This is a genomic window from Glycomyces sp. TRM65418 (assembly GCF_019710475.1).
Lineage (GTDB): Bacteria > Actinomycetota > Actinomycetes > Mycobacteriales > Micromonosporaceae > Glycomyces.
Genome location: NZ_JAJFAX010000013.1, coordinates 56,666 through 108,963, shown reverse-complemented (window position 1 = coordinate 108,963; position 52,298 = coordinate 56,666). Strand labels below are relative to the sequence as shown.

The following is a 52,298-nucleotide window of genomic DNA, read 5'->3' as shown; positions in this document are numbered from 1 at the left end:
GAGGTGGGGGCCTTCTTCGTTTGCCTTCCCGATAGCGCGCCCCACCGCATTGCGGTGGGGCGCTTCGCCGTGCCCGGCATTCTTCGGTGCACACGGCAAGGGGCCGCGACCTGATTCGGTCGCGGCCCCTGCCGTCTGCTTAGACGTACGGGCCGTCGAGGTGTTCGCCGGCGTGTTGGCGATACCAGAGGCCTCGGTAGCAGCGCCACGGTTGCGGGCGAAGCTGCGTCGGCGCGAAGATCTGCTCCAGGAGGCGCCTCGCTTCGAGGAAGAAGTCGAGGCGTTCGTCCGGGGCGGCCACGTGCTGCGAGTCGTCCACGGGGCTTTCGGCCGGGAGGATCGTCAGGGAAGGCCACATGGTGGTCTGCTCCGCGAGGGGCAGAAGCCACGCGCGCATCTCGTCGAGCGGTTCGCTGCCCACGGTGTAGGTGAACGAAGTGCGGTGTCCCGCTTCGCGGGCCGCCGCGAGGATCTCGGAGAGACGCTCGGACTGCTGGTTCGCCGCGGGCGTCAGCGGGTCGGCCGCCGCCGCGTCTACGGGGACCGACGGTTCGGCTTCGGTCGCGGGCGTGTCGTCCTCGAAGGTCTCCGTGGTCAGGAAGAACAGGACCGGGCCGACCTTCGCCGCGAGCTCGGCGAACGCGGACTGGCTGCGGAGCGCCGGCGTCAGGACCCCGAGGGTCGTCGACTCGGGCATGCCCTCGCCGGTCATCGCCTCGCGGACGGCCGCGAGGTGCTCGACCACGAGCGCCTCGTCGTGGACGCCGCCGGCGGAGAGGGTGACCTCGTCGAACACGTGCTGCTCGCCGTCGTCGGCCAGGTCGGAGGCCAAGGCCTGCAACAGGTCGCGGTAGCACTTCACCAGTTCGGTGGAATCTATGCCGGTCTGCAGGAGCAGCGTCGCGGCCGTGCCGTCGGCGCGGAGGTAGCCGCGGACCTCTTCGCCGGGTTCGGCTTCGATGATCTCGGCGACCGGTGTGCCGTCGACGCACAGCTCGCTCAGGCCGTGCTGCGGCGAGGAGGGGTCGACGTGGGCGCGAAGGCTGAACGGCGACGTGGCGCGGTCAGCGGGCAGGACCAGCATGAACTCCTCGTCTTCGGAGTTCAGCCGCAGGCGCATGCCCTCGGTGTTGTTTCCGCGCAGACCGTAGAGGTTCAGCGCGATCAGTAGGAGTTCACTCCACTCGAGGTTGTGCCGGACGGCGAGGCGCCGCCAACGGTGCACCGTCGATGAGATCGGCCCGGCTGAGTCAGCAGGCTGTGTCGGCTCTTCCATGACCAGTTCCGATCTTTCCTCTCGTCCCCACCGCGGAAACTCCACGGTACAAGAGACTTGGCCGTACCGGTGGACGCGGTCCACCTCTATGCTAAGGGGGCCGGGGGACAAAAGCACCTGTCGTGAGCATCGGCACGCGGTTGGAGTCCCGAGGAATCCCGCGGCCGCTGCTCTGCTGCCCCCGTTGAAGTGCCCCCAGCGATCTGGAGTCGGGAATGACCGATGCCGTCGGCCCATCCGGGGCCTCGTCCCCGCGAGCCCAAGGGCGTGTTCTCAAGGCGGTGGCGAAGACCTGGCCCGCGTTCATCGCCGGCGCCGTCGAAGGGCGCGCGCGGGAGCTCATCGACGAGGACCGGTACGACGAGGCGGCCGCGGTCTTGGAGCAGGGCGTCGAGCGGTACGGGCCTGAGTCGGTCTCGCAACTGCTGCTCGCGTGGTGCCTACACCTGTCCGATCGCCAAGAGGCCGCGCTCGAGTGGTCGGAGCGGGCGGTCGAGGAGGAGCCGGAGAACGCCGACGCGCATTGGATGCTGGCGAACGTCCTGTTCGAGCTGGGGCGGGCGGACGAGGGTGCGCAGTCGCTGTGGCGGGCCATAGCGTTGACGCCCGACAACGGTCGGTACTACATGCAGTTGGCCTGGTGCCGATACCGGGATCTGGAGTTCGCCAAGACCCGCGAGCTGGTGGAGCAGGCGCTGGAGCGGGCGCCCGACGACGCGTGGGTCCAGCACACGGCCGGGCGGATCTACGACCACCACCTTCGGTTCCGGCTCGCCCAGGCGCATTACGAGCGGGCGCTCGAACTCGAACCCGGGGACGAGGCGGTGCGGCGCGACCTCGCCGAGGTCCTGCAGGCCCGCGGGCGGTTGAGTTCGGGCGTGAGCGTCGCTTGGGAGACCGCGAACGCGGCCGGCGACGGCGGGGGCCCGTACGTGTCGACGCTGTACGACGTGACGCTGCGGCGCTGGACGTGGCGCTGGTATGAGTGGACCCTGCGGGCGGCTCTGGTGCTCAACGTCATCGACTGGATCGCCCCGACGCCGATGCCGGGCAGCGCAGTGCTCTCGGGGGCGCTGGTGGCGGGGTACGCGGTCGCCTGGGCGCGGTCGCTGTTCGAACTGCCGCCGCAGTGCCGACGGGACCTGGTCGCCGAGGGCCGGCGAGGACAGCTCGCGGGGGCGCTGGCGCGGACGGCGCTGGTGCTCGGCGGGATCGTCCTGGTGCTGCTCGGTGAGCTGACCGCATTGCAGCATCTGGGGATCCTGGCGCTCGTCATCGGCGGGTACGCCGAGTGGTACTGGCGGGCCGCGCAGATCTCCGGGAAGCGCGTGATCGGCGGCATCGGGGCCTAGGCGGGCGGCTTCGGCCCGGTCGCCACTAGCCGCGCGGCAAGGTAGGCTACGAGGCGTTCGCCGAAAGCGCTCCGGACCTGCGGTTCGGGGCGTTCCGATCTCCCGGGCGGGCCGTTCTCCGGCCCGCCGGGCGCGCAGAAGGAGTCTCCGTGGTCGATCAGGGTGTGGTCTGTTCGGTCGATCCGCTCGTCAGCGGCATCGGCCGCGACGTGCTCGAGAACGGCGGCAACGCCGTCGACGCCGCGATCGCGGCGGGTGCGGCCCTCACGGTGGTCGCCCCGCACCTGTGCGGGCTCGGCGGCGACCTGTTCGCGCTGGTCCACGTGCCCGGCGAGGCGACCCCGGCCTCCCTGAACGCCTCAGGTCGCGCCGGTTCCGGCGCTGACCCGGAGGGGCTGCGCGCCGAGGGGCACCGCGTGATGCCGTTCCGGAACGACTTGCGCTCCACCACGATCCCCGGTTGCGTCGACGGCTGGTTCGCGCTGCACGAGCGGTACGGGACCCGGCCGATGGACGAACTGCTCGCGCCCGCGATCGCGCTGGCGTCGGGCGGGTGGCCCGCGACGGCGATGCTCGCGAACGCCGGGCGGACCCTGGAAGGGGTCGCCGGCGCCGAGGACCTGGTGGGACTCGAAGCCGGAGCGACGGTGAAGCGCGAGCGGACCGCCGCCGCGCTGCGCGCGACCGCCGAAGGCGGGCGGGACGGGTTCTACCTGGGCGACTTCGGGCAGGGCCTGATCGAGCTCGGCAAGGGGCTCTTCACCGAGGCCGACTTGGCTGCGTCCCAAGCGGGCTGGGAGGCGCCGTTGAGCGCCGAGGCGTTCGGGCACCGGGTCTGGGCCGCGGCGCCGAACTCGCAGGGCTACCTGCTGCTGCTCGCGCTGGCGATCGCGGACCGGCTCGACCTCCCGGCGGACGCGGGCGACCCGCTGTGGGCGCACTACCTGGTGGAGGCCTCGCGGCAGGCCGGGCACGACCGGCCGGAGCGGCTGTTCGAGGGCGCGGACGTCTCGGACCTGCTGGCCGCGGCCGCGGAGCGGGCGGCGCGGATCAGTCCCGAGCGGAAGACCGAGGTGCCGGTCCAGCAGGCCGCCGGCGGGACGACGTACATGGCGGTGCTGGACGGGAACGGCATGGGCGTGTCCTACATCCAGTCGAACGCGGCCGGGTTCGGGACGCGGCTGTTCGAGCCGCGGACGGGGATCGGTCTGCAGAACCGGGGGACCGGGTTCAGCCTGGAGCCGGGGCACCCGGCGGAGTTCGGGCCGGGGAGGCGTCCGCCGCACACGCTCGTGCCCGCGTTGGTGACACGGGCCGACGGGTCGTTGCGGCTGGTGGCCGGGACGATGGGCGGCGATTCGCAACCGCAGATCGTGGGGCAGCTGATCGCTCGTGTGCTCCACAGTGGCGAGCCGGTCGATATGGCGATGCGTGCGCCGCGGTGGCGCCTGCACCCGGGTGAGACCGGGTTCGGGACCTGGAGCGGGGTGTACGACATCGATGTGGAGCTCGAGTCCGGCGCGCCGGAGGCGTGGAGCGCGGGGCTCGCCGAGCGGGGGCACGCGGTGGCGTGGTCGGCGGCCGGGAGCGGTTTCGGTCACGCGCATCTGATCGAGGTGGATGAGGAGGGCCGCGCCGAGGGCGCGGCCGACCCGAGGGCCGAGACGGGGACCGTGGCGGTGGCGCCGAACTAGCGGCGGGGCCGGATCCCGGAATCGGGTGTGTCGGTTCCCCGGTTCCCCCGGTTCAACGATGGTCCGGGCGTGGGACGGCTGTGGGGCGTTGCGGTCCCCGGGGCCGGGTGTGCCGGAATTGCGGCGCCCCCGGCTTCGATGGTGCATCGAGGGTGCGACAACGGTGAGCGGGCAGGCCGGACCGGCTTGATAATCGGTGCGGTGTGCGGTGTGCGGTGTGCGGTGTGCGGTGTGCGGTGTGCGGTGTGCGGTGTGCGGTGTGCGGTGTGCGGTGTGCGGTGTGCGGTGTGCGGTGTGCGGTGTGCGGTGTGCGGTGTGCGGTGTGCGGTACCCCAACGCTCCCCTCGGCTGCGGCAGCGCCGCACGGGAGGGCGAGACCGGTTGCGCAGTAGGAGGCGGGGCGCGCTGGCGGGGCGCTCCTCGACCGGTTGTCGGTGCTTGGTTGTACGGTCGGGTGCGTCACCCAGCTTTGTCGAGAGGACCGGATCAGTGCCTGAGTCGTTGCGGCTTGTCGATGCGCGGCGGATCGCCCTTGCCGCGCAATTGCGGCCCAAGGCCACCCGTTTCAAGACCGTCCTCGAACGGCTCGGGTGCATCCAGCTCGACACCATCTCCGCGGTGCGCCGTGCCCACGAGCTCACGCTGCTCGCCCGGAACCTCGACGTCGCCGAGGCTGTGCGCAGCCTCGACCGCCGTCCCCGCCCCGTCGCCTTCGAGTACTGGGCCCACGCCATGTCGCTCCTTCCCGTCTCCGCCTGGCCCTACCTCGCCCGGCGTCGCAAGGCCTGGCGCGAGCGCTACAGCGACGACTCCCTGGCCGTCGCCGAAGCCGAGGTCCTGGCCCTCCTCGCCGACCGCGGCGCGATCACCGTCTCGGACTTCCCCTCCGGTGCCATGCACCGGAACCAGGGCACCGGCAACATGGGCGACAGCTGGAACTTCCGCACCGACCACAAGCAGGCCGTCGAGCGCCTGCTCTGGTTCGGCGAGGTCGCCTGCACCCACCGCATCGGCTTCAAGCGCGTCTACCAGCTCGCCGAACGCGCCATCCCGGCCGAGCACCTGTGGGACGCCGACGACGAGGCATGCCTGCGCTACATGGTGACCACCGCGCTGCGCAACCTCGGCGTGGGCACCTCCAAGGACATCGCCGACTACTTCCGCCTGAAGATCGCCGACGCCGAGCGCGTGCTGCGCGAACTCGAGATCGAGCAGGTGGCCGTCGAAGGCTGGAAGGGCCGCACCTGGATCGACCCGCAGGTGCGCCGGTCGCGCGTCACCGGCGCCGAGCGGGCCGTGCCGGTGTCGATGTTCGACCAGCTGGTGTGGCTGCGCGAGCGCATGGAGCGGCTGTGGGGCCACGGCTGGAAGATCGAGATCTACGTGCCCGAGCCCCTGCGGACCTTCGGCTACTACTGCCTGCCGATCTTCGTCGGCGACGACCTGCCGGGCCGCGTCGCCCTGCGCCGCAGCAACGGCGACCTGGTGGTCGAGGCCGCCCAGTGGGACGACGCCCGCGCCGACCGCGAGCACTTGCACGCCGCCGTCGAACGCGCCGCCTCCTGGGTCGGCGCCGAAGTCCGCTGGAAGGCCGAGGTCGAGGGCCCCACCGAAGACCCCGTCTGACGCGAGGAGGGCCCTCCTCGCGGAAGGCCCTCGACGCTGTTCAGTTATGGCTCTGTCAGCTCGTGACGAGCGTCAGGCCCCAGGCGCTCAGGGCCGGACCGATCGGCTGGAAGTAGGTCGTCCCGCCGGTGCGGCAGTTGCCCGAGCCGCCCGAGGTCATGCCCTGGGCGCTGTTGCCGGAGATGAACGAGCCGCCCGAGTCGCCGGGTTCGGCGCACACGTTGGTGCGGGTCATGCCGTAGACGGCGCCTTCGGCGTACCGCACGGTCTGGTTGAAGGCCTGCACGGTCCCGCAGTGCCAGCCGGTGGTCGAACCGGAGCGGCAGATGGAGGAGCCGACCGCGGCGGTGTTCGCGTTGGCGACGTCACGGGTGCCGGAGTACATGTTCACGTCGTCCAGGAGCTGCTCGCCGGAGCCGACTGCGACCCAGGCACGGTCGGCTCCGGGGAAGACCGAGTTGCGGAAGGTGCCCGGGGCGGCCTCGCCGCTGGTCACCCTGTTGCCTGCGTCGCCGCAGTGGCCCGCGGTGACGAAGCCCGGAGTCGAGCCCTGTCGGACGGAGAACCCGACCGAGCAGCGCCAGGAGTTCTCGATGATGTAGCTGTCGCCGCCGCGCACGAAGTACGTCTGGGGCGCTTCGGCCTCCGCGTCGACCGTGACGAGCGACGGGTCGATCCCGGCGGCCTCGATGAGGTCGGCCGCGACGGTCTCGTCGGCGGCCTCGATCACCAGGGTGTTCGCGACGACGTCGATGTAGTTGCCGTAGTAGCCCTCCACGTCGACGGGGTTGATCGCGGCCGCGGCCGCTTCGAGGGCGGCCAGGTCGTGCTCGACCAGGACGGGGGTCGCGCCCTCGGCGCGGAGGCCGGTGGCCTCGGCCGCGTCGGTGGTGGCGACGTAGATCTCGTCGGCGTCCTCCGAGACCCACAGGCCCGCATAGGAGTCGTCGAGCGAGTCGGGGACCTCTTCGAGGAGCGCCGCGGCGACGGACTCGACCGCGAGGCGGTCGTAGGCCTCGGACTCGGTGAGGCCGAAGGTGTCCTGGAGTTCGTCGAGGAGTCCGGGGGAGACGTTGCCGGTCAGTTCGGCGCGGGCCTCGTCGGCCTTGGCGTCGAGGATCTCGGCCGAGGCGGGTGCCGCCCCGGCTGCGAGCGTGAGAGCGGTGGCGATGGCGCTTGCAGCGGTGACTGCGAGCACGCGTTGGCGTTTCATGTGAGGTGTGCCTTTCGGGTGAGGGCATCGACAGTCGACGGGGAGGCGACTGCCACGGCAGGCCGGTGCCGCCCGCTGGTTGCGGACGACGCCGAGATGATGGTGAGCCATGCCATACATGGAGACTAGGGGCAAACGGGAAAAAGCGAAAGATGCAAATAATTCACTGAATAACAGGCTAAGTGGTGTGTAGTTTCAGGAATGTCAAGAGGCTTGTGAATTCACAGAATTCCGGATGAAAAGGGGCGCTGCCGCGATCGCGGCAGCGCCCCTTTCGTCATCGGTCCTCAGCGGAACGCCTCGGCGTGCTCGGCGGCCCATTCCGCGAAGCTCCGCGCCGGGCGTCCGGTGACCGCTTCGACCGTGCCGACCACGGTCTTCCCCTCCTCGGGGGTGTTGCCGAGCGCCTCGGTGAGGAAGGCGATCATGTCCGGGCCCATACCCTCGCTGCTCCACTTCTCGTGGGCCTCTTCGACGGTGAGTTCGACGAACTCCAGCTCGCGGCCGATCGCCTCGCCGAGGATCGCCACCTTCTCCTTGATCGGGACGGCCTCCGGGCCGGTGAGCAGGAGGGTCTCGCCGTCGTGGCCGCCTTCGAGCAGGACCTTCGCGGCCACCGCCCCGATGTCGGCGGGGTGGATCATCGCGCTGACGCGGTCGCCGAAGGGCTCGCGGATCCTGCCCTCGGACTTGATCGCGCCGGCCCACCACATCAACGTGTTCGACATGAACTCGACCGGGTGGAGGAAGGTCGTCTCGATGCCGCCGGCGGTGAGGGCCTGTTCGAGCAGGCCTTCGGCGCGGCCGCCGAGGACGGTGGCGCGGCGGACGCCGGCGGCTTCGGCGAGGGCGACGATGGTGTCGGCGTCGGTGAGGGGCGCGTACTGCTCACCGGCGAAGTTGATGAAGTGGACGGCGTCGACGTCCTTGAACGCCTCGGTCAGGGTCTCGGGCGAGGCGAGGTCGCCGACGGCGATCTCGACGCCTTCGGGCAGGGCCGCTTCGGGATTGCGGGTCAGGGCGCGGAGCCGGACGGTCGGGTCGAGGGCGATGAGCTGCTCGATGACGTTGCGGCCGACGGTGCCGGTGGCTCCGGTGATGAGCACGCGCATGGGTTCTCCTCAGAAGAAAAATCGGAACGGAATGACTTGTTCCAACAATAGCAGAGCGGAATGATCTATTCCAGTAGGGGGCGAGATTTTCTGGCGGCGGTGTGAGGGGCCGGTGAGGTGCGGAGGGCGGCGAGCGGTGAGACGACCGGGCCCACGGGGCCGGGCTGGCATCGGGCGTCCCGCGATGCCAGCGTGGCCCGTGGGGACGAGACCGGGGGCAGGTGACGATGCCTCGGGGGTCGGCCGAGCTGAAGGATCGCGTCAGCCTGGTGCGGCGCGACTACTCCCGCGGGTCGCCCGCGGTGACCAGGCCGGTCTCGTAGGCGCAGATGACCGCTTGGGCGCGGTCGCGCAGGCCCAGCTTCGCGAAGACCTTGCCCACGTGCGTCTTCACCGTCTGCTCGGACACGAACAGCGCCTCCGCGATCTCCGGGTTCGACAGGCCGCGCGCGATCAGGCGCAGGACCTCCTCCTCGCGGGGCGTCAGCTCGTCCAGTCTCGCCGACCGCGTCAAAGCGGGCCGCGCCTTGAAGGACTGCTCGATGAGCCGCCGCGTCACCGACGGCGCCAGCAGCGCGTCACCGGCCGCCACCACCCGCACCGCCGCGATGAGGTCGCCCGGCGGGGCGTCCTTCAGCAGGAACCCACTGGCGCCCATGCGAAGCGCCTCGTACACGTAGTCGTCGAGGTCGAACGTCGTCAGCATGAGCACCCGCGGCCGGCGCTCTTCCGGCGTCGACAGGATCCGCTTCGCCGCCTCCAGGCCGTCCATGGTCGGCATCCGCACGTCCATGAGCACCACGTCCGGACGCAGCCGCGACGTCTCGGTCACCGCCGCCACGCCGTCGGCGGCGTCGCCGACCACGTCGAGGTCCTCCTGCGCGTTCAGCAGCGCCGCGAACCCCGCCCGGACCATGGCCTGGTCGTCGGCGATGAGCACCTTGATCGTCACGGGGACTCCTCGATGGTCGAACGGTCGTCGATCGGCAGCGACGCGTGCACGCGGAAGCCGCCGCCGGCGGTCGGGCCGGTCTCCAACGCCCCGCCGTCGAGCGCGACGCGCTCGCGCATCCCCACCAGGCCGAACCCCGGCGACGTCGCGCCGTCCTCGACATGCGCCGACGCGGACTTCTCCGGGGACGGTCCGTTCACCACCGTAACGGTGACCTTGCGGCCCCTGGCGGCGACCACGACCGCGGTCGACGCGCCCGGTGCGTGCCGCACCACGTTGCTCAGCGCCTCCTGCACGATCCGGAACACGGTGAGCGCCACCGTCTCCGGCAGGTCCTCCGGCAGCTCGCCGACCTTCAGCGACACCGGCGTCCCGGTCCGGTCCACGGACTCGGCCAGGCTCCGCAGCGCCTCCGGGCCCGGCTGCGGTTCCCGCGCGCCCGCCTCGTCCTCGCTGCGCAGCACCCCGAGCAGCCGCCGCATCTCCGCGAGCGACTCCCGCGCCTGGTCGCTGATCGACCGGAACTCCGCCCGCGCCTCCTCGCTCAAGTCGGCGATTCGATACTCCGCAGTGGACGCCTGCACGGTGATCACCGACATGTGGTGGGCCACGATGTCATGCAGTTCCCTGGCGATCCGGGTGCGTTCCTCGAGGAGGCGCCGGCGGTGCCGCTCGGATTCGGCGACCTGTTCCTCCTCCGCGACCCGGGCCCGGGCCTGCCGCCGGATCCGGATCAGCAGGCCCACCAGGAACGCCAGCGCGCCGAGCAGCGTGCCGAGCGTGAGACTGTCGGTCGCGATGCTGGAACTGGGGAGCGGGGCCCAGGCGGGCTGCGGATCGAACGCCCTCACCCTGGACGCCCACACCGTGACCATGCCCGCCAGGAAGAGCGAGCACCAGGCGAGGACGCCGAGCAGCGCCCTCCGGTCGCGGCCGAGCGCGAACAGCACCACCAGGGCGGCGAGCAGGTTCGGGGCCGTCAGCGGCCACGGCGCCCAACTTGGGAGGGAGGCGAACAGGAACGTCACCGCGAACGACGCCATGACCAGCAGCCAGGCCTCGAAGGGCCGGAAGCGGGCGAGGACCACGGCGATGCCGGTGGCCGCGGCGGGCAGCGCGGACCAGCCGATCCCGTAGTCGACGAGGAGCGAGTGCCGCTCGATCAGGAACAGCGCCAGCGCGAACGGCACCGAGCCGGGCCCGACGATCGCGAGGGTGGTGGTGAAGCGCCAGCGCCAGGAGGCGCTGCCGAGCGGCGCGGCGGCGATCAGGTACGTGATCGCGGCGCGGGCGTGGTTCGGCTTCCTGGTCTCGGGCTTCACGGTCCTAACCTATGCCGCCCCCGGCATGCGCGCCCTCACTCTGCGGTACGGGCCCCGAGGGCGCGTCTCACCCCTGGGTGTGAGGCGCGATTCCACGCCTCGGCTTGAGGGAAGGGGACTTCCCGGAACTTACCGTTCGCCGCATGAGACGAGAGTTGTTCCGAACGCGCGCAGCCGAAGTGACCGCCATGGCCGGAGTCGCGGCCGGCCAGGCGGGCTTCGCCGTGATGCACCTGACCCAGTCGGACACGGTGGACCCGGTCGCGACGCCGGTCTCCAGCTACGCCGTGACCTGGCCGGGGGTCCTCCTGTTCCCCGCCTCGGTCCTGAGCCTGGCCCTGGCCTGCGCGATCCTCGCCGGGCGCGGGGTCGGGCTGGCGCGCGAGGGCTGCATCCGGTTCCTGCTGGGCGCCACGGCCGTCATGCTGGTCGGCGCGGCCGTGTTCCGGACCGGCACGCCCGAGTCGGGCCTCACATGGTGGGCGCAGGTCCACCGCTACACCGCGGGTGCGGCGTTCGTGATGCTCACGGTGGTGGCCGCGTTGTGCGCGGTGCGCATGAAGGACGCCGACGTGCCCGAGTGGGTGCGGCGGGGGACCTGGTGGGTGACCGCGCTGGCGGCGTCGACGTTCCTGACGACGACGGTGAACACGTTCCTGCCGGCGTTCCTGGACGGCGGCGACTGGCGCGGGGCCGGGCAGCGCGTGCTGCTGGTGGTGCTGTCGGCGCTGGTGTGGATGCTGATCGCGAATTCGGCCCGGGTCGGCGTGCGGACGGCCGAACCCGTTCGCGTTCCCGCGCTCCCCGCGACCGGTCCCGCGGTTGCGGCGACGAATGCCGAAGCCGGCGTTCCCGCGTTCGCCGGAGCGCGGTCGTGAAGGGCCTCAAGGGTCTCCGGGGGCGGTTGGCCCGCGCCAGGATGTCCCTCGGGGGCTGCCGCGAACTGCGGCGGGTCGCGGAGGACTGCTCGCCGTTCCGTCGCAGCGATGAGGAGCCGCGGGGGCCGGGCTTCGGCAGTTGGTTCTAGCCGGGCATCGCCGTTGAAGCGTTCGGGTCGGCGGCGTCGGTCGGTCAGGCAGGTCGACCGGCCCGGGTCTTCTCGCGGAGCCTCGGCCGGAACCCGTGGCGCTAGATGCCTTCCGCGTACTGTTCGAAGGCGTCCACGCCGCCTTGGAACAGGCTCAGCGCCTCGTCGAGCTGCTCCTTCGCCTGCTGCCACTGCGCCAGGGCCTCGCCGGGAAGGGGACTGCCGGTGTCCTGTGTGGCGGCCGTGCCGGCGCCGATGGCGGCGTCGGCCTGGGACTGGGCGCCGCCGACCGCGCCCATCGCCTCCTGGATCTGCTCGATCGCGCCTTGGATCTGCGACTTGATCTCCGCTGTGCTCGTCACGCGCCGACTCCTCGCCTCGGGAATGCTCGTCCACCGCTCACCGTAGTCGACTCGGCACTCGCGGGCGGTGTCGCTGCGGATGTTTAAGGCACCTGACTGATAAGGTCGTGTCTTCGGTTTCGACGCATGGCATCAGGGGGAGAGCGGATGAGTGGGACCACCACGCGGAGTTCACGGGCCGAGGCGACGCGGGAAGCGCTCCTGGACGCCGCGGAGCGGCTCTTCGCCGAGCACGGGGTCGCGGCGGTCTCGGCCCGCCAGATCTCCGAGGCCGCCGGGCAGGGCAACAACACCGCCGTCGGCTACCACTTCGGCTCGAAGACCGATGTCGTGCGGGCGATCGTGCATCGCCACACGGCGTCGATCGAGCGCCTCCGGACCGAGCGGGTCGAGTCGATCGGCGACTCGCCGGGGCTGCGCGAGTGGGTCGAGTGCTTCATCTTCCCCGTGGTGGATCACCTTGGCGCCCTGGGCGATCCGACTTGGTTCGCGCGCTTCACCGCGCAGGTGCTCACCGATCCCGCGCTCCGCCCGATTCTGGAGGACGGCGACCTGAAGTCGCCGTCGCTGCAGCGCATCCGGGCCGGGGTCGACGAGTGCCTCGTCCACCTGCCCCGAGCGGTGCGGCAGGAACGCGACCAGATGGTCCGCGAGCTCATGGTCGTCGCTCCGGCCGTCCGCGAGGTCTCGCTCGCTTCGGGGCTGCGGACGGCCCGCGACAGCTGGCACGATGCCGGAGCCGGCATGGTCGACGCCGTCGTCGGCCTGTTCCTCGCCGAGGTCACCGAGCCGAAGCACCGGCGCCCGGAGCAGGAGCGTCAGGCGCGCCAGTAGGCCATGGCGTGCAGGCGGTCCTTGGGGACGCCGATCTCCTTGCGGGCGAAGGCGCTCAGCGCCCGGGTCGACTTGGCCTCGCACGCGATCCAGCAGTAGATCCGGGCCGGGTCCTTCGCCAGGTCGGGGAGTTCGCCGCGGACCCGCTGCACCAGCGTCTCGCCGGCGCCGCCGCGCGGGATCCGCTTGAGGTCGTGCCGGTCGGTGGTCCTGAAGGGGAGCGCGTCGTCGTCGGCGGTCTCGAACCAGATCGTCGCCGGGGTCTCGGGGAAGGCGTCGAGCAGGGAGTTGATCGCCGGGAGCGAGGCGGCGTCGCCGACGATGAGGAGGCGTTCCGGGGCCGGATCGAGGGGTTCGAAGCCGGTGCCGTAGACGGTGGCCTGGATGGTCTCGCCCGGCTCGGCCCGCCGGGACCAGTCGCTCGCGACGCCGTCGTGGAGCGCGAATTCGACGGCGAAGGCGCCGGTTTCGACGTCGGGGTCGACGATCGTGTAGGCGCGCTGGTGGGGCTTGCCGGCGTCGTCGAACCAGAGCCGGATCCACATCGTGGGGTGGACGCCGAGTTCGGCGAGGAGGCCGCCGTCGGTGAACCTCAGGCGTCGATAGTGCTCGGCGACCTGTTCCGCGCCCGTGACGGTGAACGTGAAGTCCTTGGCGCGCAGCAGTTTCAGCACCGCGCCCTCCCAGCCGTGACCCATCCCGGTCCTACTTTCGCTCGAGGGAACATGAGGGATCATTCGATTAGGTTAGACTAACCTAACTATGAGCTTCGAGTGCTACCGGGACGCGTGGGGCATCCCCCATCTGCGGGCGCCCGACCCCCTGTCCCTCGCCTTCGCCCAAGGCCGGAACGCCGCCGCCGACCGCGCCTGGCAGCTCGAGACGCTCCGGCGGCGCGCCACCGGCACGGCGTCCGCGCTCCTCGGCGGCGAATGGCGGCACTGGGACCGGCTGGTGCGGCAGGTCGGCGTCCCCACCGCGGCGAGGTCGGTCCTCGACGGGCTCGATCCGGCCACCGCCGAGTGGGTCCGCGCCTACGTGGCCGGCGTCAACGCGGCCCTCCCCGAGGCCGCGGCCGCCGCGCCCGAGTTCGACTCGGCCCCGGGCCCCTGGGAACCGTGGACGCCCCTGGCGGTCTGGTACGCCGAGCACCTGCTCTTCGGGTCCGGGTTCCCCGCCAAACTCTGGCGCGAGCGGGTCGCCGCGCACCTCGGCGAGGACGCGGTCGCCCGGTTCGCCATGGACGGGCCCGAACCCGTCGGCTCGAACGGCTGGCTCGTCGACGGGAGCCTGACCGCCACGGGACACCCGATCCTCGCCGGGGACCCCCACCGCTTCCTGCAACTGCCCGGCGCTTACCAGCAGATCCGGCTCGCCTGCACCGCGAACGGTCCCGACGGGTTCGACGTCGTCGGCCTCGCCATGCCCGGCATCCCCGGCATCGCCCATTTCGGTCACACCGGCGGCGTCGCGTGGGGCATCACCAACGCCATGGCCGACACCCAGGACCTCTTCCTGGAGCGCTTGCGCCGCAACGACGACGGTTCGATCGAGGCCTTCGGTCCCGACGGCTGGGAGCCCGCCGCCTCGCGCACCGAGACCATCGAAGTCGCCGGAGGCGCCCCGGCGACGATCGAGGTCGTCACCACCGCCCGCGGCCCGATCGTCGCCGAGGACGCCGACGGGGCGCTCAGCCTCCGCGGCCCCCTCCAGGTCCGATCCGACCTCGGGTTCGCCGCGCTGCCGAAACTGCTCCGGGCCCGCACCGTCGCCGACGTCGACGCCGCCCTCGACGGCTGGGTCTCACCCGTGAACGTCGTCATGGCCGCCGACACCGCCGGAGGCCTCCTGCACCGGGCCGCGGGACGCGTGCCCGAACGGGACGCCGCCAACCGCGTCCGACCGGTCCCCGCCTGGGAACCGCGTTACGCCTGGCGCGGTTGGCGACCCATGCCCCGCGGCCGCGTCGACCGCCTCGCGGCCATGGCCAACGACCGCGGCGTCGCCGCACCCCTCGGCGTCGAGTTCTGCCCGCCGCACCGCGCCGACCGCATCCGCGAACTGCTCGAGACCCGAACCGACTGGGCCGCCGCGGACATGGCCTCGATCCACACCGACACGTTCCTGCCATCGGCCGGAATCCTGCTCGATCGGCTCCCCCGGCTCGACCTCGGCGGTCCCGCCGCGAGGCTGCGGGACCGGCTCCTCGCCTGGGACCGCCGCATGGACGCCGACAGCACCGACGCCGCCGCCTTCGCCGCCGTGCGCACCGCGTTCATCCGCAACCTCGCCGAACTGCCGGTCTTCGCGCCGCTCGCCGACCCCTCCGGGCACCCCGCGATCTTCGCCCCCTGGCTCGCGCTCTCGCCCCGCATCGGCTTCGCCCTGGGGCCCTTGCTCGACAGCGACCTGATCGACGCCGAGGAGCAGGACGCCGCACTCACCGCCGCCCTTGCCGACGCGGCCGCCCGGGCACCCGTCACGTGGGGCGAGGTCCACCGGCTCGTCCCGTGGCGCGACGTCCCCGGAGAGGAGCCCGAGGCGCTGGCGGGCGTCGCCGGCGACGCCGACTGCGTGCTCGCCACCTCCGGCGTCCCCGGCGTCACCGAGACGTTCCTGCGCGGGCCAGCCGCCCGCTGGGTCTGGGACCTGGCCGACCGCGAGCAGAGCCGATGGATCGTCCCCTTCGGAGCCTCGGGCGTCCCCGGGCCCCACTTCCGCGACCAGTTCCCGCTCTGGCGGCGCGGCGAACTCGTCCCCGTCGTCACCGATTGGCAGCAACTGCATGAGGAGCACCGCATGATCGACCGCCCCGCCGTCTTCGAGCGAACCGCGGAGGACTTCGGCCGCGTCGCCATCGTCCCCGTCAGGCCCGTCGAGGACCTCGACCTCATCTACGGCTGGGTCACCGAGGAACGGGCCCGGTTCTGGGGCATGACCGCGCATTCGCGCGAGAAGGTCCTGGAGATCTATGAGTTCCTCGACTCGCTGGACACCCACCACGCGTTCCTCATCCTGCGCGACGGCGAGCCGATCGCCCTGTTCCAGACCTACGAACCCGACGCCGACCCCGTGGGCGAGTGCTACGCGTTCGAGCCCGGCGACATCGGCGCCCACCTGCTGATCGCCTCGTCGCGAGGGAACGCGCAGGCCGGATTCACCGGCGCGCTCATGCGCGTGATCACCGCCTATCTCTTCGACGACCCGAAGCACCTGCGGGTCGTCGCCGAGCCCGACTCCCGGAACGAGCAGGCCGCGGCCCGCCTGCGCCGCACCGGGTTCACGCTCGGCCCCGAGGTCCGGCTCCCCGACAAGACCGCCCGCCTGGCGTTCCTGCGCCGCGAGGACGTGCCCGCCGAGCTGACCTGAGCCCTGCTCGGCAGAGCGGCCCCGGCGGTGCCGGGGCCGCTTCCCGCGTTCGGCGGCAATGCGTTTCACGGCTTGACCCGATCTCGTTCGCACCCCTAGCCTGTGGTGGCCGGCGCTCGCGACGATCATCGGCTCGCACCCGGTCGAGCAGGGCCGCTGCGGGTCGCGAAGCGGCCGGCTCGAGCGACAGACAGGAACGATGTGACGAACGACGGCGTCTACCGCAACCCGGTGCTCAACGCGGACTGGTCCGACCCCGACGCGATCCGCGTCGGCGGCGACTTCTACATGACCGCCTCCAGCTTCCACCGCGTACCGGGCCTGCCCCTCCTGCGCAGCCGCGACCTCGTGCACTGGACCCTGATCGGCCACGCGCTCGATCGGCTGGCGCCCGAGGCGGACTTCCGGACCCCGCAGCGCGGCGGCGGCGTGTGGGCCCCGGCGATCCGCCACCACGCGGGCCGGTACTGGATCGTCTACCCCGATCCCGACCGCGGCCTGTTCGTCACCAGCGCCGAGCACCCGGAAGACCAGTGGACGCGACCGCATCTGCTCAAGGGCGGCAAGGGGCTCATCGACCCGTGTCCCCTGTGGGCCGACGACGGATCGGCGTACCTGGTGCACGGTTGGGCCAAGAGCCGCTCCGGGATCTGCAACCGCCTCACCGTGCACCGCATGAGCGAGGACGCCGCCGAACTCCTCGACGAGGGAACCGTGGCGATCGACGGCGACGCGCTGCCGGGCTACCGCACCCTCGAAGGCCCGAAGTTCTACCAGCGCGACGGCTGGTACTGGATCTTCGCGCCCGCGGGCGGTGTGGCCGAAGGCTGGCAGTCGGTCTTCCGCTCCCGCGACCCCTTCGGGCCCTACGAGGGGCGCATCGTCCTCGAACAGGGCGACACCGACGTGAACGGCCCGCACCAGGGCGCGTGGGTGACCACTGAGGACGGATCGGACTGGTTCCTGCACTTCCAGGACCGAGGCCCGTTCGGGCGCGTAGTGCACCTCCAGCCGATGCGCTGGAGCGAGGACGGCTGGCCCGAGATCGGCGACCGGGGGACCCCGGTCGCCACTGGGAACGTCCCCGTGCCCGGCGGCACCGCGACCGAGCCGCCGGAGGACTTCGCCGACGGAATCGGTCCCCAGTGGAGCTGGCAGGCCAATCCCGAACCGCACTGGGCCGCCGCCGGACCGCGCCTGCGCCTCGCCTGCGTCGACACCGGCACTGCGGACCTGCGGCACCTGCCGAACCTGCTCGGGCGGCGCCTGCCCGGCGATCCGTGCCGGGTGACCACCGCGCTTCGCCTGGACGGCGCCGAGCCCGGCGCGCGCGCGGGGCTCGCCGTCGTCGGCGAGACCTATGCCTGGATCGGCCTGGAGCGCCACGAGAACGGCATCGCACTCGTGCACCGAACCGCCGACGACGGCGTCGAGGCGGACGCCGCTCACGCGATCGCGGTCGACGACCGGCCGGTGACCCTGGGCGTCGATGTCGACGCCGAAGGCCGGTGCCGGTTCTTCACCGGGACGCCGCCGCGTCCGGTCGGGCCGCCGTTCCAGGCCACCGCCGGCGCCTGGGTCGGGGCCGCCCTCGGCCTGTTCGCCATCGGGAACGGCAGGGACGGGACCGGGGAGTTCGACGCCGTGCGGATCAGTGCCCACAACGGGAGCGCCGACGGACGCTGAGCGCCGCTCGCTGCACGCCTCGCCCACCCCGGCGGCATGACCCATGTGGACACGGAGGGGACCTCTCGCCGTTTGGACTGCACCGGCTGAAGGGTCCCGGATCCGCCATGCGGCTCGGCGCGACGCGCTGCAGGGCCCGTCCGGGGCCGTTCGATGGCACGATGAGGCGGGCGGGACCGGATCGCGGCCCCGGAACCGAAGGAGACGTGCGATGACGCACCAGCATCCCGCTCGCGACGAGGCGATCGACGGCCCCGGCCAGGGGACCCTCTCCGTCGCCGCCGTCCTCGCCGAGACCGCCCGCCGCCGCCCCGACGCCCCCGCCATCTATTTCATGGACCAGACCATCACCTATGGGGCCCTGTGGGACCAGACCCGCGCCTACGCCGGCGCGCTCGCCGCCCGCGGCATCGGGTCCGGCTCGCGCGTGGCGATGCTCGTGCCGAACGTGCCCGACTTCCCGCGCGTCTACTACGCCGCGCTCGCGCTCGGGGCCGTCGTGGTCCCGATCCACCTGCTGTTCAAGACCGACGAGATCCGGTTCGTCCTCGAAGACGCCGACGTCGACCTGCTCGTGGCCGCCGCGCCGCTCCTGGCCGAGGCGGCTCCGGCCGCCGCCCTGGCCGGCGTCCCGCTCGTCACCGTCCTCGCGCCCGAAGGCCTCGAAGCCGACGGCCGCCCGCTCCCGCGTCTGGAGGCCGAAGCCGCCGCGGCCGAACCGATCCGCCGCCACGCCGCGGTCCACCCGCTCGCCGCGGTCAACATCCTCTACACCTCCGGCACCACCGGCACGCCCAAAGGCGCGGTCGGCTCGCACCTGGCGATGGTCGAGCAGGTCCACACCTGGCTGCTCGACGCGTGCGAGTACCGGCCCGACGACGTGCTCTACGGCGGGCTGCCGTTCTTCCACTCCTTCGGGCAGACCGTGGTCCTCAACGCCGGGTTCCGCCGCGGCGCGGCGATCATCCTGCTGCCCCGGTTCGACCCCGACGAGGCGCTGGCCCTGCTCGTGCGGCACCGGGCCACCGTGTTCGCGGCCGTGCCGACGAACTACGCCGCACTGGTCGAGGCGGCCGAGCGCGCGCCCGACCGGCCGCCCCTGCGGTGCGCGATCTCCGGCGGCGCGGCGCTGCCGACGGCCCTGCTGGAGGCGTTCGAAGACGTCTTCGGCGCGCAGGTCCACGAAGGCTACGGCCTGACCGAGACCTCCCCGGTGTGCACCTTCAACGACCTGGACGAGCCGATCCGGCCCGGCACGGTCGGCAAGCCCATCTGGGGCGTGGACGTCGCGGTCGCCGATCCCGAGGTGGAGGGCCGGATCGAGCTGATCGAGGAGCCCGGCGCGCCGGGGGAGATCGTGGTGCGCGGCCACAATCTCATGAAGGGCTACCTCGGGCGCCCCGACGCCACCGCCGCGGCCGTGGTCGACGGCTGGTTCCGCACCGGCGATCTGGGCACTGTGGACGAGTCGGGCGTGGTCCGGATCGTGGACCGCAAGAAGGACATGATCATCCGCAACGGCTACAACGTCTATCCGACCGAGGTGGAGGCCGTGCTCACCCGCCACCCCGCCGTCTCGATCGCGGCGGTCTTCGGCGTGCCGCACGAGACGCACGGCCAGGAGGTGCACGCCGCGGTCGTCCCGGCCCGGGGCGCCCAGATCGATCCGGCCGAGGTCGTCGCGTTCATGAAGGCGAAGGTCGCCGCCTACAAGTACCCACGCGTCGTCCACGTGGTCGAGTCGCTCCCGCTGGGGCCGAGCGGGAAGATCCTCAAGCGCGAACTCGTGCGGCTCCACGGCGGCTAGCCGCGTGTGAGGAGGCCCATACCCGCTTATTGATGCACTCAGTGCATCGTTGCATCTAGTGTAATCGGTATGGCCTCGACACCCGATCCCGTCGACCGCCGCGCGGCCCTCAAGGCGAAGAGCCGCCGGGCGATCCTCGACGCCGCCGCCGGCCTCATGCAGCGGCGGCGCGGCACCGACTTCTCCGTGGACGAGCTGGCCGCCGCCGCCGACGTCTCCCGCCGCACCGTCTTCAACCACTTCGCGTCCCTGGAGGACGTGGCCACCGAGGTCGCCGGGGAGATGCTCAACGAGATCGTCGACCGCATGCAGGCCCAGGCCGCCAGCGCGCCGCCCGACACCGTCCTCGCCGACCTCGTCGCGACCGCCGCCGCCGACCAGCTCGTGCCGGTCGTCGCCGAACTCGTCGGCCTGCTCGGCGTCGGCTCGTCCGAGTCGGACCACCGCGAGGCCGTGCTCATGCAGCGCGCCTTCACGCTCTTCACCGAGCGCATGTCCGCGGCGATGACCCGGCGCCACCCCGCGGTCGACGCGCTCGCCGTCGAACTGCTCGTCGCCGCCTTCTGCGGCGGCGTCCTCGCCTTCGTCCGCACCTGGATGGCCGAGACCGGCGCGGTCGACACGCCCGAGTCCCGGCGCGCCTGGGACGACTACACCGCGCGGCTCACCGCCGTCCTGCGCGAACCCGCCTGATTCCCGCCGGGCACGCGCCCGGCATCCGTTCCATCTGCAAGCCATACGAACCGGAGGCCGCCATGGCTGAGTTCCTGTACCGCGTCGGGCGCTGGTGCGCGCGACGCGCCAAAACGGTGATCGCCGCATGGGTCGCGGTGCTCGCGGCCGCGGCCGCCGCGTACGTCCTCTTCGGAGGGGCGTTCGCGACCACGCTGTCCATTCCCGGCACGCCGACCGAGGAGGTCACCGACCACCTCGCCGAGGAGCTTCCCGAGGCCTCGGGCGGCACCGGCAGCGTCGTCCTCAGCACCGAGGACGGCACGCCGTTCACCGACGACCAGAAGACCGCGATCGCGGCGCTGATCGCCGAGGCGGGCGAGGTCGACGGGGTCGAGACGGTCGTCGACCCGTTCGCCACCGAGGCGCAGCGCGACGAGCAGCAGGCGCAGATCGACGAGGGCCGCGCCCAGATCGAAGCCGGTCTGGCCCAGATCGACGAGGGCCGGACGCAGATCGAGACCGCCCGCGAGCAGCTCGCCCAGTCCCAGGCGCAGCTCGACGCCGCCCGCGAGCAGGCCGGGGACTCGCCCGAACTCGCCGCGCAGCAGGCGCAGCTCGACGCCGCCGCCGCCCAGCTCGACGCGCAGGAGGCCGAACTCGAAGCGAACGCCGCCGAACTCGAGGCCCAGTCGATCCCGCTCGAGCAGAGCGCGACCCTGCTCGAGCACGCCGCCGACGCCGGCGTCGTCTCCGCGGACGGGAGCGCCGCGATCGTCACCGTCGCCTTCACCGACACGCAGATGGAGGTCACCCCCGAGACCAAGAAGGCCGTGGCCGACGTCTTCGACGACTCCCCCGTCGAGGGCGTGGAGGTCGACTACTCCTCCGAGATGCTCGACGCCGTGCCCGCGATCGCCGGGGTCAGCGAGGTGATCGGCCTCGTCGTCGCCGGCATCGTCCTCCTCCTGCTGCTCGGCACCGTCCTCGGCGCGGCCCTGCCGCTGGCGACCGCCCTGGTCGCCGTCGGCATCGGCGCGCTCGCGAGCATGTCGCTGTCGGGCGCGGTCGAGATGACCTCCGTGACGCCGATCCTCGGCCTCATGCTCGGCCTCGCCGTCGGCATCGACTACTCGCTGTTCATCGTCAACCGGCACCGCCGCCAGCTCAAGGACGGCCACGACCTCGACGAGTCGATCGCGCTCGCCACGGGCACCTCGGGCAACGCGGTGGTCTTCGCGGGCGCCACGGTCCTCATCGCCTTGCTGGCGTTGAACATCACCGGCATCCCGTTCCTCGGGCTCATGGGCTCGATCGGCGCGTTCTGCGTCGCCTGCGCGGTGGTCGTCGCCGTCACCTTCGTTCCGGCGCTGCTCCGGCTGGCCGGACTCAAGATCCTCGGCAAGCGCGAGCGGGCCGCCCGCGACGCACACGAGAGCCTCGTGCGCAGGACGGCCCCGAAGCCGATGCGCACCGGTCGCGCGGTCCTGCGGGTCCTCGTCGGCATCGGCGCCCTCGTGGCGGTCGCGCTGCCGTCGATGGACCTGCGCCTCAACCTGCCCGACGGCTCCTCCGAGCAGCACGACACCACGCAGTACCAGGCGTACGCCACCATCGCCGAGCGCTTCGGCGAGGGCCAGAACGGTTCGCTGCTCGTCGTCGCCGACCTCCCCGAGAGCCCCGACGAGGCCGGCTCGCTCGCCGCCCAGGTCGCCGTGACCGAGGCCGTGGCCGCCGAAGAGGACGTGGTCGCCGTGGCCCCCATCGGCGTCTCCGAGGACCGCACCACCATGGCCTTCCAGGTGATCCCCGAGCACGGGCCCACCAGCGAGTCCACTCAGGAACTCGTGCACGCGCTGCGGGACCTGTCCGTGGACGGCGTCGAGTCGATCGGCGTCGCGGGCTCGGCCAGCGGCAACATCGACATCTCCGAGATCCTCGCCGACGCGCTGCCGGTCTACCTCGCCGTCGTCGTGGGGCTGTCGCTGATCATCCTGATCCTGGTGTTCCGCTCGATCCTCGTGCCGGTGCTGGCGACGCTGGGCTTCATCCTCAGCTACTTCGCGGCCCTCGGCGGGGTCGTCGCGATCTACCAGTGGGGCTGGCTGGGCGACGTCTTCGGCGTCGAATCGCCCGGGCCGATCCTGAACTTCCTGCCGACCCTGCTCGTCGGCATCCTGTTCGGACTCGCGATGGACTACATGCTGTTCATCGGCTCGGGGATGCGCGAGGCGTACGCGCACGGCGTCCCGGCCCGCCTGGCCGTCGTCCACGGCGTGCGCGCCGGCCGCTCGGTGGTCACGGCCGCCGCGATCATCATGATCGCCGTCTTCGGCGGCTTCGTGTTCTCCCACTCGACGATGATCCGGCCCATCGGGTTCGCGCTCGCCTTCGGCGTGCTCGTGGACGCGTTCCTGGTGCGGATGCTCATCATCCCGGCGCTGATGCACCTCGTCGGCGACAAGGCCTGGTGGTTCCCGAAGTGGCTCGACCGGATCCTCCCGGACGTGGACGTGGAGGGCGCGGCCCTGGAACGCCGCCATCCGCACCACGAAGGCGCGGAAGCGAAGTGAGCGAGGCGTCCCCTCGCCGGCCCGGGCCGGCGAGGGGACGCCCTCGACGCGTCGGCGGTCCGAGAGGCGTCCGTGGCCCGGTTCATAGGCCGCACGCGGCCGCGAGCGTAAAATCCGGGGCGGCGTCCCGCCCGCGGGCGGGGGCCGTGACCGAAGGAGTTCCCCGATCAGTTCCGACACCGACCGCCTGGTCGCGTTCAGCACCCAACTTCGCAGTGTCCACCAGCGCCTCCGCCAGGCGCTCGATCTGGCCCGCCGCTCGATCGACGGCGAGTTCGCCGACGAGGCCGGGCAGGACCTGCTCCTCTTCTGCCGCGGATTCTGCTCCGCGCTCAGCGGCCACCACCGCAGCGAGGACGGCGGCCTGTTCCCGCAGATCGTCGCCGAACACCCCGAACTCGAACCCGTGATCGCCAACCTCATGAGCGACCACAACATGCTCGAGCACCTGATCGGCGGGCTCAGCGCGGACATGGACGCCGACGCCGACCCGGAGGACCTCCACCGCCACCTCGACGGCATCGGCGCGGTGATGGAGACGCACTTCGGCTACGAGGAGCGCCGACTCCTCACGGTCCTCGACGCCCTCGCCCTGGACGGCGAACCGACCGACCTCCTCGGCGACCTCGCCTAACGCGTCGCAGAGACCTCGACCCCGTTCAGGACCGGGCCGGAGACCGAGCCGGGTTCGCCGGCGGCGGGACGGCGACCGGCGCGCGAAGCGCCGGGCCCGCGACGGCGGACCCGGCGCTTCGCGGACTCGCGTCTAGGCCAGCGTGATGTTGTCCAGCTCGGCGTAACCGGTGCCGCCGCTGAAATGCGGCGAGCCCTTCGCCAGGCGGATCACGTTATAACCCGCCTTCAGGTTCACCGTGACCTGCACCGTGGAGAACTGGCCCCAACCCGACGTCGGGGGATAGGACACGGTGGACCATGCGCTGCCGTTGTAGGCCAGCCCATGCGTCGAGGTCGCGCCGGTGCCGTTGGCGTACCTGATGGTCATCGTGTACGCGCGGGCCAGCGGCACGTTCACGGTGAAGTCCACGAAGGAGTCCGAGCGCATGTCCGTGTCGTTGTCGATCCGGCCCACGTAGAAACCGTTCGACGCGTTGCCCGAGCCGAACGTCTCGGCGTTCACGACGGTGTTGTTCTCGGCCTCGTACACCTGCTGCCACGAGGTCGTCGGACCGTTCACGGGCGTCACGACCAGCTGGTATGCCGCCTCGGCGTCCATGTTGTTCACCGGCACCGAGATCGCGCCGTTCGAGACGGTCATCGTCGTGGTCGAGATCGTCGTCGGCGCCGTGACCGCGGTGTGGCGTCCCGAGCCCGGCGTCGAGAGGAGCTGGACCCGCACCTGCGAGCCGAACGAGCCCAGGCCGGTGACCCGGACCGTGTTGTTCCCGTAGTCGCCGCCGAAGACCGTGTTCACGATCTTCCTGCTCGAGTCGTACGAGGCCACGCCGTCGAGCCACGAGTCGGGGGTGGTCTCGACGATGTTCCCGGTCATCGCGCCGTACCAGCGGTACAGCCAGTACGAGGCGGTCGGCTGGTTCTGCAGCGTGAACAGGCCGTCGAAGGTCCCGGCCTCGAACCAGTAGGCGCGGTGCGCCTCGCGGGCGCCGTGGCGCTCGAACACGGCCATCCAGTGCAGCGCGACGCTGGGGATGTCCATCTGGTTCAGGCTGTTGTACTCGTTGATCGCGATCGGCCGCGGCGAGATGCCCAACTGGCGCTCGATCGCGCGGTAGTCGGCCACGTGGTCGTCGAAGTTGTTCCAGTCCATGTCGGTCAGCTCGTGCCAGACCATCACGTCGGGGACGGTGTTCGTGTTCCTGGCGTGCGTCATGAACGACAGCATCAGGTCATGGTCGTAGTACGACCAGCTCGGGCCCACGATCGGCGTCACGGGGTCGAGCGAGTCCACGAGCTTGTACGTGCGCTCCCAGCCCGCGTTGAACGAGCCGGCCTGGCTCGTGTTCCAGGTCCAGTCCGGCTCGTTCCACAGCTCCCAGCCGTGGATGTTGGTCATGTCGGTCTCGGCGAGGCGCGCGTTGACCATGGTGCGGACCTTCGACTCCCAGTCGGCCCAGCCGCGCCAGACGTAGGGGAACGACGGGTAGATGTCCGGCATGCGGATGAACTGCTGCGCGCCCGAGCGGATGAGGTTGTCGCCGACGTGGAGCGAGTCGCAGCACGGCTCGGTCGCGCCGTTGCCCAGGTGGGTCGTCCCCGGCGCGGGCTGCGTGAAGCTCGTCGGGTTGAGCGGCAGGAGCATCGCGGTCGTCGGCTGGGAATCGGAGCCGACGCCGTAGAGGCCGCCCGAGGCGACCTGCGTGGCGGGGCGGACGACGTCGCCGACGTCCACGGTCAGGGTGAGGCCCGCGGCGTTCGCGGGGGCGGCGGCCCCGGCGATGACGGCGCCGAGCGCGAGCGCGACGACGCTCAGCCGTGTCACCGCCCGGGTGAGACTTGGAAATCTGCGCAGTGGAAGCATGGTTTCTCCTCGTTGAGGGTCGAACCGGTTCGACGGGTCTATACCGGACTGACGCTAGTTTCGAACCGCGTTCGATGCAAGTTCTTCGATATAACAGACTCATATACTCGAAAAACCTTCTCAGGAGCGACTTGCGTCAGACGCGTCACGGGGTTAAGCTCCGAACCGGTTCGACACTTTGCTCGCAACACTGCGCGTCGAACGGAGGAGGAACTCATGGCCACCATCGGGGACGTCGCCCGTGCCGCGGGCGTAGCCCGCTCGACCGCCTCGTACGCCCTCACCGGCAAGCGGGCCGTCTCGGACGAGGTCCGCGCCCGGGTGCGCCAGGCGGCCATGGAACTGGGCTACACCCCCAACGCCGGAGCCCGCGCGCTGGCGACCTCCCGCTCCAACGTGATCGGGCTCCTCGCCCAGTTCCTGCCCGACGAGTTCGCCCCCGCGATGCTCCAGTACATCCAGGGCGTCACCGACACCGCCCGCGACCTCGGCTACGACATCCTGCTCAGCTCCGACGCCGACGGCCGCGGCGCGCTCAAGCGCATCACCGACTCCCGCATGGTCGACGGCGTCGTCCTGCTCAACGTCGCCGAGCAGGACGACCGCCTCCCGGTCCTGCGCGACGCCGCGCAGCCCGGCGCCCTCGTCGGCTTCCCCGGCGACTGCACCGGCGTCGACGTGTTCGACCTCGACTTCGAGGAGGCCGGCCGCGTCATGGTCGAGCACCTCGCCCGGCTCGGCCACCGCGAGCTCATCCTCGTCTCCCAGCCCGAGCACGTCATCGAACGCGGCGGCGCGTACGTCTGGCGGCTCCAGAACGCGGCCGTGGAGGCGGCCGCCGTGAACGGCGTCGTCCTCCACACCCGGTACGGCTCCTCGTCCCAGCCGCAGATCGGCCGCGACCTGCACGCCTTCCTCGACGCCCACCCGAACGCCACCGGCCTGCTGCTCAACAACGAGGCCGCCGCGGCGGCCCTCCCCACCGTGCTGCACGAGCGGCACCTCACCGCGCCCGGCGACCTCTCGGTCGTCGGCCGCTACTCCGACGAGTTCGCCCGCACCTTCTCGCTGCCCTACTCCTCGATCGAGAGCGCCCCGGACCGGCTGGGGCGCATGGCCGTGCGCCAGCTCGTGCGCCGCATCGAAGGCCAGGTCCCCGAGAACGACCCCTACGTCGTCCGCTTCGTCGCCCCCGAACTCGTCGACCGCGGCAGCACCGCCCCACCGCTCGGCGACGCTCGCGAGCCCTGAGCGAGCGCCGCCCACCCGGCAAGGACCCATCCCTCAAAGCCGGCCGGCGAAGTCGCCGACCGGATCCGTTCAAGGAGGAACCACCCATGAAGCATCCGATTCCCCTCGCCCGGTCCGCCGCGGCCGGCCTGGCCTGCGCCGCACTGGCGTTCGCCGCCGCCTGCTCCGGCGGAGGCGGCGACGACCGGGACGCCGACACGTACACCTGGTGGGACCCGTACCCCCAGCACGCCGACGACTCCGAGTGGGCCGCCCGCGTTGCCGCCTGCGGCGAAGAGGCCGGCGTGACCATCGAGCGCACCGCCTCCGACACCACCGCGCTCACGAACCAGGCGCTGCTCGCGGCCCAGGAGGGCACCAGCCCCGACATCATCCTGCTCGACAACCCGGCCGTGTCCACCCTCGCGGAGACCGGCATGCTGACCACGATGGACGAACTCGAGCTCGACGTCTCCGGCGTCGACGAGAACCTCCTCGCCGCCGGGGTCGTGGACGACCAGACCTACGGCATCCCGATCGGCGCCAACACGCTCGCGCTCTACTACAACGCGGACGTGCTCGCCGCCGCCGGCGTGGACCCGGCCTCCGTCACCGACTGGGACTCCCTGACGAACGCGCTCGCCCAAGTTACCGATAACGGCGCCAAGGGCATCACCTTCGCCGGCATCGGCACCGAAGAGGGCTCGTTCCAGTTCCTGCCCTGGTTCTGGGGCGCCGGCGCCGACCTGCGCCAGCTCGACTCGCCCGAAGCCGTCGCGGCCCTGGAACTGTGGACCGGCTGGCTCGACGCGGGCTACGCGCCCGACTCGGTGATCACCAACTCCCAGAACACCACCTGGGAAGAGTTCCTCACCGGCGAGTACGCCTTCGCCGTCAACGGCACCTGGCAGGTCAACAGCGCCGCCGAAGCCGGATTCGCCACCGGCGTCATCCCGCTCCCGGCCCGCGACGGCGGCGCCGCGCCCGCCCCCACCGGCGGCGAGTTCATCATCGCGCCCGTGCAGGCCGACACCGAACGCTACGACGTCACCCGCCAGATCGCCGAATGCATGACCACGCCCGAGGGCTTCGTCGAGACCGCCACCACCTTCGCCTACTACATCCCGCCGACGACCGACGGCCAGAACGCGCTGCTCGAAGCGCGGCCCGAACTCCAGCCGTGGGTCGACGCCGTCCGCGAAGCCAAGGGCCGCACCAGCGACAACCTCGGCACCGACTACCCGGTGATCTCCGAGGCGCTGTGGACCGCGGTGCAGAACGCGCTCTCGGGCTCGGCCACGCCGGCCGACGCCCTCGCGCAGGCCCAGACGGACGCGGCCGCCGAGACCGGCTGATCAGGAGCAGGAAACCCATGACCACGACCTCGGTCGACACGACCGGACGTGCGTCCCACGGCAGTGCGGCGGGCCCCGGGCCCGCCGCACCCGCCCCGGGCGCGCGCCGCCGCCAACCGCGGGGCACCGCGCGGCAATGGACCGCCTTCGGATTCGCCGCGCCGCTCATCGCCTACCTGCTCGTGTTCTACGCCTACCCGCTGTGGCGCAACGTCGAGCTGAGCGTCCACGACTACACGGTGCGGGCCTTCGTGCAGGGGGACCCGGAGTTCGCCGGGTTCAGCAAATACGCCGAGGTGTTCGGCTCCGGCTCCTTCGGCACCGCCGTCGTCAACACCGCGCTGTTCACCGTCGTCTCGATCGTCTTCCAGTACTCGATCGGCCTGGCGCTGGCGGTGTTCTTCCGCGGCAACTTCCGGCTCTCGGGCGTCCTGCGCGCCCTGTTCCTCGTGCCGTGGCTGCTGCCGCTCATCGTCTCCTCCTCCACATGGGCGTGGATGCTCAACAGCGAGAACGGGATCGTCAACTCGGTGATCGAGGCGTTCGGCGGCGAGCAGATCAACTGGCTCACCTCGCCGGACACCGCGCTCATCGCCGTCATCATCGCGAACATCTGGCTCGGCATCCCGTTCAACCTGGTGATCCTCTACGCCGGGCTCCAACAGGTCCCGCCGGAGCTCTACGAGGCCGCGTCCCTCGACGGCGCGTCGGCCCGCGCCCAGTTCTGGCACATCACGCTCCCGCTGCTGCGCCCGGTCTCGGCCATCACGCTGCTCCTCGGATTCATCTACACGCTCAAGGTGGTGGACGTCATCTGGATCATGACCACCGGCGGCCCCGGGAACGCCTCGCTCACCCTCGCGGTGTGGTCCTACCGGGAGGCCTTCGGCACCGGCCAGCCCGACTTCTCGCCCGCGGCGGCGATCGGCAACCTGCTCATCGTCATCGCGCTCGTCTTCGGCTTCGTCCACCTGCGCGTCCAGCGGATCGGGGGCCGCTCATGACCGCCCGGCCCTGGTGGAAGACGATCCTCGGCGTCGTGCTCACCGCGATCATGCTGTTCCCCGTCTACTGGATGGTGAACGTCTCCCTCACGCCCACAGGGGAACTGCGCAAGACCCAGTGGTTCCCCGTGCACCCGACGCTCGAAGGCTTCGAATCGGCGCTGTCGCAGCAGCTCCCGTCCCTCGGCACCAGTCTCGTGGTGGGCGCGGGCTGCGTCCTCCTCACGGTGGTCGTCGCCGCCCCGGCCGGGTACGCGCTCGCGATCCTGAACCTGCGCGGCGGCCGGGCGCTGAACTTCCTGCTCCTGGTGGCGCAGATGATCCCCGCGGTCGTGATGGCCATGGGCTTCTACGCGATCTACGTGCGCCTCGGCATGCTCAACACGGTGTGGGGCCTCATCATCGCGGACTCCACGATCGCCGTCCCGTTCGGCGTCCTGCTCTACACGACGTTCATGGCGGGCATCCCGCGCGAGCTCATGCAGGCCGCCCACATCGACGGCGCGGGCGCCTGGCGCACGTTCACCAAGATCGTGCTGCCCGTCAGCCGCAACTCCACGCTCACCGTGGCGCTGTTCGCGTTCCTGTGGGCCTGGTCGGACTTCATCTTCGCCTCGACCCTCAACCGCTCAGGCGAGTTCGTGCCGATCACGCTAGGGATCTACCAGTACATCGGCAACAACACCACCCAGTGGAACGCGATCATGGCGACCGCCGTGGTGGCGTCGCTCCCCGCGGCGATCCTCCTGGTCGTCGCCCAACGCTATGTGGCCGCCGGCGTGACCGCCGGGGCCGTGAAGGACTGAACCAGTGCGAGACCACATCCACGGCCCCGTCGATCCCCCCGGCCGCCTGCGGGGCCTCGGCATCGACGAGTTCCGGCTCCACGGCGGATTCTGGGGCGGGCTCCAGGCCCGCAACAGCGCCGCCACCCTCCAGCACTGTCTGGAGTGGATGGAACGGCTCGGCTGGATCGCCAACTTCGACCGCGTCGCCGAGGGCGCCACGGCCGGGCCGCGGCCCGGCTGGCAGTTCTCCGACTCGGAGGTCTACAAGCTCATGGAGGCCCTCGCCTGGGAGCACGGGCGGACCGGCGCCGCCTGGGCCGACGAGACCCTGGCGTCCCTGACCGAACGGGTGGCCGCGGCCCAGGACGACGACGGCTACGTGAACACCTGCTACGGCCATGCGGGCCAAGCGGATCGATACAGCGACCTCTCCGCGGGCCACGAGCTGTACTGCACCGGCCACCTGCTCCAGGCGGCCGTGGCCCGGGTGCGGACCGCGGGCGAGGACAAGCTCGTGGAGGTCGCCCGCCGGGCGGCCGACCACGTGTGCCGGGAATTCGGCGAGGACGGCCGGGACGGCATCTGCGGCCACCCGGAGATCGAGGTGGGCCTGGCGGAACTCGGCCGCGCACTGAACGAGCCCCGCTACACCGAGCAGGCCCGCCTGTTCCTCGAACGCCGCGGCAGGGGCACCCTGAAGCCGATCGCGCTGCTCGACGCCTCCTACTTCCAGGACGACATGCCGATCCGGGAGGCGGACGCCTGGCGCGGCCACGCCGTGCGGGCCCTGTACTTGGCGGCCGGGGCGATCGACGTCGCCGTGGACACCGACGACGCGGATCTCCTCGCTGCGGTGGAGCGCCAGTGGACCCGCAGCGTCGAGCGCCGCACCTACCTCACCGGCGGCATGGGCTCAAGGCACCAGGACGAGGGCTTCGGCGAGGACTGGGAGCTGCCGCCGGACCGCGCCTACTGCGAGACGTGCGCCGGGATCGCCTCCGTCATGGTCTCCTGGCGGCTCTACCTCGCCACCGGCGACGTGCGGTACGCGGACCTGATGGAGCGCACCTTCTACAACGTCATCGCCGCCTCTCCGAGCGAGGACGGCCGCGCCTTCTTCTACGCCAATCCGCTTCAGCAGCGCAGCGCGGCGGCGGACGTGCGCCCCGACGAGGTCAACCCCCGCGCCGAAGGCGGCGTGCGCGCCCCGTGGTTCGACGTCTCCTGCTGCCCGACCAACCTCGCCAGGACCCTCGCGAGCTGGCAGGCGTACGCGGCCGCCGTGGACGGCGACGCGGTCTCGCTGCTGCAGTACGCCTCCGGCGATCTCACCGTCAGGCTCGACTCCGGCGACCTGACCCTCCGGATCGACACGGCATATCCGCATGAGGGCGCGGTCCGCATCGAAGTGGTGGCCGCTCCCGAGGGCCCGGCTGAGCTGCGGCTGCGGGTTCCGCACTGGGCCGAAGGCGCCGCGATCGCCGACGCGACAGGCCGCCGCGAGGCCGCGCCCGGCTGGGCGGAAGCACGGGGGCCGCTGCACGTCGGCGCGACCATCGAGCTGCACCTCCCGGTCGAACCGAGGTTCACCTGGCCTGATGAGCGGATCGACGCCGTGCGCGGCTGCGTCGCGGTCGAGCGCGGCCCCCTTGTGCTGTGCGCCGAATCGATCGATCTGCCGTGGCCGCTGGAGTCCCTCCGTGTGGACGCGACGCATCCGCCGCGCACGGAAGGAGACGGCGCCGTGCTCCAAGCGACCGCGATGCCTCCCGCGCCGGAAGGCGGTCCGCTCCCGTACCGCTCGACCCGATCGGTCGGTGAACCGATCACTCCGGCACCGGTTCGCCTGATCCCATACCACCGCTGGGCGCAACGAGGCTCCACTGCGATGCGAGTCTTCCTGCCGACCATGTGAGAGGAGGCAGGATTCGAGGTCGGTTCGACTGGGCTGCAATACATCAGCGACGGCAAAGTGTTTCGGGTCCCGGGTCCCGGGCCCCGGGGGCTGGGGCCAGGCCGGGATCGGTTGTGCTGCAACCTGGCAACGACGGGGAGGCCGCTGCCTGACTCAGTGTCTGTAGCCGGGGCCGGGCCGACCGGCGCGGCCCCACCCGGCAGGGACAGCACGGCGGTTGCTTGGCCGGAGCCAGGGCCGGGCTTGATTCGGTTGGCCTGCAAACCATCAGCGACGGCTAGGCAGGTGGTCGACCCAGGATGAGCGGCCGAGGTCAGACTGGTGTTCGGGCGGGCTTCAACCTGGCAGCGACGGCGAGACCGGTGGTCGACTCGGGGTGCGCGGCCGTGGCCTGGCCCGGTTTTGGGTGAGGGTCAACCCGGCAGCGATGATGAGGTTGGTGGAGTGTCGCCGAGGGTGTGTGGCCGCGGCCGGGTCCGGTGTCGGGCGGGGTGCAGGCCTGCAGCGACGGCGAGGCAGGTGTGTGGCAGGGGGTGCGTTGCCGGGGTCGGCCGGTATTCGGACGGGCTGCAACCTGGCAGCGACGGTGAGGCTGGAGTATTGCCGAGGGTGTGTGGCCGGGGCCGAGCCGGTTTGGGGCAGGGTCCATAGCCTGACCACGGTGATGAGGCAGCTGCCTGATCCGGGGCCTGCGGCCGGAGTGCCGCTCGGTTTGCGGTTGGGTGGCAGCCGGTTGACGGTGGTCGGACCGGACCCGTGCCGAGGAGGCTCGGCCGCTGCCGCTGCCGCTGCCGCTGCCGCTGCCGGTAGAGGTGGCAGCTGCGGTGTCGGTGACGTCTGCCGCTCGCCCGGCTTCGCGGGTGCGCACGCGAGGGCAGGGGGAGGGGCAGGGCATGGTCGAGTTCGTCGTGTCCATCGTTCTTGGCACCTCCTTCCCGTGTCCCGTGTCCCGTGTCAGGTGCGGTGGCTGCCGTCAGCCTGCGCCCGGTGGTCCCGGCCTTCGAACTCCCGCTGCAACCAGCGGTCCTGGCCTTCCATCCCCACCTGTAACCTGGGGTCTCAGCCATCCGTGCCCAGCCGCAGCCGGTCGTCGGCCTCCCGCCTGCAATGGCGGTCTGTGCCTTCGCTCTTCGGCTTGCATCCGGTCGTCGGTCTTTAGCTTGCACCCTGCGGTTTCAGCCGTGGGTCTCCAGCCTCCGGCCGCTATTCGGTGTGGGGCAGCTCCTTTCGCCTGCGGTCGTCATCGTGCGTCGTGGTGTTGACGCCCGGTGTTCCCGGCCTGGCGGGGCCGGCTGGTTCCGGCCTGGCCTCTGCCCACCGGGTGCGTCTCCTCGCTCATGCCCTACGGGGGCGCTTCTACGGAGACGGTGGTACCGGGGCGGAAACGAGGCGAGTGGGGCCACCGCGTGGAGGCGTGGTCATCTCGGCATCGGCGCTGCGAAGGAGTATCCGGCCAGAGGCTTATGTCGTAGTCTGCTTACCACCGGACTCTGCTCCGCTTACACGAATTCCGTATCCTTGTACGTACCTCAATTATCCTCGACCCCACACTCGACCGCATCACCCACAAGATGCGAAGACTTTCACGTTCCATCACGGCCTCACAGGGCCCCAACGGAAACCGGCCGCAGCCCGCCCCCGCGGCCCATTCCCACGACCCGACAGCCGCACTACCGCCCTGACACTCCGCCTGCCTCGTTGTCGCCGCCCGCTTGAACCTCAACCATCGCCGCACCCCGCAGCCGAGCACTCACCCCGACCATTACCCACCCCGTTGTCGCCGCCGCTCGAACCTTGACAACCCTCCACCAGGCGGCCGAGGACCAGCCTGGATTCCTCACTCGCCTTTGTCGCTGCCTGCTCGTAGCCCGTCCACCCGCTCACTCCGGCCTTTGCGCCCAGGCCGTTCGCCAGCGCCGTTCCAGGGTCTCGACCGCTCGCCGGACCGGCACGGCAATGGACATGCAGCCCAGCAGAACTACGGCGACGAGCTTCCGCCCGAATGCCGCCCGGCACCGGATGACGAGGGGCTCCTTCACGACGACCGAGTCGAACTCGACCGTTCCCTCTCCAGGCGCGCGTGGGCCTCCTCGAGCTCCGCGCGCAGCCGCCGCGTCTCCAGCTCCATCTCCAGGACCAGCTTGACCCCCGCCAGGTTGAGCCCGGCGGCCAAGAGTTCGCCGATGCGTCTGACGCGGTCGAGGTCGTCGTCGCTGTACCGGCGGGTGCCGCCGGACGTGCGGCTCGGCTCGACCAGGCCCCGGGCCTCGTAGACGCGCAGGGTCTGCGGCGCGACGTTCAGCAGCTCGGCCGCCACCGAGATGCCGTAGACGGCCTGGTCGGACGAGGGCCGGGCGAGATGCTGCGGCTGGTGCTCCAATGTTCCTCCAAGTCGACGGGAAGACATGCCGTCAGTTTATCTCCTTCGAGAGGGTGGACAAAACCTCAATCCGGTGTTATATATTTTCTCGTATCCAACCGTAACTGACACCTACGCAGGAGGTGACTGGCAATGCTGATGCGCACGGACCCGTTCCGCGAGCTCGACCGTCTCGCTCAGCAGATGCTCGGACGTACCGATGGACAGCTCCACATGCCGATGGACGCATGGAAGGAGGGCCACAGCTTCACGGTCGAACTCGACCTTCCCGGCGTGAAGGAGACCGACATCGACCTCGAAGTCGAACGGAACGTCCTCACGGTGAGGGCCGAGCGCCGCACGGTCGAGACCGGCGACCGGGAGATCATCCACGCCGAGCGCCCGACGGGCACGTTCACGCGGCAGATCTTCCTCAGCGACGCGCTCGACACCGAGAACGTCGAGGCGGTCTACCGGGACGGTGTGCTCAGGCTGAAGATCCCGATGGCCGAAGAGGCGAAGCCGCGCAAGGTCGTGGTCAGCGCCGGCAAGCAGGCCATCGAACAGTAATCCGCCGCGACCGCGGCGAACCCCGATCACCGCCGCGCCGGCGCGCCACCGAGCGCGCCGGGCGGCCCGCTTGGAGCACCCACCATGAGCGGACAGGTCTATTTCTCCATCAACGGCATCCCCGACTACGAGCTGTACTGCGACCAGTGCGGCGCGCGGTTCCAGTGCGAGGACGATTCGTTCTACAGCTGGCCGGTGCTGTGCGACGCCGCCGAGGCCGAGGGCTGGCGGGTCCACTCCGGCGTGGACGGCTCGCATGAATGCGGCGACTGCGCTGCCGCGCCGCGCGCACGCCGCGACCGCCTCGTGGCCGCATGAACCCGCCGCCTCCGGTGCCATGGCACCGGAGGCGGCGTCATCCGATCGTTCGGTCGGCGGCGACCCGGCCCTCAGGCCGAAGCGGGGACCCGCTCGACCACCGGTTCCTCACCGACCTCGACCCGTTTGCGGCCCAGGTTCAACGCGCCGATGACGACGGCGAGGACGGCCGCGCCGAGCGGCACCAGGAGCGCGGCCCGGTAGCCGTCGAGCAGCGCCTGCGGCGAGTCGCCGCTCGTGGCGGCCACGTTGACGGCGGCGACCGCCGCGAGGCCGAGCGCGGCCCCGAACTGGAACGACGTGTAGAGCAGCCCGCCGGCCAGGCCCTGCTCCGACTCGTCGATCCCGTTGGTGGCGATGATGGTCAGCGGACCGTAGGCGAGCGTGAACGCCAGGCCCATCGAGACGAGGCTGGGCAGCATCGCCACGTAGGACGTGCCGGTCCCGGCCGGCAGGAACAGCGCGAACGACAGCGCGGCGAACCCGAGCCCGGCCAGGAGCACCGGGACGTTGCCGAAGCGCCGCGCCAGCTTCGGCGTGAGCGTCGGCGCCAGCGCCACGTCGATCCCGAGCACGAGCATCGCGAGGCTCGCTTCGATGGTCGACCAGCCGCGCAGTTCTTGGAGGTAGAGCACGACCAGGAACTGGAAGCCGAAGAACCCGGCCATGAACAGCACGCCGATGAGGTTGGCGCGCACCAGCGGCCCCGAGCGGAAGATGCCGAGTCGCACCAGCGGGTCGACGGCGCGCCGCTCGACGGCGATGAAGGCGCCGATGAACGCGAGGCTCAGCGCGACCGCGCCGATCGTCCAGGCCGGGCCGACGTGGGAGGCGCGTTCGACGGCCAGCACGAGCAGGACCACCGCGGCGGTGACCGTGATGCTCCCGAGCAGGTCGAACCGCTGTCCGCGCCGTTCGGGACGCGCCGACTTCGGGATGACGGCGATCGCCGCGATCAAGAGGACCAGCGTGAGCGCGACCGGCATGAAGAACACCAGCCGCCAGTCGACGGCGGTGAGGAGGCCGCCGATGACCAGGCCGAGCGTGAAGCCGCCCGCGCCGATGCCGCCGTAGATCATCAGCGCGCGATCGCGTTTGGGCCCCTCCTCGAACGTGGTGGTGATGATCGAGAGGCCCGCCGGGGTCATGAACGCCGCGGCGAGGCCGGTCGCGAACCGGGCCGCGATGAGCGTCGCCCCGTCCTGGGCGAAGCCGCCGAGGCCGGAGAAGACCAGGAACACGACGAGCGCGGTCAGGAACACCCGGCGCCGTCCCAGCAGGTCGGCGGCGCGGCCGCCCAGGAGCATGAAGCCGCCGTAGCCGAGGACGTAGGCGCTGACGACCCACTGGAGCGACCCGGTGGCCAGGCCGAGCTCCTCGCGGATCGAGGGCAGGGCGATGTTGAGCATGGCGATGTCGATGCCTTCCAGGAAGATCGCTCCTGAAAGGACGAGCAGCACACCCCATTCGCGGGCTTTCATGGGAACTCCTTGTTCGGTGGCGTTGTCGAGTGGTGGTTTCACTGGGCCCGCCAATCGTCGTTCCGCGCCGCGCTGGGAACAACGGCGAAGTGCGCAACGTTCATTTACTCAGACTTACCGATGCGGAGGACGCCGATGGAACGCGACGAGCTGGAGGGCTTCCTGACCCTCGCCGAGGAGCTGCACTTCGGCCGGACGGCGGAGCGGATGCGGCTCTCGCGGGCGCGGGTCAGCCAGTTGATCCAGCGCCTGGAGCGCCGGCTCGGCGCGCCGCTGTTCGAGCGGACCAGCCGCCGCGTCGTGCTCACCGAGCTGGGGCGGCGCTTCCGCGAGGAGGTCGAGCCGCACCACCGCGCCATCGAGGACGCGTTCGCGCGCGCCGCCGCCAGTGCGCGCGGCCTGAGCGGGACGCTGCGCGTGGGCTTCTCCGCGGCGCTCACCGGGGAGATCGCGATGCGGGCGGTCGACCGGCTGCGCGAGGCGTATCCGGAACTGGCCGTGGAGATCTGCGAGATGTCCTTCACCGATCCGTTCGGCCAGGTGCGCGAACGCTACTACGACGTGCAGTTCATGGAGCTGCCGGTGCGCGAGGACGACCTGGCGAAGGGCCCGACGCTGCTCACCGAGGGGCGGGTGCTCGCCGTCGCCGCGCACCACCCGCTCGCGGCCCGGCCGTGGCTGACGATGGAGGACCTGTCCGCGACCGACCTGGTGTCCGTAGAGGGCGACATGCCGGACTACCGGCGCGATCTCCAAGCCCCCGCGCGCACCCCGAGCGGCCGGCCGATCGGCTCCGGCCCGGCGGTCACCAGCCTGCAGGAGGCGCTGATGCTGGTCGCGGGGGACCGGGGCGCGTTGCTGACCGGCGCGCACACCGCCGTCTACCAGCCGCGGCCCGGCGTCGTCTACCTCGAAGTCGTCGACGCGCCGCCCGTGCGTTACGGCCTGGTGTGGCGCGCGGGCGAGGACACCGACGCGGTCAGGGCCTTCACGCAGCAGGTCGCCGTGGAGGCCGAGACCGCGAGCACGCCCGCGATCGCCCCGGCCGAACTCGGGAAGTCGCCTGCGCTCCTGACCGAGTGAGCACCTCGCCCGCGATAGGCTCGCCCTCGGAGACTTGGGGGGAGCGGATGACGGAGTTCGAGTACGTCCAGGCGGTCACGACCATCGGCACCGAGGAGGCCGCGACCGCGCTGGCGGCGAGCGCGGTGGAGGCCCGGCTCGCCGCGTGCGCCCAGGTGACCGGCCCGGTCACGAGCACCTACCGGTGGGAGGGCGAGCTCGAGACCGCGAAGGAGTGGCAGGTCGTCTTCAAGACCACCGCCGCGTCCTATCAGGATCTGGAGTTCCACATCAAGGCCGAGCACGGCTACGACGTCCCGGAGATCATCGTGACGCCGATCGTCACCGGCAATCCCGCCTACCTCGAATGGCTCAGGGCCGAGACGACCCGCTGAAGCCTCGCGCCGACCGGTCCGTGGAGCGCGCCGATCCGGCCGTTCAGCGGTCGGCGTAGAGCGCTTCCAGCTCGCGGCGCAGCAGCGGATCCGGTTCGGCCTCGACGCGCTTCAGCAGCCGATCGGCCTCCGCCAAGGTCATGGCGTGTTCCCAGCGGCGTCGGTACAGGTAGGCGTCGAGCGAGCGGTGGCGCGCGCAGAAGCGGTCCAGGTTCCGCAGCAGCTGCGCGTGCATGAGCCGTTGCGCCACCGCCGGGTCGGGATCGGCCAGCGGGTGGATCTGGTGGTAGTTGACCGCCTCGGCGGTCAACGAGAACCGCACGCCGAGACGCCCGAGCCGGTAGCTGAGATCGGTGTCCTCCAGCCCCCACCCGGTGAAGGACTCGTCGAACCCGCCGATCTTCTCGACGGCCTCGCGCGGCACGGCGAGGTTCGCGGTCGTGGCCAGGGCCCAGTCGAAGCGGAATCCGGTCAGGGCGGGGCCGAACGCCTCGATGATCGCGCCGTGGTTGTCCCGTTCGTCGCCGAGGTCCGCACTGGCGAGCGCCTGGTGCGGGTCCGCCTCCAGCGCCCCGGCTTCGAGCAGGCGGATCGGCTCGGCGAGCCGGTCGCGCCCGCCGACCCGCATCACCAGCCGCATGAGGTCGTCCCGGCTCAGCGGGAGCACGCCCGGCCGCCAGAAGGTCAGCGCCCGGCGCTTCCAGCCGATGACGCCGCCGCCGCCCGCGGCCGCGACGTGCCCGGCGACGAACTCGGGCGCGGCCATGCGGTCGTCGTCGATGAAGACGACCAGGTCACCCGAGACGCGGGCGAGCGCGGCGTTCCGGGCCGCGGCCCGGCCCCGGTTCTCCTGCACCACCACGGTGAGATCGAGCCGGTCCCTGAAGGGCGCGACGACGTCCTCGACGCCCCCTGCGGTCCCGTCGTCGCACAGCACGACCTCGAACCGCCGATACGTCTGCGCGAGCAGCGACTCGAGCGTGAGCGCGAGGTAGTCGCGTTTGTCGCAGGTCGCCATCACCAGGCTGACGTCGACTCGCTCTGCCATCCGGGCCTCCTCGGCAGCGGTTCCCGCGGGGGCCGTGGCGGGCGGCGGCCCTCGGCGATGGTATCCGCCGATGTCCATGCGTCCCGGCCTCGTCGACGCGGCCCCGCGCCCCCCGGAGAAGAAGAGCGCCCCGATGCTCCGGTCGAGGGAGAAAGGATTGGTGCGCCTCCGCCGTATCAGGCGAGGGCCCGGACGCACCGGTCCCGAGCAGACCTGGAGGTCACCGTGAAGACCGACAGGCCGCCCGGCTCACCGCCGGCATGCCCGAACAGCGGTACCTCGCACGGCGAACCGCCGCCCTGGGACGCCGGGCCGGCGAGCCGCACTGAGCGCTCGCGCGGCGCCGCCGCGCGGGAAAGTCGCCGAAATCTGCATGAACACCCGCATTCCCGGGAATCTGAGGTCACCTACGACCGGTCAGGAGGCGAGCGCCCACGTGACACTCGAACCCGTGAACGTCGGGAAACGGAAGATCGGCCCTTACGCGCGGGACACCATCGCCCGCGCGCACGAGGTCTCCCGCCGCGGCGCCGCGCTGCTCACCGTGCCCGCACGCCTCCGCAAGACCGTCGAACGCCGGGCCCGCGACCTCACCGGCCGCCGGATTCGATCCCGGCTCGGCGCGATCCCGATCGCCGACCTCGCCAAGCTCACCAAACCGGGCACCGGCATCCCCGCCCTCGAACAGGCCGGATACGCGACCGTCGCCGATCTCGACGCCGCCGCCGACCGCCGCCTGCTGGCGATCCCCGGCGTCGCCGAGCGCACCGTCCAGGAGGTCCGCAGAGCGATCGCGAACCTCACCGACGAGATCACGGCCGCGACCCGCATCGAACTCGACCCCGAGGAACGCCCCGACGCCGAGACCTCCCTGCTCACCGCGCTCGTGGCCGAACGCGCGACCCGCCTCGCCGTCGACGCGATCCGCGAACCCCTGAGCCGGTACGACGACGGCCTCGACGCCCACCTGCCCACGGCCGAACGCGCCACCAGCCGGTGGCGCATGTTCTGGACCGGCCGCCGACGCCGCGCCCGCGTCATGAGAGCCTTCATCACCGTCGAGTCCATCGCCGACGGCGTCGAAGCCCGCGAGCTGGTCGACGCCATCGCCGAAGCCGAACGCCGCGCCGACCTCGACGCGTACGACGCCGACGCGGTGTGGCGCGAATTCGAATCCGACGCCGCCTACTACATGACCGCGCTCGCGACCATCTCCGGCGCCGACGTCGCCGACTTCGAGGCCCTCGACGACTTCGTCGACCCCGAACAGCGGCGCAGCATCGAATCGCTGCCGCTCGACGACCGGAGCCTGCGCACCCCGCTGCGGCGATACCAGCGTTTCGGCGCCCAGTACGCCCTCCACCAGCGCCGCGCGATCCTCGGCGACGAGATGGGCCTCGGCAAGACCGTCCAGGCGCTGGCCGTCTGCAGCCACCTCGCGTCCACCGGCCGCCGCCACTTCCTCGTGGTCTGCCCGGCGAGCGTGCACACCAACTGGATGAGCGAGATCCGCCGCCACACCACCTTGCAGCCGTTCAGCCTCCACGGCCCCTCCCGCGACGAGACGGGGGAGGACTGGCTGCGCGAGGGCGGCGTCGCCGTCACCACCTACGACACCCTCCACCGCCTCGAGTTCCTCGACCGCGCGCCCCGTGCCGAGATCTCGGCGCTGATCGTGGACGAAGCGCACTTCATCAAGAACCCGCAGGCCAAGCGCTCGGCCGCCGTCACCGAGCTCGGCGACCGCGCCCACGTCACGCTCTACCTCACCGGCACGCCCATGGAGAACCGCGTCGAGGAGTTCCGCAGCCTCATCTCCTACCTCCGCCCCGACCTCGCCGACCGCGTCGAAGCGGGCGGCGCCATCGCCGGCGCGGAGGTGTTCCGCCGCCTCGTCGCCCCGGTCTACCTGCGTCGCAACCAGGAAGACGTGCTCGACGAGCTGCCCGAGCGCATCGAGGTCGAGGACTGGGTGCAGCTCACCGACCCCGCCCGCTACCGCTCCGAGGTGAAGGCCGGGAACGTCATGGGCATGCGCCTCGCGGCCTCGGCGATCACCGAATCCGAGAAGCTCGAGCGCCTCGCCGAGATCGTCGACGAGGCCGTCGGGGAGGGCCACAAGATCGTGGTCTTCACCTACTTCCTCGAAGTCCTCGAAGCGGTCGACCGCAAACTGGGGCCGCTGGTCACCGGCCGGATCGACGGCCAGGTCCCGCCGAGCGCCCGCCACGAGCTGATCGAACGCTTCGCCCGGACGCCCGATCCGGCGGTCCTCCTCGCCCAGATCGAGGCCGGGGGCGTGGGCATGAACCTCCAGGCCGCCTCGGTCGTCGTCCTCTGCGAGCCGCAGTGGAAGCCCAGCACCGAAGAGCAGGCCATCGCCCGGGCCCACCGCATGGGCCAGGCCCGGCGCGTCCAGGTCCACCGCCTCCTCGCGAAGGACTCCGTCGACGAGCGCATCCGCGAGGTCCAGCAGGGCAAGGAACTCCTCTTCGACCACTACGCCCGCACCAGCGAAGCCGACCCCGACCGCCTCGACGACGAGGCGACCTCCCTGGAAGACCGCGCTGTCAAGGCCGAACGCCTCCGACTGGGCCTCGACTGAACGCCGGTCGGGCTCAGCCGGGTTTGACGCGCCCCAGTTGGGTGCGGTTGGCGATGCCGAGCTTCGCGTAGGCGTGGGACAAGTGGGTCTTCACCGTCGCGCGGCTCATGAACAGCCTGCCGGCGATCTCCGGATTGGTCATGCCGGTGATGGCGAGTTCGACCACGCTGACCTCGGTCGGCGTCAGGCTCGCCCATCCGCTCGCCGGCCGGGCCCGAGTGCCGCGCGCTCGACGCGCGTACGCCACGGCCTCCTCGAGCGTCATCGACCGCCCCGCCTCCCGGGCCGCGTTCTCGGGCGACGCCTCCCCTCGGCGCGCCGGGAGGCCGAACGCCGCTCGGGCCCGGTCGCACGCGCCGAGCAGCCTGGCGGCCTCCACCGCCGCGCCCGCGTCCTCGGCCAGTGCGGCGAGGTGTTCGAGGCTGCTGACGCAGCCGAGACGCAGCCCGTGCTCGGCGCGCAGCGCGAGCGCCTCGTGATGGGCGTCCTCGGCCCGCTTGGGGTCGTCCGCGAGGAGGCCCGCGACCTCGAACGCGTCGGCGACGAGCCCGGGCATGCCGAGCTCCCGGCCGGCGCGCATCGCCAGCGCGGCATGCTCGGCCGCGGCGGGCGCCGCCGGCTCCCGCAACGCCCGGGCGAGCCCGAGCCGCGACTGCGGAGCCAGCAGATGCTCGGGGAACCCGCCCGGATTCGCCAGGTCCCGCTCGTACCAGCGGACGGCCTGCTCGGCGTCGCCCACGCTGCGGTGCAGGTCCCCGACGCAGCCGAAGAGGCCGGGAATGAACGGCGGCGGGTCGACGCCCTCGACGATCCGCAGCATCGGATCGACGGCGGCCCAGGCCTCCTCGATCCTCCCGGCCCACAACGCCACCCGCGTCAGCGCGACGCGCGCCGTGCCGACGCGGTGGTAGTCGGCGAGCGGCTCGGCCAAGGCCAGCGCCTCACGGGCCAGGCCGGCCGCCCGGGGCAGGTCGCCGCCGTGGGCCACGCTCAACGCGAGGAGGCAGCACGCCGTGGAGGCGACCTCCCTGTCGCCCCGGGGCACGAGTCCGCGCAGTCCGTCCTCCAGCAGCACGGCGGCCTGCCGGTGGTCGTCGCGCAGGTGACAGACGATGCCCATGAGGACGGTCGCGCTGTCGTGGACGAAGCCGTCGCCCAGCCGCCCGGCTCGCGCCCGGGCGTCGGCCGCCATGTCGCGGGCGGCTTCGAGATCGTCGTGGAGCCGGTCGATCGCGGCCAGCGTCAACGCGAGGCAGGCCGCGCGCGGCTCGTCGACCGCTTCGGCCGCGGCGAACGCCCGCGCCGCGACGTCGCCCGCGATCGGCCCGTGGGTGTCGGCGACCAGCGCCAGCCCGGTGAGGAGCCGCGCCTGGAGCGGGGTGGGCTCGTCCGCCCCCAGCTCCACGGCCCGGCGCAGCAGCTCCAGGCCCTCGCGGCCGCGCCGATCGGAGTGCCAGAACCACGGCAGTTCGGCGGCCAGGCGCCGCCCGGCAGACGGGTCCTCTCGCGACAGACCCCACGTGACGGCCGCGTGCAGGTTCTCGTACTCGGCCGCGACGCCCGCCCGCCACGCGTCCTTGTCGGCGTCGATCAGCGGCCGCAGCGTCCCGGTCAGCGCCAGGCAGGCCTCCAGGTGCCGGTCGCGCACCGACGCGATCGTCCCCGCGGCCGTGAGCCGCCGCTCGGCGTATTCGCGGACGGTCTCGAGCATGCGGAACCGGGTGACCGCGCCGCCCGTGTCGGCCGTCAGGAGCGACTTCTCGACCAGGCGCCGCAGGCCCTCCAGGACGGCGACGGGCTCCTCGTCGGCGCACAGCGCCTGCGCCGCGGCGGCGGTGAAGCCGCCGCGGAACACGCCCAGCCGCTCGAAGAGCCCGCGGTCGGACTCGTCGAGCAGGCCGTGGCTCCATGCCATCGAGGCCGCGAGCGTCTGATGCCGCGCCGCCACGCCGTGCGGACCGCGGATGAGCAGCCGGAACCGGTCGTCGAGGCCGTCCAGGATCTCCCGCGGCGAGAGCGTCCCCGACCATGCCGCGGCCAGCTCGACCGCCAAGGGCATGCCCTCCATGCGGGCGCAGGCCGTGGCGATGATCGGATCGGTCGCCGCCGTGCCGAGTCCTCGGGCGCGCTCGGCGAAGAGCCGAACGGCGTCCGCCCGGTGCATCGGCGGCACCTGCCACGCCAGTTCGCCGGGCACCCGGAGCGCTTCGCGGCTGGTGCACAGGACCGTCAACCGCGGGCACCTCCGGAGCAGCTCGCCCACGACATCGGCGGCGGCTGCGAGGACGTGCTCGCAGTTGTCGAGGCACAGCAGCAGCCGCCGGTCGGCCACCTGCCCCGCGACGACGCCCACGGCGTCGCGGTCGGCGGTGCGCAGCACGCCGAGGGCCGCCGCGACCGACTCGACGACGGCCGCCGGGTCGTCGATCGCGCTGAGATCGGCCCAGTGGACGCCTTCGAAGCCCGCCGCCGCGCGGGCCCCGCGGATCGCCAGGCGAGTCTTGCCGCAGCCGCCGGGCCCGACCAGCGTCACCAGGCGCGCCGAGGCGAGCGCGGCGTCGATCGCCCGCAGCTCGTCGTCGCGTCCGACGAAGCTGGTCAGTTCGAGGGGGACCGCGGAGTCGTCCATGGGTCGAGTCTGCCACTCGGCCACGTCCGCGCGCGATATCGGCCACCTGGCCGATCTTCCGCCTCGCCGATTCGGCCACGATGGTTCTCATCAGCGAGAACACTCGAATCAAGGAGTCATCATGAGTGAGAACGACCAGACGATGCCGCTCGGCCCCGACCCGGCGCTGGCGCTGCTGGACCGGTTCGTCGGCGACTGGGCGATGGAGGGCCGCCTGCTCGGATCGGACGAGACGACCATCAAAGGCCGGGCCGCCTACCGCTGGCTGCCGGGCGGGTTCTTCCTGGAGCAGCACGTCGAGCTCGACTTCGCGGGCATGGTGCGGATCGACAGCCTGGAGCTGGTCGGCTACGACCCCGAGACGGGGCGCTACCCCTCGCAGGTCTACTCGAACATGTCACCGCAGCCGCTGCCCTACACGTGGGCGATCGACGGCGACGACGTGACCATCACCGTCGCGTACGGACCGATGGACGCCACGTTCACCGGGCGGTTCAGCGCCGACGGCACGGCGTTCTCCGGCGGCTGGCGGCCCAACCCCGGCGCCGACGAGAACGTGAACATCGCCTACGACGTGAGCGGGCGCCGGGTCTGAGCCCGGTGCCGGAGGTGAGGACCGATCGCATGTCCGCGACAGAGCCGAGTTTCACCGTCTCCCGAGTGGTCGCCGCCCCGGTCGAGCGGGCCTGGGAGGCCTGGACCGACGCCGACCTGATCCGCCGCTGGTGGGGCCCGCAGGGGTTCGTCGGCAGTGCGCCCCGGGTCGACTTCCGCGAAGGCGGCACGACCCTCGTCGGCATGAGCATGGAGGGCGGGCCGGAGCTGTTCAACACCTGGACGTACACCCGCATCGTCGAGCGCCGGCGCATCGAGTTCGTCTCGCGCTTCGCCGACGGTTCCGGCGCCGAGATCGACCCCGCCCAGGTGGGGCTGCCCCCGAGCGTGCCGTCAGCGGTCCGCCATGTCGTCACCTTCGAGGCGGTCGACGACGGGACCGAGGTCACGGTCGAGGAGTTCGACTACGAGCCGGGCCCGATGCTCGAACAGTCCAAAATGGGCCAAGAGCAGGTCATGGACAAGTTCGCGGCGCTGTTCCCCGCGAAGTGAACCCCGGCGGCCCCGAGCGCGAGCGCTCGGGGCCGCCGGGCGGCAGCGGGAACGCGAGCATGGGCCTGACCCCGTCCCGGCGATCACCCGCCGCTCCGCCACCGCGCGGTTCCCGTGCGGCCTCCGCAGGGCGCTCGCGCAGCGGACCCGGCACGGCCTCGCGTGTGCGATCAGTCGTCGAGGCGGTCGGCGCGCATGGCTCGCAGGAGCGCCGGGAGCCCGACCGTGAGGCCTTCGCGTTCGCTGGGGGTCATCGCCGACGCCCAGCGCTCATACCGCTCGTGGAGCACCCGCGCGGCGTCGCGGTGGAGCCGCCGGCCCTCGGCGGTGATCGCGAGCCGGTAGACGCGCCGGTTGTCGGGATCGCGGTGGCGGGTCAGCAGGCCGGCGGCTTCGAGGTCGGCGACGAGGCGGCTGACGCTGCTCTTCTCCAGTCCGAGGCGTTCGGCGAGTTCGCGTTGGGACATGCCGGCGCGATGGTCCAGCTCATGGATCGCGAACAGCTGCGACATCGACAGCACCCGGCCGGGGAGCAGCCCGTCCAGCAGCGTGAACTCGGCGGTGCGGACGAGGTCCAAGAGCAGATGGTGCAAGTGGTCGGCGTCGGATCCCATCGCCCCTCCCTCGTCCCCGTCGGTTGCGCCCTGCAACTGAACATCGTAGACTGAAGAAAGTTGTACGATACAACCGTTGGAGGTTCGCATGCCGCACGACCCGCGAGGACACTCGCACGGCGAGGCCATCGAGGGCCGCCACAGCCGCGGTTACGACCGGATGGCCCGCCTGCTCATGAAGCCGCTCTATCGCCGGATCGCCAAGGACGTCGCGGCGTCCGCGCCCCAGGGGGCCACGCTGCTCGACGTCGGCACCGGCCCCGGGATCCTGCTGGCGGCCCTCGGACCGATGCGCCCCGATCTCCGGTTCGTCGGCGTCGACCTCTCCGCCGACATGATCGACCACGCGAGACGCAACCTGGCCGACTTGCGGGACCGACTGGAACTCCATGCCGCCGACGTCGCCTCGCTGCCGCTAGACGACGGCCGCTTCGACCTCGTCGTCTCCACCTACAGCTCCCACCACTGGGGCGACCCGGAGGCGGGGGCCGCCGAGATCGCCCGCGTCCTCCGCCGCGGCGGACGCTTCGTCGACTACGACTTCCCGCGCGCGCCCTTCGACGCGCTGACCCGCCGATCCGGCCTCGACCGCGTGCGCGCGACGCGCTTCAAGACCGGCTTGGGCCCGCTCATGAAGACCCTGCGCTTCGAGGCCGCAGCGAGCTGAGCCGTCGGCTGCCGTCCATGCGGCTTCGACAAGGACGCCGACGTTCGCCGGGTGCGAGGACCGTCAGCCCTCCACGATCGGGCGCATCTTCGGGCAGCGCCTCGTCCCGGTCCGCTCGCCGGAGCCGACCAGGGCGCCACCTCGAGCCCCGCCTGGGAACGAACCGGCTGACCCGCAACACCGTGCCGAGCCCTGTACGGCTCGGCCGCAAAGCGTCTACGCTCTTGCGGTGGCACCGCACCGATACCGCTCCGAGATGGAAGACAGCCACCGCTGGCTCGACTTCCCGATGCGCGACGACGACATCGTCATCAACACCCGCTCCAAACACGGCACCACCTGGATGCAGATGATCTGCGCCCTCCTCGTCTTTCAGACCCCGGACCTGCCGGCACCGCTCCCGGAACTCTCCCCGTGGCTCGACTGGACGATCGAGCCTGAGGAAGCGGTGTTCGCCAAGCTCGAAGCGCAGGAGCACCGCCGGTTCATCAAGACCCACACGCCGCTCGACGGCATCCCGGTCCACCCGTCCGCCCGCTACATCGTGGTGGCCCGGCACCCGCTCGACGCCGCCGTGTCGCTCTACCACCAGGGCTCCAACCTGATCCGGGAACGCATCGCCGAGCTCACCGGCGAACCCGTGCCCGCCTCCAAATCCGGGAAGCGACCGGCGCCGCGCGATTGGCTGGCGAGGTGGACGCTTTCGGACGACGACCCGCGAGAGTCCCCTGACATGTTCCCGGGCGTGATGGCGCACCTGAGCGATGCCTGGGCGCGGCGAGCGGAACCGAACCTCCTGCTGGTCCACTACGCGGACCTCTCCAGCGATCTCGACCGCGAGATGCGGCGGATCGCCGACTGGCTCGGGATCGAGGTGCCCGAGGCGCGCTGGCCCGAGCTGGTGAAGGCCGCGGGCTTCGCGGACATGAAGGCGAAGGCCGAAACGGTCGCTCCCGATCCGTTGGGGCTCATGCGCAGCCGCGACGCGTTCTTCCGCCGAGGAGGCTCGGGCGCAGCGGCGGAGTTGCTCACCGCCGAGGAGCTGGCCGCATATGCGGCGCGCGTGGAGGCCGCGGTGCCGAGCGATCTGGCGGACTGGCTGCACCGGCCGTAGCCGTGCCCTCTTCGCTGTCGGCCCAAGCCGGTGAAACGATCGAGACGACCGGAACGGCCATGCCGAACGCGAGGGCGGAGCGGAGCACGAGCCATCGACCATACCGGCGTCCGCGATCCGGGCGCCCCGACTCGGACCCGCCTGCTGCAGACTCGACGTCGTGACCGATATCGGCCACGCACACCACCCGATCTGGAGGGAGACACCGTGCAGCGCATAGGCATCATCGGAGTGGGGGAGATCGGCCGCGCCATCGTGACGGGCCTCTGCGAGGGGGTCGACGAGGCGCCGGAGGTGTTCCTCTCCCCCCGGGGAGCCCGCACGGCCGCGGAGCTGTCCTCGCGTTACGAGGGCGTGCAGGTCTGCGCCGGCAACCAGGAGGTGGTGGATCGCTCCGAAGTGGTGATCGTCGCCGTGCGCGCACAGGACCGGCGCGAAGCGCTCGCCGGACTGAGCGTGGACGACGGCAAGACGGTGGTCAACGTGATGGCCGGTGTCGCCAACGAGGACCTCCGCCGGACGCTGGCCACCGACGCCGCGCTGGTCCGGGCCATTCCGCTGCCCTCCGTGCGCGAACGCCGCTCCGTCACCGTGACGTTTCCGTCCCATCCGGTGGCGGACGCGCTCTTCGACCGGCTGGGCGGGGCGCAGCCGCTCGACGACGAGGCCGACTTCGATGTCCTCTCCGCGCTGACGGGGACGTTGACCACCCACTACGCCTACCTCGCCGCGCTCACGTCCTGGGCCGCCGATCAGGGCATCGCCTCCGACGTCGCCGACCGCTATGTCCGCGGGCTCTTTCAAGACGTGGGCCGCGCCCTCGGCGACGAGTCCCGCTCCCTGGACCGGCTCGCCGCCGACCACGAGACTCCCGGGGGCAGCAACGAACGCATCCGCACCACGTGGTTCGACGCGCCCAACGCGGCAGCCCTCCGCAGGGCCCTGGACGGCCTCCTCGCCGACCTGCGGTGACACCGCTCCGCGGGATTCGCGAACCGGACGCGAACGGCCCGCGGCGGGTGGTCGTCCCGCCGCGGGCCGTTCGCGATGGCGGACCCGGCTAGTACCAGGACCAGCCGTCGGGGTCGGTCGCGGTTTCGTCGGCCTGCAGCCAGGACCAGCCGTCGGTCTCGGACGAGGCGTCGGCCTGCAGCCAGGACCAGCCGTCGGTCTCGGACGAGGCGTCGGCCTGCAGCCAGGACCAGCCGTCGGTCTCGGAGGCCGAGGCGGCCGCGGTGAAGCCCAGCGTGGCCAAGGCGCCGGCCGTGGCCGCGACGCCCGCGCGGATGAGGAATGTCTTCGCGATCATGGGTGCTCCGTCGGTGCTCAAGCCGCCGCTGCCCTGAGGGAAGCGGCGGCAGGGTTGGAACGAACTTCTCACGACGGAGCGTAATCGCGAACCGACAAGTGCCGCAATGCATGACAAGTGGATGGCAAGTGCGCGGCAACCGGGGCCGCCGCACGGCCGGTGTCAGCGGTCGCACCACCATGCCGAGCGCGCCGTGCCGAGGAAGCAGAGGACCAGGATCGACAGGACGAGCCCGGTGCAGTCGAACTGGAAGGTGACGTTCGTGCCCTCTCGCACCGGGAGCATCGCCGCGAACAGCACCGCTTGCGCGGCCGCCTGGAATCCGATGCTGATGCTTTCGACGACGAGAGCGCCCCGGCGAGCCGAGGCGGAGCGCCGCATGATCCCCAACGCGAACCGGGCGCGCAGGACGGCGAAGACGATCGTCTGCACCGTCCAGACCACGAGCAGCACCGGAATCCAGTCCGCCAGCCCGGGGACGAGTTGGACGAACAGGTCGCGTCCCACGGTCATGGAGACGGCGAGCATGAGCCCGCCGAGGATGCCGAGTCCGAAGAGGATCCACATGAGCACGACGGCGGCCGTGGTCACTCCGGGCCTGCGCGGGGGTTGGTAGTGCGGCGCGGGGTAGGCGTAGTGCTGGGGATGGGGGTACACGGGGTACTGCGGGGGATCGGTCAACGGTCGGCCCTCCAATGCTTCTCGTACCGAACGGCGCGGCCGCCGTTCGCGCGGGGGCGACGGCGGCCGCGCTTGAGGCGGCTTCCGCAAGGAAGCCGCCTGGATGGTCTCAGGACTGGGACAGGTGCGCCTTGGCCTCGTCGTAGCCCGCCTCGCCGGCGGTCGGCGCAGGTCCGTAGACGAGGTGCAGCACGCCGGTCGTGAACGTCTCGGACTTGATCAGCCGCAGCGGGATCGTCTCGCCCTCGTCGAACAGCCGCATGCCTTTGCGGACCGCGATCGGGTGCACCAGCAGGTGCAGCTCGTCCACCAGACCCGCCTCCAGCAGCCTGCGGACGACCGAGATCGAACCGCTCACGGCGATCGTGCCGTCCCCGGGGCCGTTCTTCAGCGCGGTGACGCCTTCGACGAGGTCGCCCTCGAGCTGCTCGGCATTGCGCCAGGAGAATTCGAGGTGCTGCCCGGAGACGACGACCTTGCGGATGTCCCCGAGCTTCTCGGCGAACTCGGCGTCCTCCCCGCCCTCCTTCTCCCGCTCGGGCCAGGCGCCGGCGAAACTGTCGTAGGTGCGGCGGCCGAGGAGGAGCGTGTCGGCCCGGTCGAGGCTCGCCCCGACCGCCGCGCCCATCTCGTCGTTGAAGTACGGGAAATGCCATTCGTGCGGTTCGTCGACGACGCCGTCGAGCGAGATGAACAGATCGGCGGTGAGTGTCTTCATGATGGTGCTCCTGTGCGGGAATGTGGATGTCGTCGATCAAGACGACGCGGTCCGGACGAATTCATCGCCGGTCGGTGACGATCGCGCTCCGCGAGGCGTTCGAGGAACGGCGCGGACGGTCGGGACGGCCCTGGGCCCGGTTCCCGCAGTCGCGTTGCCCTGCGCCGCGCGGCCCCGAGTCATCGCGGGGTCGGCGCGATGTTGTGGTTGAGGTGGAAGACGTTGTCGGGATCCCACCGGTCCTTCAGGGCGGTGAGCCTGGCGAGCTTCTCGGCCGGATACGCCCGCCCGATCCCCGCCCGGCCCTCGTCCTCCTGCAGCGTGTTCACATAGACGCCGCTGGCGAACGGCGCCAACGACGCGGCGTACCGGCGGGCGCCGGCGAGGCGGGCCTCGTCCTCGGCCGGATCGCTCCACCTCGCGGCGGCCACGAACTCGACCACGGCGTCCCGGTGGCTGAACGCGGTCGCCTCGTCGGGCACTTCCGCGATCGCGCCGCCGTACGCCTGGAGGCTCGCGTTCGGGAGGGCCTCGCCCCGGCCGTCCGGCGTGCCTCGGCGCACGAACGCCTCGAGCGCCTCGTCGGTGAGCTCGCGGAAGTAATGGCCCTTCCAGTAGCGCCGGTGCGTGTGGCCCTCGACGTTGTCGTCCATCCGCTGCAAGTCCAAATAGGACATACCGGTCACCTGCTCGGCCACGGGCGTCCCGAGCGCGCGGAGCGCGTCGAGGAGCTCGGAGGCGTCGCGGCGTCTGCCGCTCCAGACGAAGCCGATCGCCGCCCGCGGTTCGCCGTCGACGTCGGCGACCGCCGCGGTCAGCGTCGCCGCTCGCGGGGCCTCGGCGAGGAGGTCCCGCCAGCCGCGAAGCGGTTCCAACGCGTCGTCGATCGGGAACCACAGGTCGGCGACCACCGCCTCGGCTTCGACCGGGTGCAGCCGGAACTCGAACTCGGTGACCACGCCGAAGTTGCCGCCGCCGCCGCGCAGGCCCCAGTACAGCTCCGGGTGCTCCTCTTCGGAGGCCCGCACCGTCTCTCCTTCGGCGGTGACCAGCTCGAACGATTCGACGTTGTCGCAGGAGAGCCCGTGCAGGCGCGCCAGCCAGCCCATGCCGCCCCCGAGCGTCAGGCCGCCGACGCCGGTGTGCGACACGTTCCCCGCGGTGGTCGCCAGGCCGCGCGGCAGGGTCGCCCTGTCGAGGGCGCCCAGCAGCGCGCCGCCCTGCACCCAGGCGCGGCGGCGCGAGGGGGAGACGTCGACCGCGCCCATCGGCGTCAGGTCGATCATGAGCCCGCCTTCGGGGACCGCGTGGCCGACGATGCCGTGCCCGCCGCACTTGACGCCGATCTCCAGGCCCGCCTCGCGGGCGTACCGGACCGCGGCGGCGACGTCGCTGCGGCGCGCGCATCGGACGATGGCCGCGGGACGCCGGTCGACCATGGCGTTCCAGACGGCGCGAGCGGGGTCGTACTCCTGGTCGTCGGGACGCAGCACCGCGCCGGAGATCCGCTCGCGCAGCCGGCTGAGCCGCTCGTCGTTCGACATGGTCATGAAAGTGCTCCAAGGGGTATCGGTCGGGCCGGGGCCGGGAGACGGGCCGCCGGCGCCGAGGGGATGGTGTGACCTCATCCGATCCTGCCGCATCGGGAGGCCGAAAGGAGGTCGACCGGCCCGGTGAGCGCGATCGCGCGTGCCGGAGAGGGGCCCGGCGTGCGCGATCGTCCGTTAGACGCGGTACGAGAGGACGACGACGCCCGATCCGAACGTCTCGGTCCCGACCAGTTCGAGGCGGGCGTTCAATCCCTCGGTGAGGATCGTGTCCTCGACGGTGCCGACGCCGGCGAGCACCGGGTGGAGCCACAGGTGCAGCTCGTCGAGCAGTCCGTGCCGGAGAAGGGCTCGCGCCACCGGCCCGAAGCCGTGCATGAGGAGCCTCTCGTCGGATTCCCCCTTGAT

General features: G+C 71.6%; 44 protein-coding genes (1 of these 44 cut by a window edge). 26 read left to right on the top strand and 18 right to left on the bottom strand.

Going from position 1 to position 52,298, the window contains the following annotated elements:
• Nucleotides 1–139: 139 nt before the first annotated feature.
• On the bottom strand, nt 140–1,276 hold the full coding sequence (locus tag K3N28_RS21505; RefSeq protein ID WP_228094814.1) for a hypothetical protein: 1,137 nt from the start codon (nt 1,274–1,276) through the stop codon (nt 140–142).
• Between the two features lie 281 nt (nt 1,277–1,557).
• Between K3N28_RS21505 and K3N28_RS21500 the strand changes: the two genes are divergently transcribed.
• From K3N28_RS21500 to K3N28_RS21490, 3 genes are all read left to right on the top strand, one after another.
• Nucleotides 1,558–2,628 carry a tetratricopeptide repeat protein gene (locus tag K3N28_RS21500; protein ID WP_228094813.1) on the top strand — a complete coding sequence of 357 codons (1,071 nt, stop codon included), beginning with the start codon at nt 1,558–1,560 and terminating at the stop codon, nt 2,626–2,628.
• A 149-nt stretch (nt 2,629–2,777) separates the two neighbouring features.
• The gene (locus tag K3N28_RS21495) at nt 2,778–4,322 is read left to right on the top strand and encodes a gamma-glutamyltransferase family protein (RefSeq protein ID WP_228094812.1); all 1,545 of its coding nucleotides are present in this window, start codon (nt 2,778–2,780) and stop codon (nt 4,320–4,322) included.
• A gap of 489 nt (nt 4,323–4,811) precedes the next feature.
• Entirely contained in the window at nt 4,812–5,948 is a 1,137-nt protein-coding gene (locus tag K3N28_RS21490; protein ID WP_228094811.1) for a DNA glycosylase AlkZ-like family protein, read from the top strand.
• A 55-nt stretch (nt 5,949–6,003) separates the two neighbouring features.
• On the opposite strand, the gene K3N28_RS21485 is transcribed toward K3N28_RS21490, so the two are convergent.
• From K3N28_RS21485 to K3N28_RS21470, 4 genes are all read right to left on the bottom strand, one after another.
• Nucleotides 6,004–7,161, bottom strand: coding sequence for a S1 family peptidase (locus K3N28_RS21485; protein ID WP_228094810.1), 1,158 nt, complete (start codon nt 7,159–7,161; stop codon nt 6,004–6,006).
• 287 nt (nt 7,162–7,448) lie between these two features.
• Entirely contained in the window at nt 7,449–8,273 is an 825-nt protein-coding gene (locus tag K3N28_RS21480) for an NAD(P)H-binding protein (protein WP_228094809.1), read from the bottom strand.
• A 280-nt stretch (nt 8,274–8,553) separates the two neighbouring features.
• Nucleotides 8,554–9,225 (bottom strand): response regulator transcription factor, encoded by a 672-nt coding sequence (locus K3N28_RS21475; RefSeq protein ID WP_228094808.1) that lies wholly within the window; start codon nt 9,223–9,225, stop codon nt 8,554–8,556.
• On the bottom strand, nt 9,222–10,547 hold the full coding sequence (locus K3N28_RS21470; protein WP_228094807.1) for a sensor histidine kinase: 1,326 nt from the start codon (nt 10,545–10,547) through the stop codon (nt 9,222–9,224). Before K3N28_RS21470 ends, K3N28_RS21475 begins: the two co-directional genes overlap by 4 nt.
• A gap of 143 nt (nt 10,548–10,690) precedes the next feature.
• On the opposite strand from K3N28_RS21470, the gene K3N28_RS21465 reads away from it, so the two are divergent.
• Complete coding sequence (locus K3N28_RS21465; RefSeq protein ID WP_228094806.1) at nt 10,691–11,425, top strand: DUF998 domain-containing protein; 735 nt, start codon at nt 10,691–10,693, stop codon at nt 11,423–11,425.
• 250 nt (nt 11,426–11,675) lie between these two features.
• Here K3N28_RS21465 and K3N28_RS21460 read toward each other — a convergent pair whose 3' ends face one another.
• Nucleotides 11,676–11,936 (bottom strand): hypothetical protein, encoded by a 261-nt coding sequence (locus K3N28_RS21460; RefSeq protein WP_228094805.1) that lies wholly within the window; start codon nt 11,934–11,936, stop codon nt 11,676–11,678.
• 147 nt (nt 11,937–12,083) lie between these two features.
• Between K3N28_RS21460 and K3N28_RS21455 the strand changes: the two genes are divergently transcribed.
• On the top strand, nt 12,084–12,770 hold the full coding sequence (locus K3N28_RS21455; RefSeq protein WP_228094804.1) for a TetR/AcrR family transcriptional regulator: 687 nt from the start codon (nt 12,084–12,086) through the stop codon (nt 12,768–12,770).
• On the opposite strand, the gene K3N28_RS21450 is transcribed toward K3N28_RS21455, so the two are convergent.
• Nucleotides 12,755–13,468, bottom strand: a complete 714-nt coding sequence (locus K3N28_RS21450) for a siderophore-interacting protein (protein ID WP_228094803.1) — start codon at nt 13,466–13,468, stop codon at nt 12,755–12,757. The two genes, K3N28_RS21455 and K3N28_RS21450, sit on opposite strands and share 16 nt — an antisense overlap.
• A gap of 64 nt (nt 13,469–13,532) precedes the next feature.
• Here K3N28_RS21450 and K3N28_RS21445 point away from each other — a divergent pair, with 64 nt between their 5' ends.
• The 6 genes from K3N28_RS21445 to K3N28_RS21420 all read left to right on the top strand — a co-directional run bounded on the left by K3N28_RS21445 (nt 13,533) and on the right by K3N28_RS21420 (nt 23,511).
• Nucleotides 13,533–16,139 (top strand): GNAT family N-acetyltransferase, encoded by a 2,607-nt coding sequence (locus K3N28_RS21445; protein ID WP_228094802.1) that lies wholly within the window; start codon nt 13,533–13,535, stop codon nt 16,137–16,139.
• A gap of 201 nt (nt 16,140–16,340) precedes the next feature.
• Nucleotides 16,341–17,825 (top strand): glycoside hydrolase 43 family protein, encoded by a 1,485-nt coding sequence (locus K3N28_RS21440; RefSeq protein WP_228094801.1) that lies wholly within the window; start codon nt 16,341–16,343, stop codon nt 17,823–17,825.
• A 211-nt stretch (nt 17,826–18,036) separates the two neighbouring features.
• Nucleotides 18,037–19,632 carry a long-chain fatty acid--CoA ligase gene (locus K3N28_RS21435; RefSeq protein WP_228094800.1) on the top strand — a complete coding sequence of 532 codons (1,596 nt, stop codon included), beginning with the start codon at nt 18,037–18,039 and terminating at the stop codon, nt 19,630–19,632.
• Nucleotides 19,633–19,701: 69 nt separating this feature from the next.
• Nucleotides 19,702–20,325 (top strand): TetR/AcrR family transcriptional regulator, encoded by a 624-nt coding sequence (locus K3N28_RS21430; RefSeq protein ID WP_228094799.1) that lies wholly within the window; start codon nt 19,702–19,704, stop codon nt 20,323–20,325.
• A 62-nt stretch (nt 20,326–20,387) separates the two neighbouring features.
• Nucleotides 20,388–22,877: an MMPL family transporter gene (locus K3N28_RS21425; RefSeq protein WP_228094798.1), complete on the top strand. Its 2,490-nt coding sequence runs from the start codon at nt 20,388–20,390 to the stop codon at nt 22,875–22,877.
• A gap of 112 nt (nt 22,878–22,989) precedes the next feature.
• Nucleotides 22,990–23,511, top strand: coding sequence for a hemerythrin domain-containing protein (locus tag K3N28_RS21420; protein ID WP_308062209.1), 522 nt, complete (start codon nt 22,990–22,992; stop codon nt 23,509–23,511).
• A 132-nt stretch (nt 23,512–23,643) separates the two neighbouring features.
• Here the strand turns inward: K3N28_RS21420 and K3N28_RS21415 are convergent, their stop codons facing one another.
• Nucleotides 23,644–25,374 (bottom strand): carbohydrate-binding protein, encoded by a 1,731-nt coding sequence (locus tag K3N28_RS21415; protein ID WP_228094797.1) that lies wholly within the window; start codon nt 25,372–25,374, stop codon nt 23,644–23,646.
• Nucleotides 25,375–25,590: 216 nt separating this feature from the next.
• On the opposite strand from K3N28_RS21415, the gene K3N28_RS21410 reads away from it, so the two are divergent.
• The 5 genes from K3N28_RS21410 to K3N28_RS21390 all read left to right on the top strand — a co-directional run bounded on the left by K3N28_RS21410 (nt 25,591) and on the right by K3N28_RS21390 (nt 31,666).
• Complete coding sequence (locus tag K3N28_RS21410; RefSeq protein WP_228094796.1) at nt 25,591–26,625, top strand: LacI family DNA-binding transcriptional regulator; 1,035 nt, start codon at nt 25,591–25,593, stop codon at nt 26,623–26,625.
• Between the two features lie 86 nt (nt 26,626–26,711).
• Complete coding sequence (locus tag K3N28_RS21405) at nt 26,712–27,959, top strand: extracellular solute-binding protein (protein WP_228094795.1); 1,248 nt, start codon at nt 26,712–26,714, stop codon at nt 27,957–27,959.
• Nucleotides 27,960–27,976: 17 nt separating this feature from the next.
• Nucleotides 27,977–28,963 (top strand): carbohydrate ABC transporter permease, encoded by a 987-nt coding sequence (locus tag K3N28_RS21400; RefSeq protein WP_228094794.1) that lies wholly within the window; start codon nt 27,977–27,979, stop codon nt 28,961–28,963.
• Nucleotides 28,960–29,769, top strand: a complete 810-nt coding sequence (locus K3N28_RS21395) for a carbohydrate ABC transporter permease (RefSeq protein ID WP_228094793.1) — start codon at nt 28,960–28,962, stop codon at nt 29,767–29,769. The genes K3N28_RS21400 and K3N28_RS21395 overlap by 4 nt, the downstream gene beginning before the upstream one ends.
• A 4-nt stretch (nt 29,770–29,773) precedes the next feature.
• Nucleotides 29,774–31,666 carry a glycoside hydrolase family 127 protein gene (locus K3N28_RS21390; RefSeq protein ID WP_228094792.1) on the top strand — a complete coding sequence of 631 codons (1,893 nt, stop codon included), beginning with the start codon at nt 29,774–29,776 and terminating at the stop codon, nt 31,664–31,666.
• A gap of 2,035 nt (nt 31,667–33,701) precedes the next feature.
• On the opposite strand, the gene K3N28_RS21385 is transcribed toward K3N28_RS21390, so the two are convergent.
• Nucleotides 33,702–34,073, bottom strand: a complete 372-nt coding sequence (locus tag K3N28_RS21385) for a MerR family transcriptional regulator (RefSeq protein WP_228094791.1) — start codon at nt 34,071–34,073, stop codon at nt 33,702–33,704.
• Between the two features lie 105 nt (nt 34,074–34,178).
• On the opposite strand from K3N28_RS21385, the gene K3N28_RS21380 reads away from it, so the two are divergent.
• Nucleotides 34,179–34,595 carry an Hsp20/alpha crystallin family protein gene (locus tag K3N28_RS21380; RefSeq protein WP_228094790.1) on the top strand — a complete coding sequence of 139 codons (417 nt, stop codon included), beginning with the start codon at nt 34,179–34,181 and terminating at the stop codon, nt 34,593–34,595.
• A gap of 84 nt (nt 34,596–34,679) precedes the next feature.
• The gene (locus K3N28_RS21375; protein ID WP_228094789.1) at nt 34,680–34,913 is read left to right on the top strand and encodes a hypothetical protein; all 234 of its coding nucleotides are present in this window, start codon (nt 34,680–34,682) and stop codon (nt 34,911–34,913) included.
• A 71-nt stretch (nt 34,914–34,984) separates the two neighbouring features.
• Here K3N28_RS21375 and K3N28_RS21370 read toward each other — a convergent pair whose 3' ends face one another.
• Complete coding sequence (locus K3N28_RS21370) at nt 34,985–36,394, bottom strand: MFS transporter (RefSeq protein WP_228094788.1); 1,410 nt, start codon at nt 36,392–36,394, stop codon at nt 34,985–34,987.
• Between the two features lie 135 nt (nt 36,395–36,529).
• Here K3N28_RS21370 and K3N28_RS21365 point away from each other — a divergent pair, with 135 nt between their 5' ends.
• Entirely contained in the window at nt 36,530–37,477 is a 948-nt protein-coding gene (locus tag K3N28_RS21365; RefSeq protein ID WP_228094787.1) for a LysR family transcriptional regulator, read from the top strand.
• A 47-nt stretch (nt 37,478–37,524) separates the two neighbouring features.
• A complete protein-coding gene (gene cutA / locus K3N28_RS21360; RefSeq protein WP_228094786.1) occupies nt 37,525–37,851 on the top strand; it encodes a divalent-cation tolerance protein CutA in 327 nt (108 codons plus the stop codon).
• Nucleotides 37,852–37,894: 43 nt separating this feature from the next.
• Here cutA and K3N28_RS21355 read toward each other — a convergent pair whose 3' ends face one another.
• Nucleotides 37,895–38,899 (bottom strand): glycosyltransferase family 2 protein, encoded by a 1,005-nt coding sequence (locus K3N28_RS21355; RefSeq protein ID WP_228094785.1) that lies wholly within the window; start codon nt 38,897–38,899, stop codon nt 37,895–37,897.
• A gap of 451 nt (nt 38,900–39,350) precedes the next feature.
• On the opposite strand from K3N28_RS21355, the gene K3N28_RS21350 reads away from it, so the two are divergent.
• Nucleotides 39,351–41,504 carry a DEAD/DEAH box helicase gene (locus K3N28_RS21350; RefSeq protein ID WP_228094784.1) on the top strand — a complete coding sequence of 718 codons (2,154 nt, stop codon included), beginning with the start codon at nt 39,351–39,353 and terminating at the stop codon, nt 41,502–41,504.
• A 13-nt stretch (nt 41,505–41,517) separates the two neighbouring features.
• Here the strand turns inward: K3N28_RS21350 and K3N28_RS21345 are convergent, their stop codons facing one another.
• Complete coding sequence (locus K3N28_RS21345; RefSeq protein ID WP_228094783.1) at nt 41,518–44,133, bottom strand: LuxR C-terminal-related transcriptional regulator; 2,616 nt, start codon at nt 44,131–44,133, stop codon at nt 41,518–41,520.
• A 121-nt stretch (nt 44,134–44,254) separates the two neighbouring features.
• Between K3N28_RS21345 and K3N28_RS21340 the strand changes: the two genes are divergently transcribed.
• Together K3N28_RS21340 and K3N28_RS21335 are read left to right on the top strand one after the other, a co-directional pair.
• On the top strand, nt 44,255–44,728 hold the full coding sequence (locus tag K3N28_RS21340; protein WP_228094782.1) for a DUF1579 family protein: 474 nt from the start codon (nt 44,255–44,257) through the stop codon (nt 44,726–44,728).
• 29 nt (nt 44,729–44,757) lie between these two features.
• Nucleotides 44,758–45,240, top strand: coding sequence for an SRPBCC domain-containing protein (locus K3N28_RS21335; RefSeq protein ID WP_228094781.1), 483 nt, complete (start codon nt 44,758–44,760; stop codon nt 45,238–45,240).
• 170 nt (nt 45,241–45,410) lie between these two features.
• Here the strand turns inward: K3N28_RS21335 and K3N28_RS21330 are convergent, their stop codons facing one another.
• Nucleotides 45,411–45,854: a MarR family winged helix-turn-helix transcriptional regulator gene (locus tag K3N28_RS21330; RefSeq protein ID WP_228094780.1), complete on the bottom strand. Its 444-nt coding sequence runs from the start codon at nt 45,852–45,854 to the stop codon at nt 45,411–45,413.
• A gap of 88 nt (nt 45,855–45,942) precedes the next feature.
• Between K3N28_RS21330 and K3N28_RS21325 the strand changes: the two genes are divergently transcribed.
• The 3 genes from K3N28_RS21325 to K3N28_RS21315 all read left to right on the top strand — a co-directional run bounded on the left by K3N28_RS21325 (nt 45,943) and on the right by K3N28_RS21315 (nt 48,607).
• Nucleotides 45,943–46,521, top strand: coding sequence for a class I SAM-dependent methyltransferase (locus tag K3N28_RS21325; protein ID WP_228094779.1), 579 nt, complete (start codon nt 45,943–45,945; stop codon nt 46,519–46,521).
• A 229-nt stretch (nt 46,522–46,750) separates the two neighbouring features.
• Nucleotides 46,751–47,635 carry a sulfotransferase domain-containing protein gene (locus K3N28_RS21320; protein WP_228094778.1) on the top strand — a complete coding sequence of 295 codons (885 nt, stop codon included), beginning with the start codon at nt 46,751–46,753 and terminating at the stop codon, nt 47,633–47,635.
• Between the two features lie 207 nt (nt 47,636–47,842).
• Nucleotides 47,843–48,607, top strand: coding sequence for an NAD(P)-binding domain-containing protein (locus K3N28_RS21315; RefSeq protein WP_228094777.1), 765 nt, complete (start codon nt 47,843–47,845; stop codon nt 48,605–48,607).
• 88 nt (nt 48,608–48,695) lie between these two features.
• On the opposite strand, the gene K3N28_RS21310 is transcribed toward K3N28_RS21315, so the two are convergent.
• The 5 genes from K3N28_RS21310 to K3N28_RS21290 all read right to left on the bottom strand — a co-directional run.
• On the bottom strand, nt 48,696–48,944 hold the full coding sequence (locus K3N28_RS21310; protein ID WP_228094776.1) for a hypothetical protein: 249 nt from the start codon (nt 48,942–48,944) through the stop codon (nt 48,696–48,698).
• A gap of 162 nt (nt 48,945–49,106) precedes the next feature.
• A complete protein-coding gene (locus K3N28_RS21305; protein ID WP_228094775.1) occupies nt 49,107–49,625 on the bottom strand; it encodes a hypothetical protein in 519 nt (172 codons plus the stop codon).
• 109 nt (nt 49,626–49,734) lie between these two features.
• Complete coding sequence (locus tag K3N28_RS21300; protein WP_228094774.1) at nt 49,735–50,343, bottom strand: dihydrofolate reductase family protein; 609 nt, start codon at nt 50,341–50,343, stop codon at nt 49,735–49,737.
• A 179-nt stretch (nt 50,344–50,522) separates the two neighbouring features.
• Nucleotides 50,523–51,887: an FAD-binding oxidoreductase gene (locus tag K3N28_RS21295; protein ID WP_374209850.1), complete on the bottom strand. Its 1,365-nt coding sequence runs from the start codon at nt 51,885–51,887 to the stop codon at nt 50,523–50,525.
• 180 nt (nt 51,888–52,067) lie between these two features.
• Nucleotides 52,068–52,298 carry the final stretch of a dihydrofolate reductase family protein gene (locus K3N28_RS21290; protein ID WP_228094772.1) on the bottom strand. It continues 312 nt past the right edge of the window, so only the last 231 of its 543 coding nucleotides appear in the window; the start codon falls outside the window, past its right edge — the gene reads right to left on this strand; the stop codon is at nt 52,068–52,070.

Excerpts from the sequence above, each read along its gene's own strand:
- K3N28_RS21370 (WP_228094788.1), bottom strand. The coding sequence starts at position 36,394 with ATGAAAGCCCGCGAATGGGGTGTGCTGCTCGTCCTTTCAGGAGCGATC.
- K3N28_RS21330 (WP_228094780.1), bottom strand. The coding sequence starts at position 45,854 with ATGGGATCCGACGCCGACCACTTGCACCATCTGCTCTTGGACCTCGTC.
- K3N28_RS21455 (WP_228094804.1), top strand. The coding sequence starts at position 12,084 with ATGAGTGGGACCACCACGCGGAGTTCACGGGCCGAGGCGACGCGGGAA.
- K3N28_RS21345 (WP_228094783.1), bottom strand. The coding sequence starts at position 44,133 with ATGGACGACTCCGCGGTCCCCCTCGAACTGACCAGCTTCGTCGGACGC.
- K3N28_RS21450 (WP_228094803.1), bottom strand. The coding sequence starts at position 13,468 with ATGGGTCACGGCTGGGAGGGCGCGGTGCTGAAACTGCTGCGCGCCAAG.
- K3N28_RS21355 (WP_228094785.1), bottom strand. The coding sequence starts at position 38,899 with ATGGCAGAGCGAGTCGACGTCAGCCTGGTGATGGCGACCTGCGACAAA.
- K3N28_RS21295 (WP_374209850.1), bottom strand. The coding sequence starts at position 51,887 with ATGTCGAACGACGAGCGGCTCAGCCGGCTGCGCGAGCGGATCTCCGGC.
- K3N28_RS21465 (WP_228094806.1), top strand. The coding sequence starts at position 10,691 with ATGAGACGAGAGTTGTTCCGAACGCGCGCAGCCGAAGTGACCGCCATG.
- K3N28_RS21300 (WP_228094774.1), bottom strand. The coding sequence starts at position 50,343 with ATGAAGACACTCACCGCCGATCTGTTCATCTCGCTCGACGGCGTCGTC.
- K3N28_RS21310 (WP_228094776.1), bottom strand. The coding sequence starts at position 48,944 with ATGATCGCGAAGACATTCCTCATCCGCGCGGGCGTCGCGGCCACGGCC.
- K3N28_RS21415 (WP_228094797.1), bottom strand. The coding sequence starts at position 25,374 with ATGCTTCCACTGCGCAGATTTCCAAGTCTCACCCGGGCGGTGACACGG.
- K3N28_RS21430 (WP_228094799.1), top strand. The coding sequence starts at position 19,702 with ATGGCCTCGACACCCGATCCCGTCGACCGCCGCGCGGCCCTCAAGGCG.
- K3N28_RS21405 (WP_228094795.1), top strand. The coding sequence starts at position 26,712 with ATGAAGCATCCGATTCCCCTCGCCCGGTCCGCCGCGGCCGGCCTGGCC.
- K3N28_RS21400 (WP_228094794.1), top strand. The coding sequence starts at position 27,977 with ATGACCACGACCTCGGTCGACACGACCGGACGTGCGTCCCACGGCAGT.
- K3N28_RS21505 (WP_228094814.1), bottom strand. The coding sequence starts at position 1,276 with ATGGAAGAGCCGACACAGCCTGCTGACTCAGCCGGGCCGATCTCATCG.
- K3N28_RS21410 (WP_228094796.1), top strand. The coding sequence starts at position 25,591 with ATGGCCACCATCGGGGACGTCGCCCGTGCCGCGGGCGTAGCCCGCTCG.
- K3N28_RS21375 (WP_228094789.1), top strand. The coding sequence starts at position 34,680 with ATGAGCGGACAGGTCTATTTCTCCATCAACGGCATCCCCGACTACGAG.
- K3N28_RS21480 (WP_228094809.1), bottom strand. The coding sequence starts at position 8,273 with ATGCGCGTGCTCATCACCGGAGCCACCGGCACCGTCGGCCGCAACGTC.
- K3N28_RS21325 (WP_228094779.1), top strand. The coding sequence starts at position 45,943 with ATGCCGCACGACCCGCGAGGACACTCGCACGGCGAGGCCATCGAGGGC.
- K3N28_RS21365 (WP_228094787.1), top strand. The coding sequence starts at position 36,530 with ATGGAACGCGACGAGCTGGAGGGCTTCCTGACCCTCGCCGAGGAGCTG.
- K3N28_RS21435 (WP_228094800.1), top strand. The coding sequence starts at position 18,037 with ATGACGCACCAGCATCCCGCTCGCGACGAGGCGATCGACGGCCCCGGC.
- K3N28_RS21395 (WP_228094793.1), top strand. The coding sequence starts at position 28,960 with ATGACCGCCCGGCCCTGGTGGAAGACGATCCTCGGCGTCGTGCTCACC.
- K3N28_RS21445 (WP_228094802.1), top strand. The coding sequence starts at position 13,533 with ATGAGCTTCGAGTGCTACCGGGACGCGTGGGGCATCCCCCATCTGCGG.
- K3N28_RS21425 (WP_228094798.1), top strand. The coding sequence starts at position 20,388 with ATGGCTGAGTTCCTGTACCGCGTCGGGCGCTGGTGCGCGCGACGCGCC.
- K3N28_RS21385 (WP_228094791.1), bottom strand. The coding sequence starts at position 34,073 with ATGTCTTCCCGTCGACTTGGAGGAACATTGGAGCACCAGCCGCAGCAT.
- K3N28_RS21380 (WP_228094790.1), top strand. The coding sequence starts at position 34,179 with ATGCTGATGCGCACGGACCCGTTCCGCGAGCTCGACCGTCTCGCTCAG.
- K3N28_RS21340 (WP_228094782.1), top strand. The coding sequence starts at position 44,255 with ATGAGTGAGAACGACCAGACGATGCCGCTCGGCCCCGACCCGGCGCTG.
- K3N28_RS21485 (WP_228094810.1), bottom strand. The coding sequence starts at position 7,161 with ATGAAACGCCAACGCGTGCTCGCAGTCACCGCTGCAAGCGCCATCGCC.
- K3N28_RS21335 (WP_228094781.1), top strand. The coding sequence starts at position 44,758 with ATGTCCGCGACAGAGCCGAGTTTCACCGTCTCCCGAGTGGTCGCCGCC.
- cutA (WP_228094786.1), top strand. The coding sequence starts at position 37,525 with ATGACGGAGTTCGAGTACGTCCAGGCGGTCACGACCATCGGCACCGAG.